This is a genomic window from Glycomyces sp. NPDC050141, assembly GCF_055586545.1.
Genome location: NZ_JBVJHZ010000037.1, coordinates 1 through 56,872 on the forward strand (window position 1 = coordinate 1; position 56,872 = coordinate 56,872).

The 56,872-nt window shown below is 69.6% G+C and carries 49 protein-coding genes and 1 pseudogene (1 of these 50 cut by a window edge); 24 read left to right on the plus strand and 26 right to left on the minus strand.

The annotated features are described in order from the left end of the window. Positions 1-96: 96 nt before the first annotated feature. From ACZ60M_RS19770 to ACZ60M_RS19790, 5 genes are read right to left on the minus strand one after another with little or no spacing between them, the layout of a single operon-like run. Complete coding sequence (locus tag ACZ60M_RS19770; protein WP_465420075.1) at positions 97-2,502, minus strand: RICIN domain-containing protein; 2,406 nt, start codon at positions 2,500-2,502, stop codon at positions 97-99. A gap of 37 nt (positions 2,503-2,539) precedes the next feature. After that, positions 2,540-3,769: a mandelate racemase/muconate lactonizing enzyme family protein gene (locus tag ACZ60M_RS19775; RefSeq protein WP_465420077.1), complete on the minus strand. Its 1,230-nt coding sequence runs from the start codon at positions 3,767-3,769 to the stop codon at positions 2,540-2,542. A 1-nt stretch (position 3,770) separates the two neighbouring features. Continuing rightward, complete coding sequence (locus ACZ60M_RS19780; protein WP_465420079.1) at positions 3,771-4,598, minus strand: carbohydrate ABC transporter permease; 828 nt, start codon at positions 4,596-4,598, stop codon at positions 3,771-3,773. After that, positions 4,598-5,575 carry a carbohydrate ABC transporter permease gene (locus ACZ60M_RS19785; protein WP_465420081.1) on the minus strand — a complete coding sequence of 326 codons (978 nt, stop codon included), beginning with the start codon at positions 5,573-5,575 and terminating at the stop codon, positions 4,598-4,600. The genes ACZ60M_RS19780 and ACZ60M_RS19785 overlap by 1 nt, the downstream gene beginning before the upstream one ends. 2 nt (positions 5,576-5,577) lie before the next feature. Continuing rightward, complete coding sequence (locus ACZ60M_RS19790; protein WP_465420082.1) at positions 5,578-6,846, minus strand: ABC transporter substrate-binding protein; 1,269 nt, start codon at positions 6,844-6,846, stop codon at positions 5,578-5,580. Between the two features lie 133 nt (positions 6,847-6,979). Here ACZ60M_RS19790 and ACZ60M_RS19795 point away from each other — a divergent pair, with 133 nt between their 5' ends. Together ACZ60M_RS19795 and ACZ60M_RS19800 are read left to right on the plus strand one after the other, a co-directional pair. Continuing rightward, complete coding sequence (locus ACZ60M_RS19795; RefSeq protein WP_465420084.1) at positions 6,980-7,750, plus strand: FadR/GntR family transcriptional regulator; 771 nt, start codon at positions 6,980-6,982, stop codon at positions 7,748-7,750. A 247-nt stretch (positions 7,751-7,997) separates the two neighbouring features. Further along, entirely contained in the window at positions 7,998-9,302 is a 1,305-nt protein-coding gene (locus ACZ60M_RS19800) for an RICIN domain-containing protein (protein WP_465420086.1), read from the plus strand. Positions 9,303-9,376: 74 nt separating this feature from the next. Here ACZ60M_RS19800 and ACZ60M_RS19805 read toward each other — a convergent pair whose 3' ends face one another. The 3 genes from ACZ60M_RS19805 to ACZ60M_RS19815 all read right to left on the minus strand — a co-directional run bounded on the left by ACZ60M_RS19805 (position 9,377) and on the right by ACZ60M_RS19815 (position 13,343). Next, the gene (locus ACZ60M_RS19805; protein WP_465420087.1) at positions 9,377-10,771 is read right to left on the minus strand and encodes a glycoside hydrolase family 43 protein; all 1,395 of its coding nucleotides are present in this window, start codon (positions 10,769-10,771) and stop codon (positions 9,377-9,379) included. 151 nt (positions 10,772-10,922) lie between these two features. Further along, positions 10,923-12,227: an L-fuconate dehydratase gene (locus ACZ60M_RS19810; RefSeq protein WP_465420089.1), complete on the minus strand. Its 1,305-nt coding sequence runs from the start codon at positions 12,225-12,227 to the stop codon at positions 10,923-10,925. A gap of 105 nt (positions 12,228-12,332) precedes the next feature. Continuing rightward, positions 12,333-13,343, minus strand: coding sequence for a LacI family DNA-binding transcriptional regulator (locus tag ACZ60M_RS19815; protein ID WP_465420091.1), 1,011 nt, complete (start codon positions 13,341-13,343; stop codon positions 12,333-12,335). 126 nt (positions 13,344-13,469) lie between these two features. Between ACZ60M_RS19815 and ACZ60M_RS19820 the strand changes: the two genes are divergently transcribed. Both ACZ60M_RS19820 and ACZ60M_RS19825 read left to right on the plus strand, forming a co-directional pair. After that, entirely contained in the window at positions 13,470-14,492 is a 1,023-nt protein-coding gene (locus ACZ60M_RS19820; RefSeq protein ID WP_465420157.1) for a zinc-dependent alcohol dehydrogenase, read from the plus strand. Between the two features lie 2 nt (positions 14,493-14,494). Next, on the plus strand, positions 14,495-15,250 hold the full coding sequence (locus ACZ60M_RS19825) for an SDR family oxidoreductase (RefSeq protein WP_465420093.1): 756 nt from the start codon (positions 14,495-14,497) through the stop codon (positions 15,248-15,250). A 40-nt stretch (positions 15,251-15,290) separates the two neighbouring features. Here the strand turns inward: ACZ60M_RS19825 and ACZ60M_RS19830 are convergent, their stop codons facing one another. Then, a complete protein-coding gene (locus ACZ60M_RS19830) occupies positions 15,291-16,391 on the minus strand; it encodes a PQQ-dependent sugar dehydrogenase (protein ID WP_465420095.1) in 1,101 nt (366 codons plus the stop codon). 520 nt (positions 16,392-16,911) lie between these two features. On the opposite strand from ACZ60M_RS19830, the gene ACZ60M_RS19835 reads away from it, so the two are divergent. The 4 genes from ACZ60M_RS19835 (at position 16,912) to ACZ60M_RS19850 (ending at position 21,384) form a co-directional block, all read left to right on the plus strand. Then, positions 16,912-18,594 (plus strand): ABC transporter substrate-binding protein, encoded by a 1,683-nt coding sequence (locus ACZ60M_RS19835; protein WP_465420097.1) that lies wholly within the window; start codon positions 16,912-16,914, stop codon positions 18,592-18,594. 129 nt (positions 18,595-18,723) lie between these two features. Then, entirely contained in the window at positions 18,724-19,749 is a 1,026-nt protein-coding gene (locus tag ACZ60M_RS19840) for an ABC transporter permease (protein ID WP_465420099.1), read from the plus strand. A 5-nt stretch (positions 19,750-19,754) separates the two neighbouring features. Further along, entirely contained in the window at positions 19,755-20,669 is a 915-nt protein-coding gene (locus tag ACZ60M_RS19845) for a carbohydrate ABC transporter permease (protein WP_465420159.1), read from the plus strand. 25 nt (positions 20,670-20,694) lie between these two features. After that, entirely contained in the window at positions 20,695-21,384 is a 690-nt protein-coding gene (locus ACZ60M_RS19850) for a glycosyl transferase (protein WP_465420101.1), read from the plus strand. Positions 21,385-21,393: 9 nt separating this feature from the next. Here the strand turns inward: ACZ60M_RS19850 and ACZ60M_RS19855 are convergent, their stop codons facing one another. Next, positions 21,394-22,278 (minus strand): LysR family transcriptional regulator, encoded by an 885-nt coding sequence (locus ACZ60M_RS19855; protein WP_465420103.1) that lies wholly within the window; start codon positions 22,276-22,278, stop codon positions 21,394-21,396. A gap of 127 nt (positions 22,279-22,405) precedes the next feature. On the opposite strand from ACZ60M_RS19855, the gene ACZ60M_RS19860 reads away from it, so the two are divergent. Next, positions 22,406-23,338 (plus strand): aldo/keto reductase, encoded by a 933-nt coding sequence (locus tag ACZ60M_RS19860; RefSeq protein ID WP_465420104.1) that lies wholly within the window; start codon positions 22,406-22,408, stop codon positions 23,336-23,338. Positions 23,339-23,412: 74 nt separating this feature from the next. Beyond that, positions 23,413-24,219 (plus strand): hypothetical protein, encoded by an 807-nt coding sequence (locus ACZ60M_RS19865; protein ID WP_465420106.1) that lies wholly within the window; start codon positions 23,413-23,415, stop codon positions 24,217-24,219. Here the strand turns inward: ACZ60M_RS19865 and ACZ60M_RS19870 are convergent. Beyond that, positions 24,211-25,569, minus strand: coding sequence for a UDP-N-acetylmuramoyl-tripeptide--D-alanyl-D-alanine ligase (locus tag ACZ60M_RS19870; protein ID WP_465420108.1), 1,359 nt, complete (start codon positions 25,567-25,569; stop codon positions 24,211-24,213). The genes ACZ60M_RS19865 and ACZ60M_RS19870 overlap by 9 nt on opposite strands. 116 nt (positions 25,570-25,685) lie before the next feature. On the opposite strand from ACZ60M_RS19870, the gene ACZ60M_RS19875 reads away from it, so the two are divergent. Genes ACZ60M_RS19875 through vanX form a run of 3 tightly spaced genes read left to right on the plus strand, consistent with a single transcriptional unit; the run spans position 25,686 to position 28,279 of the window. Next, the gene (locus tag ACZ60M_RS19875) at positions 25,686-26,660 is read left to right on the plus strand and encodes an NAD(P)-dependent oxidoreductase (protein WP_465420109.1); all 975 of its coding nucleotides are present in this window, start codon (positions 25,686-25,688) and stop codon (positions 26,658-26,660) included. Then, complete coding sequence (gene vanA / locus ACZ60M_RS19880; RefSeq protein WP_465420111.1) at positions 26,653-27,681, plus strand: D-alanine--(R)-lactate ligase; 1,029 nt, start codon at positions 26,653-26,655, stop codon at positions 27,679-27,681. The genes ACZ60M_RS19875 and vanA overlap by 8 nt, the downstream gene beginning before the upstream one ends. Further along, a complete protein-coding gene (gene vanX, locus ACZ60M_RS19885) occupies positions 27,671-28,279 on the plus strand; it encodes a D-Ala-D-Ala dipeptidase VanX (RefSeq protein ID WP_465420113.1) in 609 nt (202 codons plus the stop codon). The genes vanA and vanX overlap by 11 nt, the downstream gene beginning before the upstream one ends. 105 nt (positions 28,280-28,384) lie before the next feature. Here the strand turns inward: vanX and ACZ60M_RS19890 are convergent, their stop codons facing one another. After that, positions 28,385-29,488 (minus strand): sensor histidine kinase, encoded by a 1,104-nt coding sequence (locus ACZ60M_RS19890; RefSeq protein WP_465420115.1) that lies wholly within the window; start codon positions 29,486-29,488, stop codon positions 28,385-28,387. Then, a complete protein-coding gene (locus ACZ60M_RS19895; protein ID WP_465420117.1) occupies positions 29,481-30,149 on the minus strand; it encodes a response regulator transcription factor in 669 nt (222 codons plus the stop codon). Before ACZ60M_RS19895 ends, ACZ60M_RS19890 begins: the two co-directional genes overlap by 8 nt. A 90-nt stretch (positions 30,150-30,239) precedes the next feature. Here ACZ60M_RS19895 and ACZ60M_RS19900 point away from each other — a divergent pair, with 90 nt between their 5' ends. The 5 genes from ACZ60M_RS19900 (at position 30,240) to ACZ60M_RS19920 (ending at position 35,034) form a co-directional block, all read left to right on the plus strand. Next, positions 30,240-30,839 (plus strand): M15 family metallopeptidase, encoded by a 600-nt coding sequence (locus ACZ60M_RS19900; RefSeq protein ID WP_465420119.1) that lies wholly within the window; start codon positions 30,240-30,242, stop codon positions 30,837-30,839. Positions 30,840-31,002: 163 nt separating this feature from the next. Further along, positions 31,003-33,006 carry an OmpL47-type beta-barrel domain-containing protein gene (locus tag ACZ60M_RS19905; RefSeq protein WP_465420121.1) on the plus strand — a complete coding sequence of 668 codons (2,004 nt, stop codon included), beginning with the start codon at positions 31,003-31,005 and terminating at the stop codon, positions 33,004-33,006. Between the two features lie 41 nt (positions 33,007-33,047). Further along, positions 33,048-33,503: a VOC family protein gene (locus tag ACZ60M_RS19910; protein WP_465420123.1), complete on the plus strand. Its 456-nt coding sequence runs from the start codon at positions 33,048-33,050 to the stop codon at positions 33,501-33,503. Between the two features lie 74 nt (positions 33,504-33,577). Continuing rightward, entirely contained in the window at positions 33,578-34,402 is an 825-nt protein-coding gene (locus ACZ60M_RS19915) for a phosphotransferase (RefSeq protein WP_465420125.1), read from the plus strand. 233 nt (positions 34,403-34,635) lie between these two features. Beyond that, positions 34,636-35,034 carry a nuclear transport factor 2 family protein gene (locus ACZ60M_RS19920; RefSeq protein WP_465420127.1) on the plus strand — a complete coding sequence of 133 codons (399 nt, stop codon included), beginning with the start codon at positions 34,636-34,638 and terminating at the stop codon, positions 35,032-35,034. 29 nt (positions 35,035-35,063) lie between these two features. On the opposite strand, the gene ACZ60M_RS19925 is transcribed toward ACZ60M_RS19920, so the two are convergent. The 7 genes from ACZ60M_RS19925 to ACZ60M_RS19955 all read right to left on the minus strand — a co-directional run bounded on the left by ACZ60M_RS19925 (position 35,064) and on the right by ACZ60M_RS19955 (position 43,281). Further along, complete coding sequence (locus tag ACZ60M_RS19925; RefSeq protein WP_465420129.1) at positions 35,064-37,793, minus strand: exo-rhamnogalacturonan lyase family protein; 2,730 nt, start codon at positions 37,791-37,793, stop codon at positions 35,064-35,066. Then, a complete protein-coding gene (locus ACZ60M_RS19930) occupies positions 37,790-38,449 on the minus strand; it encodes a DUF1961 family protein (RefSeq protein ID WP_465420130.1) in 660 nt (219 codons plus the stop codon). The genes ACZ60M_RS19925 and ACZ60M_RS19930 overlap by 4 nt, the downstream gene beginning before the upstream one ends. Beyond that, positions 38,446-39,147 (minus strand): GDSL-type esterase/lipase family protein, encoded by a 702-nt coding sequence (locus ACZ60M_RS19935; RefSeq protein WP_465420132.1) that lies wholly within the window; start codon positions 39,145-39,147, stop codon positions 38,446-38,448. The genes ACZ60M_RS19930 and ACZ60M_RS19935 overlap by 4 nt, the downstream gene beginning before the upstream one ends. Before the next feature lie 2 nt (positions 39,148-39,149). Further along, positions 39,150-40,034 (minus strand): carbohydrate ABC transporter permease, encoded by an 885-nt coding sequence (locus ACZ60M_RS19940; protein WP_465420133.1) that lies wholly within the window; start codon positions 40,032-40,034, stop codon positions 39,150-39,152. Then, on the minus strand, positions 40,034-40,975 hold the full coding sequence (locus tag ACZ60M_RS19945; RefSeq protein WP_465420134.1) for an ABC transporter permease: 942 nt from the start codon (positions 40,973-40,975) through the stop codon (positions 40,034-40,036). The genes ACZ60M_RS19940 and ACZ60M_RS19945 overlap by 1 nt, the downstream gene beginning before the upstream one ends. A 73-nt stretch (positions 40,976-41,048) precedes the next feature. Continuing rightward, positions 41,049-42,569, minus strand: coding sequence for an extracellular solute-binding protein (locus ACZ60M_RS19950; RefSeq protein ID WP_465420136.1), 1,521 nt, complete (start codon positions 42,567-42,569; stop codon positions 41,049-41,051). 67 nt (positions 42,570-42,636) lie between these two features. Further along, positions 42,637-43,281, minus strand: a complete 645-nt coding sequence (locus tag ACZ60M_RS19955; RefSeq protein ID WP_465420138.1) for a DUF624 domain-containing protein — start codon at positions 43,279-43,281, stop codon at positions 42,637-42,639. A 322-nt stretch (positions 43,282-43,603) separates the two neighbouring features. On the opposite strand from ACZ60M_RS19955, the gene ACZ60M_RS19960 reads away from it, so the two are divergent. From ACZ60M_RS19960 to ACZ60M_RS19975, 4 genes are all read left to right on the plus strand, one after another. After that, positions 43,604-43,966, plus strand: coding sequence for a DUF2089 domain-containing protein (locus ACZ60M_RS19960; protein ID WP_465420161.1), 363 nt, complete (start codon positions 43,604-43,606; stop codon positions 43,964-43,966). After that, positions 43,963-44,223, plus strand: coding sequence for a hypothetical protein (locus ACZ60M_RS19965; protein ID WP_465420140.1), 261 nt, complete (start codon positions 43,963-43,965; stop codon positions 44,221-44,223). Before ACZ60M_RS19960 ends, ACZ60M_RS19965 begins: the two co-directional genes overlap by 4 nt. A gap of 15 nt (positions 44,224-44,238) precedes the next feature. After that, a complete protein-coding gene (locus ACZ60M_RS19970; RefSeq protein WP_465420141.1) occupies positions 44,239-44,649 on the plus strand; it encodes an SHOCT-like domain-containing protein in 411 nt (136 codons plus the stop codon). Positions 44,650-44,776: 127 nt separating this feature from the next. Next, positions 44,777-45,754: a DUF389 domain-containing protein gene (locus ACZ60M_RS19975; RefSeq protein ID WP_465420143.1), complete on the plus strand. Its 978-nt coding sequence runs from the start codon at positions 44,777-44,779 to the stop codon at positions 45,752-45,754. A gap of 113 nt (positions 45,755-45,867) precedes the next feature. Here the strand turns inward: ACZ60M_RS19975 and ACZ60M_RS19980 are convergent. The 6 genes and pseudogenes from ACZ60M_RS19980 to kdpF form a co-directional block, all read right to left on the minus strand. Continuing rightward, a pseudogene (locus tag ACZ60M_RS19980) lies at positions 45,868-46,977 on the minus strand (TrkH family potassium uptake protein); the annotation flags it as partial. A 219-nt stretch (positions 46,978-47,196) separates the two neighbouring features. Next, on the minus strand, positions 47,197-49,719 hold the full coding sequence (locus ACZ60M_RS19985; RefSeq protein WP_465420144.1) for a sensor histidine kinase: 2,523 nt from the start codon (positions 49,717-49,719) through the stop codon (positions 47,197-47,199). A 49-nt stretch (positions 49,720-49,768) separates the two neighbouring features. Beyond that, positions 49,769-50,680: a potassium-transporting ATPase subunit C gene (locus tag ACZ60M_RS19990; RefSeq protein WP_465420146.1), complete on the minus strand. Its 912-nt coding sequence runs from the start codon at positions 50,678-50,680 to the stop codon at positions 49,769-49,771. A gap of 2 nt (positions 50,681-50,682) precedes the next feature. Further along, the gene (gene kdpB, locus ACZ60M_RS19995; RefSeq protein WP_465420148.1) at positions 50,683-52,806 is read right to left on the minus strand and encodes a potassium-transporting ATPase subunit KdpB; all 2,124 of its coding nucleotides are present in this window, start codon (positions 52,804-52,806) and stop codon (positions 50,683-50,685) included. A gap of 12 nt (positions 52,807-52,818) precedes the next feature. Next, positions 52,819-54,468 carry a potassium-transporting ATPase subunit KdpA gene (gene kdpA / locus ACZ60M_RS20000; RefSeq protein ID WP_465420150.1) on the minus strand — a complete coding sequence of 550 codons (1,650 nt, stop codon included), beginning with the start codon at positions 54,466-54,468 and terminating at the stop codon, positions 52,819-52,821. Continuing rightward, positions 54,468-54,557 (minus strand): K(+)-transporting ATPase subunit F, encoded by a 90-nt coding sequence (gene kdpF / locus ACZ60M_RS20005; protein ID WP_392965743.1) that lies wholly within the window; start codon positions 54,555-54,557, stop codon positions 54,468-54,470. Before kdpF ends, kdpA begins: the two co-directional genes overlap by 1 nt. Positions 54,558-54,946: 389 nt before the next feature. Here kdpF and ACZ60M_RS20010 point away from each other — a divergent pair, with 389 nt between their 5' ends. Both ACZ60M_RS20010 and ACZ60M_RS20015 read left to right on the plus strand, forming a co-directional pair. Further along, positions 54,947-55,702: a dienelactone hydrolase family protein gene (locus ACZ60M_RS20010; protein ID WP_465420153.1), complete on the plus strand. Its 756-nt coding sequence runs from the start codon at positions 54,947-54,949 to the stop codon at positions 55,700-55,702. Between the two features lie 91 nt (positions 55,703-55,793). Next, positions 55,794-56,872, plus strand: partial view of an AfsR/SARP family transcriptional regulator gene (locus tag ACZ60M_RS20015; protein ID WP_465420155.1) — the start only. The gene runs 1,747 nt beyond the window's last position; only the first 1,079 of its 2,826 coding nucleotides appear in the window; its start codon is at positions 55,794-55,796; its stop codon lies off the right edge, out of view.

Consider the following 56,872-nt stretch of genomic DNA (forward strand, 5'->3'; position numbering starts at 1 on the left):
ACCAACACACCCCCACCCCCCAAAAGAAACAAAAAAGAAGAACCTGGCGCACCCCCCCCCCCCCCCCCCCCCCCCCGTCACCGGTTCAGGCCGGGCCTACCCCAGCGTCCACTGCTGGTTCGAGCCGCCCGTGCAGGTCCACAGGTGCACCTTCGTGCCGTTGGCGGTCCCCAGCCCCGAGACGTCGAGGCACAGCCCCGAAGCCGCGTTCGTGACCGTCCCGTCCGCGTTCCGGTTCCACTGCTGGTTCGCACCGCCGTGGCACGACCAGATGATCGCCAGGGTCCCGTTCGCGGTCCCGCCGCCCGAAGCGTCCAAGCAGCGCTTGCTCCCGTCGGCGTACACAGTCAGTTCCTTTGCGGCCGTGTACGTCCACTGCTGATTCGCACCGGTATGGCAGTCCCAGATCTGCACCTGCGTGCCGTTCGTGGTGACCGCGCCCGGCACGTCCAGGCACCGGGTCGCGCTCACCGAGCGCAGCGCGCCGGCGGTCGTGCCGCCGCCGTTCTCGCGCGGCCCCGCGTCCGCCATGATCCGCGACGCCTCGGCCGGAGGCGAGCCCGCGTTGAAGGTCGTGTTGTTCCTGACGGTGTTGCCGCGCTGGCCGTCCACGAGCCCGGTGATGGCCGAGTTCGTGGTGAAGTTCCCGGTCACGGTCATGTCGCCGGTGAGGTTGCTGTTCTGGTTGTTGGCGTGCGCCCACTGGCCCGCGGTGTTGCGGAAGACGTTGCCGCTGGCCGTGAAGTACCGCGAGCCCTCGTCGAAGTACAGGCCCAGCTGCCCGCTGTTCTCGCAGAAGTTCCCGTTGATCGTGCTGCTCGGGTGCGCCGACAGCGAGTAGATGCACCCGGCGTCCCAGAGCGTCTCCACGACATTGCGGACGTGGTTGCCCGTGACGTGCACTTCCCTTGAGGTCGTGGGCGTCTGGTAGATCGGCTGGAAGTCGTAGAGCCCCCGGTTGAGGTACTCGGGGCTGCCGCCGGGGTCGTTCGCGCCCCAGCCGAAGCCGACGTTGATGCCGCTGTACGGCATGTCCGACACGTAGTTGTGGTCGATCGTGAGCCGGGTGGCGTAGGTGCCGAGGATCGCGGCGTGGTCGAGGTACTCCACAGCCGTGTCGTGCACGCTGTTGTCGCTGATGAGGATGTCGCTGTTCAGCATCCGCGAATCGCCAGGGTGATGGGCGTCGGGCCGGACCCCGCCGACCACGATGCCGCCGCCCGCGCTGGAGGTGAACTCGTTGCGCAGGACCTTGATGTTCCTGGCGCCCAGGCCGACCCCGGTGCTGTGCGCATTGGCGTCGTTGCCGATGCCCAGGCCCACGGAGCCGAGGTTCACGAAACGGTTGTCCGCGAACGTGATCCCGTCGGCGGCCGAGACCTGCACCGCGCCGGGCACCTGCGCCCAGACGTTGCGCGCGGCCTCGAAGCCCTTGCAGCCGGACTTGCACGAGGTGAACGCGTCTGAGGGCCGCTGGGACTGGACGCCGGTGATGAACGTGCCGGTCTGCTGGTTCGCGTACCCGTTGTTCGAGCCGGGGTCGAGCCAGCTCGTGCCGGTGAAGGTGAGCCCGGAGAACTCGAGCGCCTTCACCGGCGCATCATAGGTGCCGCCGACTTCGACGAGCGTTTCGAGCTTCGGCAGCTCGACCTTCGCGTTCGCCATGTTCTGGCCCGGGAGCGGCTTGTAGTACAGCCTTCCGGCGCCCGTGTCGAGGTACCACTCGCCGCCCTGGTCGAGGAAGCGCTTGGAGTTGAGCAGGTAGTAGGTCGGGCCCCGGAAGGGGCTCTGGATCGTGTCGTACCCGTAGGTGTTGTTGTCCCACGCGGGCTGCTGCATGGTCACGGTGCGGCCGCTGATGCCCTGCACGGGCGCGAACCGGTTGGTGAACGACAGGAGGCCCTGGAACTCGATGCGCTGCTTGTCGGGCAGCGACGCGAGGTAGTCGAAGTTGCCGTTGTTGAGCGTGAACCCTGAGGCGTTGAGCGTCATGTCGCCCGCCGCGATCGAGGTGCGGGCCCGCTGCGCGGGCACGCCGTCCACATAGAGCTGCCGGGTGTCGAATCCGGTGCCCACGTCCGCCCGGTAGATCCCGGCGTTCGCGTCGTCGAGGACCCAGCCGGTGACGGGCTGCGCGCCCGTGACGACCGGATTCGCGCCGTCGGCTGCCTGCCAGGTGACGGTGTGGCCGTTCTTCCCGGAGTCGCTCGCGTTGAACCGCAACGCGCTCGCGAGCCGATAGGTGCCGTCGAGGAGGTTGACTCGGACGTCGCCGTCACCCGCTCCTGCCGCCGTGCGGGCCCGCTTCTGGGCCTCGGTGAGCGTCTTGAGCGGTTGGGCGGCGGTGCCGGGGTTCGCGTCGTCGCCGTTGGGGGAGACGTAGTAGGTGTACGCGGTCTGCGCTTGGGCCGGGGAAGCGCCGAGGCCCGCGAGGGCTCCGGCGACGGCGAGAAGCAGGGCCGCCCAGAGGGCTCGGTGCCGCTTCGGGGGTGAGTGCCGCATGTCGTTGTGCCTTTCCTTCATTGGCGAGGCGGGGTTGCTAGGTGACGGGTACTCGCCGGGCGGGCGGTGCCTCGGGGTCCTCCATTCCGCGGCGAGCAGGGGATCGGTCGGTTTCGTTGCGCTGCAAGGCGGTGGCCAGCAGGCGCAGCCCGGCGCGCTCGGGCCGGACGCCCGGCCCGGCGGGGTCGGCCGGGCGCGGCTCGCGTCCGAGCCCGGCGATGACTCCCTCATGGACGTGGATGCCCAGGCCGGGGGAGTCGCCGAGGACGAACGCGCCGTCCCCGATGTCGAGGTCGGCGGTGACGCCGACGGGCGGGCGCAGGTCCTGCAGCTCGCTCACGAGGTGGTTGGGGACGGCGGTGGCGGCGTGGAGCAGCCCTACGGGGATGTTCCCGATGGGGCTCACCGGCAGGTCGAAGGCGTGGGCGAGGGCGGCGACGCGCAGGAAGTGCGTGACGCCTCCGACGGCCGAGGTCTGGACGATATCGACGCCGCCGGCCTCCAGGAGCGGGCGGAACTGCTCCAGCCCGGTCAGGTTCTCGCCGGTCGCCACGGCCGCGCGCACACCGCGCTGCACGACCGCGAGCCCTTCGGCGTCCCAGCGCCGCACGGGCTCTTCGACCCACGCGAGGTCCACTGTGCGCTCCAGTTCCCGCACGTGGCGCACGGCCTCCTTGCGCGACCACGTCTCGTTCGCGTCGAGCATGAGGCCCGGCCGTGCCGCGCCCGCTTCGGCCAGCACGTCCCGGACGATGCCGAGCCTGCGCCGGTCGGCCGCGACGTCAAGGCCCCCTTTGAGTTTGGCCGCGCGCAGGCCGCGCTCGGCGTACACGCGGTAGGCCGCCGCCAGGTCCTCGTCGTCCAGGCCGATGTCGAGCCCGGACGCGTACGCGGGCACGACCCGGTCGCGTCCGCCGAGGAACCGCCACAGCGGCTCGTCCGCGTACTGCGCCTTGAGGTCCCACAGGGCCGTGTCGAGCGCGCCGATCGTGCCGAACAGGGCCCCGCCGTGCCCGGCCTTGAACGCGCGCCGCTGCATCCGGTCGTACAGCGCGGTGACGCTGCGCGGGTCCTCGCCGTCGATCGCGCCGAAGACCGCGTCGATCCCGAAGTGCGAGCCGATCCCGACTCCGGTGAGCCCTTCGTCGGTGTCCACCAGCACCACGGGCACCGTGGTGACGCCGTCGGCGAAGACGCCGTTGGCGTCGCCGACGGGCCGCGCCCACTCCTGGACCGTGGTCAGCGTGCGGTAACCGGTGATCCGCATGTCATCCCTTCGTGGCCCCGGCGGTGACACCGGTGGCGATCTGGCGCTGGAAGCAGAGGTAGAACACGAGCACCGGGAGGGCCGCGATGAGCACGCCCCCAGCGAAAGTGGGGATGTCCGCGGAGTACTGGCCGCGCAGCGAGGTCACCCCGACCATGAGGGTGCGGTGCTCGGCCGAGGGCATCATGAGCAGCGCGATCAGCACGTCGTTCCAGCAGAACAGGGCGTTGAGGATGCCCACGGACAGGAGCGCGGGCCGCCCGAGCGGCAGCATGATCCGGCCGTAGACCCCGTACACCGAGTTGCCGTCGATCCGCGCGGCGTCGATGATCTCGGCCGGGATGCCGCTGTAGTAGCTGGTCATCAGGAACACCGTGAACGGCAGGAACTGCGCGGTGTACGCGAGGATCAGCCCGGGATAGGTGTCGATGAGCCCGGCCTGCCCCATGGTCCGGGCCAGCGGCACCATGATGACCTGGAACGGGATGAACAGCGCCGAGAGGGCCGCCAGGTACAGCAGCCTCGACCCCCGGAACCGCAACTGGCTCAAGGCGAACCCGGCCATCGACCCGAACAGCAGCAGGAGCGCGACCGAGCCGGTCACGACCAGGACCGAGTTCGCGAGGTAGCGGCCCATGTCGGCGTGCTCCCACGCCGTGGCGAACGCGTCCCAGCGCAGGCCCTCGGCGGGGGCGAAGCGGTCGAGCACGTACTCGTGCCGGGTCTTCATCGCGACGTTGGCAGTGAACAGCAGCGGGTACACGGTGGCGATGGCCAAGGCGGCCATGGGGATCGCGGCGAGCCAGCGTCCCGCTCTGAGCGGGGACATCAGTCCTCCCTCCCGGCCCGGCGCAGGACCGCGATCTGGGCGAGCCCGACCACGAGCATCACGCCGAAGAGCACTGTGGATGCCGCCGACGCGAGGGCCGGGCGGCCCATCTGCCCCTGCTGGAACCAGACGTAGTACTCGGGCAGGTAGGTCGAGCCCTCCGGGCCGCCGCCGGTCATGACGTAGACGAGGCCGAACATGGAGGTGAGCAGCCCGATCATGGTGGTGACGACGACGAACTGGATCGTCCGCGAGAGCCCCGGCACGATCACGTGCCGCACGACGCGCGGCAGCGAGGCCCCGTCCACCCGGGCCGCGTCGACCAGGGACGCGTCCAAAGTGGCGAATCCGGCGAGGAACACCACGAGCGCCATCCCGAACGTCGCCCAGATATGCACGCCCACAACGGCGTACATCGCGATATCGGGGTCGCCGAGCCAGTCCACGGGCCCGAGCCCGACGGTGCCGAGCAGCGCGTTCACGGGCCCGTCGAAGGCCAGCAGCAGGTTGAAGATCGCCCCGATGATCACCGGGGACAGCACGGCGGGGAAGAAGTACACGCTCCGGTAGACGCGGTGCCCCGGCACCCGCAGGTAGATGAACGTGGCGAGCAGCCCCGGGACCGCCACGGCGACAGGAAGCAGCAGCACGAGCAGCCCCACGTTCCTCATCGAAGTCGTGAAGAGCGGGTCCTCGAACAGCGCGGCGTAGTTGTCGAACCCGACCGCCTGCCCGTTCCGCTCGCCGTCGCCGGTGAATGAGAAGTTCACGCCGAGTGCCAAGGGGTACAGGCGGAACGCGCCGATGACGAGGACCGCCGGGGCGACCAGGACGTACGGTGCGAGCCGTTCGGCCCTGGAGGAGCCCGCGGCGCCGCGCCCGGCTGTGCCTCTCACGACACTGCCGCGGCGCCGCGGGGGCTGAGGGCCGGTCCGGACGCCCTCACTCGTCCGGACCGGAGTCGTGGTGCCCGGCATCCCTAGCCCGCCTGGTCGCTCGCGGCGAGCTGGCTCAAGGCGTCGTCCACAGTGACCGATCCGCTGAGGAGCTGCTGCGACAGGCGGCCCATGAGCTCGATGGTCTCGGCCGAGAGCGCCACGTGCAGCGCGGGCTTCCCGGTCTGGATCGCGTCGACGATCTCGGCGGTGGCAGGTCCCGAACCCGAGGCGTCGATCGTCGTGTCGGCGGCGATCGCGCCCGCGTCCGCGTAGAACGCCTCCAGTGCGGCCGTCGAGGACAGCGAGCGCACCAGGTCGGCGGCGAGTCCGGGGTCCGCGGTCCATTCGGCGACGCCGTACCCGATGCCGCCGTCGTACGGCAGGCTCGGCTCGGCCCCGGCGGTGGCCACGGGCGCGGGCATGACGCCCACGTTGTCGGCGCCCAGGAACTCGCCGAAGTCCTTCCAGTGGCCCACGTCGGACATGAGCCCGATCGTGTGGGCGGCCCCGGCGGCGTCGAAGAGCGCGAACTGGTCGTTGAACATCGCGGTGGAGTTCACGCCCTCGTTGTTGAGCCCGGCCTGCTCGGCCTCGACCCACAGCTCGAAGACCCGCTTCACGCCGGGGGCGCTCCAGTCGCGCTCGCCCGCGATCCAGGCGTCGTACTCCGCCGGGGTCAGCACCCCCGATCCCAGGCCGGAGAGGAAGAACTGGATGCCGATGCCCTCCTTGTTGCCCAAGGCGAAGCAGTCGGCGCCGGTGGTCTCCTTGATGACGGCGCAGTCCGCGGTGAACTGCTCCCAGGTGGCAGCGGGCGCGTCGGGGTCGAGCCCGGCCTGCTCGTAGAGCGCCTTGTTGTAGTAGATCGGGTGGCCCTGCAGGGTCACGGGCGCGGCGTAGACGTGCCCGTCGGCGGTGAACGCCTCCCACCCGGCCAGGCGCTCCATGTCCTCGGCGACGTAGTCCTCAAGCGGCAGTAGCGCATCGGTGCGGTCGCGGAGCTGGCCGCCGCCGTTGAAGAGCATCACGTCGGGGCCTTCGCCGGACTGGATCGCGGTGCCCAGCAGGTTGTAGTACTGGTCGAACGGCTGGGCCACGAACTCGACCTCGACGTCGGGGTGCTTCGCGGCGAAGTCGGCCTTCGCCGCCTCGATATAGGACTCGGCGGTCGCGTCGCCGGACTTCCAGTCCCAGACCACGAGGGTGCCGCCGTCGCCGCCGCCGGAGGAGTCCGGCCCGGCCGCGCTGCCGCATCCGTAGAGCGCCAGGGGCGCAACCAGAGCGGTCGACCATAGTGCTCGTCGCTTCATCGCAGATCACTCTCTGTAGGGGTACCGGAGGGGTCCGGCTCACAGGGTCGCCAGTAAACGTAACTTGTATGACGTCTTACGTCAATGGACTGATGACGTACACTGGGCGGCGACCCCGAGCCCCGGAGGAACGATGACGGCAGTGCAGCGCCCCACGGTGCAAGAGCCCGAACCCCCGACCTGGTCGCGGCGGCCCGTCAACCTGGCGAAGGCCGTGACCGGCGAGCTGGTGCGGCGCGTCGTGCGCGGCGACTACCCCGCCGGGTCGACGCTGCCCGCCGAGCACGCCCTCTGCGCGACGTTCTCGGTGAGCCGCACCGTGGTCCGCGAGGCCGTGAAGGTCCTGCAGGAGAAGGGCCTGGTCCAGATCCGGCAGGGCTCGGGCACCGCGGTGCAGCCGCCGACCTCGTGGAACCTGCTCGACGAACTGGTCCTCGCCGCGGTCATCGACGACGACGCGACCCTCGGCATCCTCGACGACGTCGTGGTCACCCGGCGGCTCCTCGAGTCCGACATGGCGAACGTCGCCGCCCGCACCGCCGACGACACCGCCCTGGAGCGGATGCGCGAGCTCGTCGACCGCATGGACGAGCTGGTGGACGACCCGGAGTCCTATCACGAGCACGACCGGGCCTTCCACGACACCGTCATGCGCGCCTCGGGCAACCGGATCGCGCGCGCCGTCGTGCGCTCGCTCGAGAGCCAGGTCATCAACACGTCCAGCTACATGGGTAAGACCGAACGCGCCCTTTGCGAGGCGTCGAACCGGGGCCACCGCCGCATCTGCGAGCGCATCGCGGCCCGCGACCCCGAGGGCGCCGCCGAGGCGATGTTCGCGCACATCACGGACGCGTGGCTGGTCCGCCGCGCCGAGCAGGGCGACCCGGACCGACTGGCGCGCTAGACATCCGATGTATGTCCCTGTGCGACAAGGACATACATCGGCAAACTTCCGATACTCCCCGGGTCTTGACCTCATAGATCCAATCTATATAGACTAACGTCGATATTCAAGGCACCGCACGGCCTGATCTCCGCGCCGGTTGGGAGCGATTCCAGCCGGTGCCCGGCCGCACCCTCCGCACCGGACCTCTCATGCGCTGCCGACCCGCAGGTCTCCCATGAGCCCTACCCACAAGGAGTTTCGTCCGATGTCGAGATTCAGATCCGTACTCGCGTGCCTCGCGGCCGCGATCGTCATGGCGACGGCCGGGGCGGCGACGGCGCAGGCCGCCGACACGCCTCAGGCCGCCGATGTGACCGCGGCGGCCAGCACCGGCTGCGGCAAGGCCCCGACGCTCAGCAGCGGCACCCACACGATCCAGAGCAGCGGCCAGAACCGCAGCTTCATCCTGAAGGTCCCCGCGAACTACGACCGCAACAAGCCGTACAAGCTGATCTTCGGCAACCACTGGTGGGGCGGCACCGCCAACGACGTCGCCTCCGGCGGCACCGACGGCGCCGTCTACGCCCACTACGGGCTCGACGCGCTGTCGAACGGCTCGGCGATCTTCATTGCCCCGCAGGGCCAGAACAACGCATGGGCCAACGGGAACGGCATTGACGTCACCTTCTTTGACGACATGATCCGCCGCGTCGAGGCCGACCTCTGCGTCGACCAGTCGCAGCGGTTCTCGCTGGGCTTCAGCTACGGCGGGGCGATGAGCTACGCCCTCGCCTGCGCCCGTCCCGACGTGTTCCGCGCGGTGATCGCGATCGCCGTCCCCGGTCCCGTGAGCGGGTGCAGCGGCGGCTCGGGTGCGGTGGCGTACTTCGGCATCCAGGGCGTCAACGACTCCATGCCGAACGCGCGGGCGATGCGCGACCGCTTCGTGGCCAACAACGGCTGCGCGGCGATGAGTCCGCGTGAACCCGCCGCAGGCAGCGGCACCCACATCACCAGCAACTACTCGTGCCGGGACGGCAAGCCGGTCCGGTGGGCGGCGTTCGACGGCGGCCACCAGCAGGGCCCGGTCGACGGCTGCACGGGCTGCGAGAGCGGCGCCCGCAGCTGGGTGAAGGGCGAGGTCTGGAACTTCATCAGCCAGTTCTCCTCCACCCCGCCCGCCGAGACCGACCAGGTCAGGAACGCCGGGGCGAACCGCTGCCTCGACGTCGCGGCCCAGTCCACCTCGAACGGCGCGCTGCTCCAGCTGTGGGACTGCCACACCGGCGCCAACCAGCAGTGGACGGCCACCGCGTCGAAGCAGCTCTCGGTGTACGGCAACAAATGCCTCGACGCCGAGGGCGCGGGGACCGCGCCGGGCACCCGGATCATCATCTGGGACTGCCACAGCGGGGCGAACCAGCAGTGGAACGTCAACGCGAACGGCACCATCACCGGCGTCCAGTCCGGGCTGTGCCTGGGCACCGCGAACAACGGCACCGCCAACGGCACCGGAGTGGTCCTGGCGACCTGCAACGGCTCGTCGAGCCAGAGCTGGTCCCTGGTCTGATCCGCCGGGCGGCGTGCCCTCAGCGCCGCGCTTAGAGGAACGGGCCTCCCGCACGGGAGGCCCGTTCCGCGCTGCTAGGCCGCGAACTGCCACGAGTCCACGTTGAAGAGGTAGCCGCTGCCGCCGGTGAACCGCAGGTACAGGTCGTGCGTGCCGGTCGCGCCGCTCACGGGGCAGGACACGTTCGTCCAGGTCTGCCAACCGCCCGTGGCCGGGACCGCGCACGTGCCGACCCGCGTCCCGGTCGGACTGTCGAGCCGCACCTCGATCGTGCCACCGCCCGTGGCCGAGGCCACGCGGGCGCCGAAGGTCCTGGCGCCGTTGCCGAACGCGGCGCCCTTGACCTTGACCCAGTCCCCGTTCTCGATCCAGCCGATGTTCATCCCGCCCGAGCCCGCCCGCTCGGTCTCGATCCCGTTGGCCCACGCGATCGTCTCGGCCTCTTGGCGCGCAAAGGGATTGAGGGTCCCGATCTGCGGCGCCCCCGCCGAGGTCATGTTGATCTGCGGGAACGTCCCGTCAGGGTTGTAGCTGAACTTCTCGACGGCCACCGACCTCGTGAAACCGCCGCCGCCCGGCAGCGCGCCGTTGTGGTAGAAGAAGTACGACCCTCCCTTGTAGTCGATCACCCCGGCGTGGTTGGTGAAGCTGGAGCCCTGGGTCGGCATGATCGTGCCCCGGTAGGTCCACGGCCCGGTCGGCCCGGGGGAGGTCGAGTACGCGATGAACTCCGAGCAGCACTGCGCGGCGAACACCATGTAGTACAAGGAGTTCCGCTTGTAGAACCACGGCCCCTCCTCGTAGAGGGTCGGCCGCTCGGTGCTGTTCGGCCGCGAGCCGAAGCCCTGCGCGGTCAGCTGGATCTTGGTCGGGGAGCCCGAGAATGAGGTCATGTCCGCGTTGAGCTTCACGTACCACAGGTTCGGGTTGCCCCAGTACAGGTACGCCTGGCCGTCGGTGTCGATGAAGACCGTGGGGTCGATCTCGCCGTTCTCGACGAGCGGGCGCCCGATGGCGTCCCGGAACGGGCCGGTCGGGCTGTCGGCGACGGCCACGCCGATGGCCATCCGGCCGGTCGCGTCGTTGACGACGGGCACGTACCAGTAGAACTTCCCGTTCCGCTCGACCGCCTGGCCCGCCCACGCGTCCTGGAGGGCCCACGCGAATGTGTCGATGCTCAGCGGCGAGCCGTGGTCGGTCCAGTTGACCATGTCGTCGGTCGACCAGACCCGCCAGTCCTTCATGGTGAACCAGGTCGAGCCGTCCTCGTCGTGCCCGGTGTAGAGGTAGAGGCGGCCGTTGTGGACCAGCGGCGCGGGGTCGGCGGTGTAGACGGTCTGCACGATCGGGTTGTCGGCCTGTGCCGGGTCGGGCGACGGATCGGCGGTGACGGCGAGCAGCGCCGCGGCGAGCACGGCGGCCAGCGCCGCCGCCGCGGCCCGGCGCCGGCCGGGTCGGAGGGTCTTCATGGGTACCTCGTTTCGAAACGTTCGTGGTCGTCCTCGAAAGTTCAGGGGTGTGCAACTCAGGGTAGCCATGGGGTTTTCATCTGTAAATAGATTGATGTCGATGGGTATGGCGAGGGGCCGCCGCGATCGCGGCGGCCCCTTCGGTCCTCTCCTACCGGTCGGCGTTCCAGAAGGCCCCGTCGGGGAACGAGTACTCGGCGACCGACTCGGGCCGCATCTCGGCGGAGTAGCCGGGCCTGGCCGGGAGGAGGTAGTTGCCGTGCTCGACCAGGCACGGGTCGGTGAAGTGCTCGTGGAGGTGGTCGACGTACTCGGTCACCCTGTCCTCCAAGGTGCCCGAGACGCACACGTAGTCGAAGATCGACAGGTGCTGCACGAGCTCGCACAGGCCGACCCCGCCCGCGTGCGGGCACACCGGCACGCCGAACTTCGCGGCCATCAGGTACACGGCGATGATCTCGTTGACGCTCGCGAGCCGCGCCGAGTCGAGCTGGAGGTAGTCGAGCGCCTCGGCCTGCAGCATCTGCTTGAACAGCACCCGGTTCATGCCGTGCTCGCCGGTGGCGACCCCGATGGGGGCGACCGCGCGGCGTACGGCCGCGTGGCCGAGCACGTCGTCGGGGCTCGTGGGCTCCTCGATCCAGTGCGGCTCGAACTCGGCCAGGGCCTTGACCCACTCGATGGCCTCGGGCACGTCCCACACCTGGTTGGCGTCGATCATGAGCTTGGCGTCCCAGCCGATGACCTCGCGGGCGATGGCCAGGCGGCGCCGGTCCTCCTCGAGGTCGGCCCCGACCTTGAGCTTGACGTGGCGGTAGCCCTCGTCGACGGCCTCCTGGAGGAGGCGGCGGAGCTTGTCGTCGCTGTAGCCGAGCCAGCCCGCGCTGGTGGTGTAGCACGGGTAGCCGCCGCGCGCTTCGAGGTTCGCGATGCGGTCGGCGCGCGTGCCCTGCTGCTCGCGCAGGATCGCAAGGGCCTCTTCGCGGGTGAGCACGTCCGAGAGGTACCGCAGGTCGGCGGCGTCGACGAGCTGCTCGGGGGTCATGTCGGCGAGGAGGCGCCACAGGGGCTTGCCCGCGGCGCGCGCGGCGAGGTCCCAGACGGCGTTCATGACGGCCGCGAGTGCGATGTGGACGACGCCCTTCTCGGGGCCGAGCCAGCGGTACTGCGAGTCGGACTGGAGCTCGCGGTAGAGCGCGCCCGGGTCGTTGAGGACGGTGTCGAGGTCGCGGCCGATGAGCCTGACGGCCCAGTGGAGGGCGGCGGCGGTGACGATGTCGTTGCCGCGCCCGATGGTGAAGGTGAAGCCGTACCCGGCCAGGTCGGGGTCGTCGGTGCGGACGACGACGTAGGCGGCGGAGTAGTCGCCGTCCTTGTTCATCGCGTCCGAGCCGTCGAGGGTCTGCGAGGTGGGGAAGCGGACATCGTGGGCCTCGACGGCCTCGATGGTGGTCATGCGGTGGTCCTCGGTTCGAATCGGGGCGGGGCTCGTTTGCGCAAACGATTGATCAGGCGTTGACCTTAACCGTGGTCGCGTCGATCCGCAAGAGGGGGCCGTGCCTCAGCCGCGCGGCGGGGTGGTCGACTCCCGCTCGATGAGGACCGGCTCCGGGTCCTCCACACTGCGCTGCTCGACCGGTCCGCCGTCGACGACCTGCGCGAGCAGCGAGGCCGCCGCGCGCCCGAGCTCGTAGAGCGGCAACCGGACGCAGGTGAGCGGCGGCCAGGTGTGCGCGGCCGTCCACGCGTCGTGGATCGCGACCACCGAGAGGTCGCCGGGCACGGCCAGTCCCTGCGCCCGGGCCTGCGCCAGTACCCCGACCGCGGCGTTGACGTTCGCGGCCACGATCGCGGTGGGCCGCTTCGGGAGTGCGAGCAGTTCCGCAGCGGACGCCCGCCCGTCGGCCTCGCGGTAGCCACGCCAGGTGACCAGGTCCGCGTCCCGCGCGATCCCGGCCGCCTCCAGCGCCTCGTTGTACCCCGCCGCGCGCCGCCGCGCGGTCGGCGAACCCGCCAGCCCTCCGGCGAACCCGATCCTCGTGTGCCCCAGCGCGATCAAGTGCTCCGTGGCCCGCCGCGCCGCGAGCGCGTCCGGTACGACCACCGAACTCGCGCCGGGGATGCGCTGGTGGATCGTGACCAGCGGCGCCCGCTCGCCCACCGACTGCGCCAGCTCTTCGGGGTCGGCGTCGTCGCGGGGCTGGAGCACGATGCCGTCGACCCGGCCCTCGCCCACGAGCTTGTCGAACATGGGCCCGCCGGGGTGCATGTCCTCGCTGCGGGCCAGCAGCATGACGCAGCCGCGCGTGGCCGCCTCGTCCTCCACGCCCCGGGTGAGCTCGGCGAACAGCGAGTTCGTCACGTCCGGCACGATGAGCGCGATGACGTCGGTGCGTGCGAGTTTCAAAGCGCGCCCGGCGAAGTTCGGGTGGTAGCCGACCTCCGCGGCCGCCTTGCGCACCCGCTCCCGGGTCGCCTCGCTGAGCCGCGCCGACGGGTCGCCCGAGAGCACCCTGGAGACCGCCGACACCGAGACGCCCGCCCGGGCCGCCACATCGCTGAGTTTCACCACGGCTCCAGTATCGCCCATCCGCCAAACCGCTGAGCAAACGATTGCGCAAATGCTGGATATGTGCGATCCTCATCCGCGACCGACCGCACCCCGTCCCACTGGACCGCCTACAAACATGGAGGCACCGTGCTCGCCGCACAGTACGCAGGAAACCGGACCATCCAGGTGAGCGAGGCCGAGCCCTCCCCGCCCGCGCCCGGCCAGGTCCAGATAGCCGTGGCCTACAACGGGATCTGCGGCACCGACCTCCACATCCTCAGCGGCCACATGGACGCCCGCGTGAGCACCCCGGCCGTCATCGGCCACGAGATGAGCGGCACCGTCGCGGCCCTCGGCGACGGCGTCGCAGGCTGGGCAGTCGGCGACCCGGTCACCGTCATGCCCCTCGCCTGGGACGGCACGTGCCCGGCCTGCCTGGCCGGGAACTCCCACATCTGCCAGAACCTCGACTTCGTCGGCATCGACTCGCCCGGCGCGCTCCAAGGCCGCTGGAACGTCCCCGCCGGACTCCTCGTGCCCCTCCCCGAGACCCTCTCGCTCCAGCACGCGGCCCTCGTCGAACCCACCGCCGTCGCCGTCCACGATGTACGCCGCGCCGAACTCGAACCCGGCCAGAAGGCCGTCGTCATCGGCGGCGGACCCATCGGCGTCCTCATCGCCGCCGTCGCCCGCGCCTTCGGCGGCGAGGTCGCCGTCATCGAACTCGACGACAAGCGCCGCAAGGCCGTCGCCGACCTCGGCTTCACCGCCCTCGACCCCCGCGACGACACCCTCGCCTGGGTCGAGGAGTGGACCGGCGGCGCGGGCGCCGACGCCGTCTTCGAGGTCTCCGGCGCCGCCGCGGCCGTCCTCGGCGCGGTCGACTACGCCAAGGTCCGCGGCACCCTCGTCGTCGTCGCGATCCACCCCGAACCGCGCCCGATCAACCTCCAGCGCGTCTTCTGGCGCGAACTGCGCCTCCTCGGCGCCCGCGTCTACCAGCGCGACGACTTCGACACCGCCGTCGCCCTCCTCGACACCGGCGCGATCCCCGCCGACGCCCTCATCACCAAGACCGTTCCCCTGCACGACATCCAGGCCGCGTTCGACGCCCTCCACAGCGGCGAGGCCATGAAGATCCTCATCGACGTCCAAGCCGGACAGGAGTAACCGTGACCCTCTTCGACCTCAACGGCCGCCTCGCCGTCGTCACCGGCGCCAAGCGCGGCATCGGCTTCGCCATGGCCGAAGCCCTCGCCGAAGCCGGAGCCGACGTCATCGGCGTCTCCGCCACCATCGAACCCGAAGGCTCCGCGATCGAGCAGCGCGTGACCGCCCTGGGCCGCAGGTTCCGTGCGATCCGCGCCGACTTCAACGACCCCGCACAGGTCACCGCGCTCGCCGATGCCCTCGCGGCCGAACCGGTCGACATCCTCGTCAACAACGCCGGCACGATCCGCCGCGCGCCCGCCGCCGAGCACCCCGACGCGTTCTGGGACGAAGTCCTGCAGGTGAACCTCACCAGCCAGTTCGCGCTCACCCGCGCCGTCGGCGCCGCAATGCTCGAACGCGGCGGCGGCAAGATCGTCTTCACTGCCTCCCTCCTGAGCTTTCAAGGAGGCATCAACGTCCCCGGGTACGCGGCCGCGAAGTCCGGCATCGCCGGTCTCACCCGCGCGCTCGCGAACGAGTGGACCGCCCGCGGCGTCACCGTGAACGCGATCGCCCCCGGCTATATCGCCACGGACAACACCCAAGCGCTGCAAGACGACCCGGACCGCTCCAAGGCCATCCTCGAGCGCATCCCCGCCGGACGCTGGGGCCGCGCGAGCGACCTCGCCGGAGCCGCCGTGTTCCTCGCCAGCGCCGCCTCCGACTACGTCTCGGGCACGGTCATCCCCGTCGACGGCGGCTGGCTCGGCCGCTGATCTTTAGGGGATGCTTAACCACCCCCTAGGGGCGCGGCGGTCAGCCGAGGGCGATGCGCAGGACGCGGTCGTCGTCCGGGCCGGGGTCGCCGCGCCCGTCGGTGTTGCTGGTGAGGACCCACAGCGACCCGTCCGGGGCGACCGCGACGTCCCGGAGGCGGCCGTACTCCTCGACGTAGTGCTCGGTCGACGTGCCCGGATCGCTCAGGGGCACTTCGCGAAGGCGCCGCCCGCGCAGGTTCGCGATGAACGCGGTGCCGCCCGTGATCGCCATGCCGCTGGGGCTGGCCTCGTCGGGGCTCCACTGCTGCACCGGATCGGTGTATGCAGCGTTCCCGGCGATCCCTTCGACCTCGGGCCAGCCGTAGTTCACGCCGGGCTCGATGACGTTCAGCTCGTCCCACGTGTCCTGCCCGAACTCGGTGGCCCACATGGTGCCCGCCTCGTCCCACGCGATGCCCTGCGGGTTGCGGTGCCCCCACGAGTAGACCAGCGACCCGGGGAACGGGTTGTCCTCGGGGACGCCGCCGTCGGGGGTCATCCGCAGGATCTTGCCCGCCAGCGCGTCGCGGTCCTGCGCGTTGCCGGGGTTCCCGGCGTCTCCGGCGGTCGCGTAGAGCATCCCGTCGGGGCCGAACGCGATGCGCCCGCCGTTGTGGTTGACCGCGGCCGGTATCCCGGCCAGGATCTCCTGCGGCGCACCGAGAGCGAGCGAACCGGCCGCGCCTTCGAGCGCGAACCGCTCGATCCGGTTCTCGTCGGAACCGGTGAAGTACGCGTACAGGAAACCGTCGAGGACCGCGATCCCGAGCAGGCCGCCTTCGCCCTCCGGCTCCACGCCGTCGACGACGCCGACCTCGCGGGCCGCGCCCGCCGCGTCCAGTTCGAGGACGCGGGCGCTGTCGCGCTCGCTGATGAGCGCTACGCCCTCATAGAACGCGATCGACCAGGGCGCTTGGAGCCCGCTCGTGACGACCTCGGGCTCGCCGAGCTGGAGCGGGGCCTCGGTCGGCGAGGGCGCGGCGCTGGTGGCCGGTGCGGTGGTGGGCTCCGCTGCCTCCGGGTCCCCGGTGCACGAGGCCAGCGGCACCGCCGCGAGCGCGACTCCCGTGAGCCGCAGTGTCTGACGTCTGGTGGACATGGACCGTCCTTCCCTCTCGGCGCCCTCCACTGTAGGACCGCCCGCACCGCCGAGGCAGGCCGTGTCAGTACCTCCTAGGGCATTCGGGACGCGGTATGACGTACCGCCCGCGAAAACTTCCGGACAGTCATCAGACCTTTGGAAGTTCCGGCGTGTTACGGGCGTGGATAAGGCTTGCCCGGGCCTGCTCATTCGACGCGGAATCGACGAATCGGCGTGAAGGCGGGTGTTCCGGAATCCGAGTCGATCATCGCCGCCGACAATGCCGCTGCCTGGGAAAATCACGGCTCAGATGATCAGATTACGGCGGTTCGTCCGCATTGCATTACGCCGCCGAATTCTCACGCTCCGTATCTCTCGGATAACCAAAAGAGATTCATTGACATCACTGGTTGTAGAAACTAAGCTCTGGAAGTTATCGGAAATAGCCCCGAAAGTTTCGATCGTTACGGCAGTGAGATCTCGCCCACCGAGCATGTGTGGAGGGCGGAGTTTTTGGGCCATCTCAAGGAGGAGAGACATGTCAGGTGTGTTCGGGCGGACGCCCAACGGAGCCACCCGTCGCGGAGTCATCGGATTCTCGCTCGCGGCGTCCGGCATGGCCGCGCTCGCGGCCTGCAGTGACGACGGCGGCGGCGCCGATGTCGACATCGACGCGCAGTCCAAGGGCGCGATGGAGGACTTCGCCGCCGACATGCAGTTCACGGCGACTGAGGCGTTCACCCTCTCGGTCCTGTGGACCGACTGGCCGGACCTGCCCATCACCGACAAGTGGCAGTTCTTCAAGGAGATCGAGAAGCGCACCAACGTCAAGATGGAGGTCACGAACATCCCGTTCAGTGACGCCACCGAGAAGCGCAGTCTCCTGATCAGCGCGGGCGACGCCCCGACCGTCATCCCGCTGGTCTACACCGGCGAGGAGAACTCGTTCGTGTCCTCCGGCGCCATCCTGCCGATGAGCGACTACGTCGAGCACATGCCCAACTTCCAGAAGTACGTGGAGGAGTGGGACCTGGGCGAGATGATCGACAACCTGAAGCAGTCCGACGGCAAGTACTACATGCTGCCGGGCCTCCAGGAGGTCTCGGTCCCCGTGTTCACCGTGGTCATCCGCAAGGACGTCTTCGAGTCCGTCGCCGGCGGCATCCCCGAGACCTGGGACGAGATGCGCGAGGCCCTGGTCAAGATCAAGGCCGAGTACCCCGACTCCACGCCGCTCGCCGACGGCTTCGAAGGCATGTCGATGCTCAACTACGCCTCGCACGCGTGGGGCGCGCGGGCCGGCTGGGGCTTCGGCAACGGCATGGTCGACGACGGTACCGGCAAGCTCGAGTACACCGCGGTGACCGAGGGCTACCGGCAGATGGTCGAGTTCTTCCGCGGCCTCGTCGAGGACGGCCTGCTCGACACCGACTCGATGACCGCGGCGGACGACGGCACCGGCGGCGGCAGCGTCACCGAGAAGGTCGCGGCCAACCGCGTCTTCGCGGCGTCCGGCTCGCCCGGCACCGCGATCGAGTTCCAGGTGGCCCTCAACGAGACCGTGGGCGAAGGCAACCACGAAGTCATCGTGATCCCCCCGCCGGGCGGCCCGGCCGGCCAGATCTGCGAGCCGCGCAACTTCTGGAACGGCTTCATGCTGAACGCGGAGATCGCCGACTCCGAGAACTTCCTCGCCATCCTCCAGTTCCTCGACTGGCTCTACTACAACCAGGAGGCCCGCGAGCTGCTCCGCTGGGGCGTGCTCGACGAGACCTACACGAAGGACGCCTCCGGCAAGATCACCCTCAAGCCGGAGTTCCGCCTCGACGCGTACAACATCAACAAGGGCGCTGCGACGGACATCCAGAAGGACCTCGGCTGGTCGAACGCGGTGTTCGCCGACTCGACCGAAGCCCGGGCGCTCAAGGAGTCCTACAACTCGCCCGCCTTCGTCGAGTACATCGACGCCGTGCTTTCGAGCCGTACCCCCCGCGACCCGAACCCGCCCGCGCCGCTCGACGAGATGGAGCTGGAGCAGGCTTCGCTGCAGTCGACCCCGCTCCAGGACGCCGTCGAGACGAACACGCTGAAGTTCATCCTCGGCGACCGCGACATGTCCGAATGGGACGCCTTCGTCGGCGAGCTGGAGGCCTCGGGCCTGCAGGCGTACGTCGACCTCATCAACACGGCCCGCGAGCGCTTCGAGGAGGAGAACTCCTGATCCGGGGCCGGGGTGGCTGGTGAGCACGGCTCCGCCGCGCACATCAGCCGCCGGGCGGCTGGTAAGTACGGCTTCGCCGCACTCACAAATCAGCCGCTCTGACCCCGGCCCGGACGGGAGGGAGCACTTATGCCCCTCACTCAAGACGAGCAGTCCCCGCGGGCCGAGGCCCGCGGGGCCACCGAGGGCGCCGCCCCGGCGGCGCTGCCGCGCCAGCGCGCGGCGGCGCCGAAGGCGCGGCCCCGCAAGCGGAAGCAGACCTGGGGTCAGGCGTTCAAGCGCGACTGGCAGCTGTACACGCTCGCCATCGTGCCGCTGATCTTCTTCCTGGTGTTCAAGTACGGCCCGATGATCGGCAACGTCATCGCATTCCGGCGCTTCCGCCCCGGCGGCAGCATCCTGGGCGACGAATGGGTCGGCGTCCGCTACATCGAGATGTTCATCAACGACCCGTCGTTCTGGCACGTCTTCACGAACACGGTGGTCCTGGGCAGCCTGACGATGGTGGTGTGCTTCCCGCTGCCGATCGTGCTGGCGCTCATGCTGAACGAGGTGCGGCAGACGTACTTCAAGAAGTGGGTGCAGTCGATCTCGTACCTGCCGCACTTCCTGTCGATCGTCATCATCGTCGGCATGGTCATGCAGCTGACGTCGCTGGAGGGCACGGTCAACCAGATCGTCACCGCCTTCGGCGGCGAAGCCGTCCCGTTCCTGCAGCGCGCCGAGTGGTTCCGCTTCATCTACGTGAGCTCCGAGGTGTGGCAGACCATCGGCTGGGGCACCATCCTCTACCTGGCGGCCCTGACCTCGATCGACGACTCGCTGTACGAGGCGGCGAAGATCGACGGCGCGAACCGCTGGCGGCAGACCTGGCACGTCACGCTGCCGGGCATCCGCCCCACGATGGTGACGCTGCTGATCCTCAACATCGGCTCGTTCCTGAACGTGGGCTTCGAGAAGGTGTTCCTGCTGTACAACCCGCTGACGTACGAGAACGCCGACATCATCTCGACCTACCTCTACCGGGTCGGCCTGGTGTCGAACAACCTCAGTTATGCGACGGCGATCGGCCTCTTCCAGGCGCTGATCGGCCTTGTGATGGTGCTTTCCGCGAACCTGATCTCGCGGCGGACGACGGGGACGAGCCTGTGGTGACCGACATGCGCACGGCCGACATCGGGTCGGCGAAACCGCGGGTGACCGCGCGGACGAGGGGCGAGAAGGCGTTCGGCGTCGTCAACACCGTGCTCCTCGTCATCATGTGCCTCGCGATGCTGTATCCGTTCATCACGGTGCTCGCGCAGTCGTTCAGCTCGTCCGGCGCGATCAAGGCCGGGCAGGTGAACTTCCTGCCGGTCGGGTTCAACGTCGACACGTACGCCATCGTGATGTCGGACGGCACGTTCTGGCGCAACTACGGCAACACGGTGCTCTACACCGTGGTCGGCACGACGATCGCCATGGTCCTGACCACGACCTACGCGTTCGTCCTGTCGAAGCAGCACCTGAAGGGCCGCAAGGTCCTCATCGGCATCGCGGTGTTCACGATGTTCTTCAACGGCGGCCTCGTGCCGAACTACGTGCTCATCTCCGCGCTGGAGATGAAGAACACCCTGTGGGCGATCGTGCTCCCGGGGGCGATCTCCGTGTTCAACCTGCTGGTGATGAAGGCGTTCTTCGAGAACCTGCCCAAGGAGCTCGAAGAGGCCGCGCAGATCGACGGCCTCGGCTGGTACGGCATCTTCGGCAAGATCGTGCTGCCGCTGTCGAAGGCCGTGATCGCCACGATGGTGCTGTTCTACTCGGTCGCGTTCTGGAACGACTGGTTCGCCGCGTTCCTGTACCTCGACAAGAGCGAGCTGTTCCCGATCACGCTGTTCCTGCGCAACATGATCGCGGGCGCGTCGTCGACGGCGTCCGAGGGGGCCGCGGCGGCGGGCTCGACGACCGCTAGTGTCGCGGCGAACATCCAAGCGGTGACGATGATCCTCACGATCATCCCGATCCTGACGATCTACCCCTTCGTCCAGCGGTACTTCGTGTCGGGCGTCATGCTCGGATCGGTCAAGGGCTAACGGACGCAAGGGAAGGGGCGACAGCATGAGCACGCAGCAGCACGCGGGGGAGATCGGGCCGGGGGTCCTCTCCCGGTTCACCGCCGCGGTCTACCGGCACCTGGTCCTCGGGGTGTTCCTCGCGGCCGCGGGGGCGCCGACGCTGCTGGCGTGGATGCTGCTCGCCCCTGTCCCGGGCAACGCGGTCTGGTTCGTCGCGGCGCTCCTCCCGGCGGCGCCCGCGCTCTCGGCGGCGCTGTACGCGCACCGGGCCTGGGCGAAGGAACCGGACCTGAGCCCGGCCCGCCCGCTCTTCCGGGGCCTGCGCCTGAACCTGCGGGACACGCTCGCGTGGTGGGTGCCGGTGCTGGCGCTCGCCACGGTGCTCGCGGTGAACGTGCTCTTCGCGGGCCAGGTCGCCGGCGGTGCGGTCCTGCGCCCGATGTGCGCGGTGCTCCTCGTCGTGCTCGCCGTCTACTCGGGCCACCTGCTCACGGTGTCCTCGTTCTTCTCGTTCCGGTTCCGGGACGTGCTGCGGGTGGCGGCCGCGGAGTTCTTCCTCGCCTGGAAGTCCTCCCTCGGCATCCTCCTGCTCCTCGCTGTCGCCGTGGGCGCCGTGTTCATGAGCTCGGAGGCGGTGCTGCTCCTGCTCGCGTGGGCGTTCGCCGCGATGCTGTGGCTCGTGGCGCGGCCCGTCATCGCCGACATCACGAAGCGCTTCACCGCCGAGCCCTGATCCGTACGACTAGCCGCGCGGCTCCTTGACCAGTTCGAGGAGGTGCGCGGCGGGGGAGTCGGGCCGGTTCCGCCCGGCCGACACCGCCGAGACCGTCCACTCAGGCGCGTCCTCGGCCGCGATCGGCAGCGCCCGCAATCCTTCCGCCTGCGGCTTGGCCGCCACATGGCGCGGCACCACCGCGACCCCCAGCCCCCGGCAGACCAGGTCCAGCAGCGTGTGGACGTCGTTGACGGTGCACCGCACGCGCCGGTGCACCCCGCGCGCGGCGAACGCCGCGTCGTTCAAAGTCCTGACGCCCCACGACGGCCCGAAGTCGATGAACGCCTCGTCCGCCAGCGCCTCCCACCGCAGCGAGGCCTTCCCGGCGAGCGGATGGTCCTGCGGCAGCAGCGCCAGCAGCGGCTCGCGGCCGATCTCCAAACGCGGCAGGCCGCTCAAGTGCCGGTCGGTCGCCACGAACGCGACGTCCAGCTCCCCGGCGCGCAGCAGCCCCAGCAGGTCGTGGGAACCCGACTGCACGAAATGCGTCTCGACCCGCGGGTGCCTGCGGTGGAACCGGTCCAGGAGCGAGGCGATGTCGACCAGCCCGAGGCACTGCTCGGCGCCGATCCGCAGCGTCCCGGCGAGGTCCCGGCTGGCCTTGACGACCGCGTCGCGCGCCCCGGCCGCCTGCTCCAGCATCGCCCGCGCGTACGGCAGCAGCGCGAACCCGGCCTCGGTCGGCTCGACCCGCCGGGTGGTCCGGATGAACAGGCTCGTGCCCAGCTCCTCCTCGAGCCCGCGGATCGCCGCCGACAGGCCCGACTGCGAGATCCCGGTAAGCTCGGCGGCGCGAGTGAAGTGCCTCTCATCGGCGAGCGCGACGAGGTACTCCATCTGCCGCAGATCCATGAACGATGCCCCGTGCTTCTCAATCCCATGATGACGAGTTGTTGGACTTCTAGATTACCGGTACATAGCATCTACCCGGCGGGCCCGCCAGGGGCGCCGCGTTCCCAGCTCCGGCGAGGAGAGACCGTTGAAGACCTTCACCATGCCAGGCACCGACATCACCGCACCGAACGTGGTGCTCGGCCTGATGCGCATCCAGGAGAAGACCGACGAGGAGGTGCGCACCCTCCTCAAGACCGCCACCGACTCAGGGATCACGTTCCTGGACCACGCGGACCTGTACGGCTCTAGCCGCCACGGCTGCGAGCGGCGCTTCGCCGAGGCCATGAAGCTGACGCCGTCCGAGCGCGAGCGCCTGGTCATCCAGACCAAGACCGGCATCATGCACCCCGGCCCGTACTTCGACTTCTCGTACGAGCACATCACCGAGTCCGTCGACGAGTCGCTGGCCGCGCTCGACACCGACTACCTCGACATCCTCCTGCTGCACCGCCCCGACGCGCTGGTCGAGCCCGAAGAGGTCGCCCGCGCGTTCGACGACCTGCACGCCGCCGGCAAGGTGCGCGCGTTCGGCGTCTCGAACCACACCGCCCGCCAGTTGGACCTGCTGCGCAAGTACGTGAACCAGCCGCTCGTCGCCAACCAGGTGCAGCTGTCGATCACCCACGCGCCCTTGATCGCCCAGGGCATCGCCGCGAACATGCAGGGCCTCGACCAGTCCCTCGTCCGCGACGACGGCATCGTCGACTACTGCCGCCTCCACGGCATCACGATCCAGGCGTGGTCGCCGTTCCAGGCCGGGTTCTTCGACGGCCCGTTCCTCGGCTCCGAGCGCTACCCGGAGCTGAACGCCGTGATCGACCGGCTCGCCGCCGAGTACGACGTGCCGCCCATCGCTATCGCCGTCGCCTGGATCACCCGCCACCCGGCGCAGATGCAGGTCGTCATCGGCACCACCAACCCCGAGCGCGTGGCCGCCTCGGCCCAGGGCTCGGACCTCCCGCTGACCCGCCCGGAATGGTACGAACTGGTCCGCGCGGCGGGCTACACCGTGCCCTAATTCGTCCATTTCGGATTAGCGAGTGATTTGTACACTGGGCGGGTTTCGGTGACCCGCCCAGGACAAGGACCCCCATGACCGCACCAGTGCCCGGCCCGGGGGCGCTCGTCTCGTACATCCGCACCGGCAGCCGCGAGGACCGCACCGCCTACCGCGAGCTCCCGGAGAAGGAGCGGCTGGCGTACCACGCGACCGTGGTCCGGGTCTTCGAGACCGCCCTCGCGCACCACTGCGGCCTCTTCCCCTCACGGGAAGAGGTGTACGGGCTCATCGAACGGGTCGGCGAGCGCCACCCCCAGTACGCGGGCGGCACCCGGCGCGTCATCCTCTCCCTTGTAGAGGGTTCATCGAGCGGCGGCATGAGCGTGCGACAAGTACTCACCGCCCAGCACCTCGTCATCCGCGAAGTCGCCAAACTCCACCCGGACTTCCTCGAAGCGGCCGAATCCATCGTCGAACCCGGCACCGAGTTCACCGGCACGGACCGCCAGCACGCCGTCTCCGTCACCCTCCGCCTCGACGGCGTCCTCCACGAGCTCGAACTCCACCGCGGCGCCGAACGCCTGGGCGTCAAGACCCTCGCCACCAGCCTCATCCGCGCCTGGGTCGAAGCCGAGAAGCAGCGCTGGGTCCGCGCCAAGGAACTCGGGCGCCACGACGACTTCCCCCAGATCGGCTCCGGCAAAGGCGGCGGCGACGCCCACCGCCACGAGGCCTACTCCACCGGCAGCCTCTGCCGCGCCACAGTGGACCGCTACGGGCGGCTGCGCGCCTTCACCTTCATGCGCACCGCCCTCTTCGACGACGGCCGCCCCGCCCTCGCCGCCCAGATCAGCGAAGCCGTCACCAAAGCCCAAGCGGGCCGCAAAGCCTCACTCTGACTGCCGCTTCCCCCCGATCGCGTCGGCGACCTCGTCGAGTCGCGCCTCTCGGGAGGCCTTGACCAGGACGACGTCGCCGGGGGCAAGGCGTCCGCGAAGCCAGTCGATCGCCGCCGCGTTGTCGGCCAACGCGATCGCCTTCGCGCCCGCCCCTGCGGCGATGCGTTGCGCGGTATCGCCGACCGCTACGACCACGTCCGCTCGCGCCGCCGCGTACCGGCCGATCGCGACGTGCTCGGCCTCGCTTGCCTCCCCGAGTTCGGCCATGTCGCCGAGGACCGCGATGCGCCGCCCGCCTTCGACCGCCGCGAGCGCGTCCAGCGCTGCGCGCGCCGAGTCCGGGTTCGCGTTGTACGAGTCGTTGAGCAGCGTGATGCCGCTCGGCAGCTCCCGCAATTCCATGCGCCACTTCGAAAGCGCGGCACCCTCAAGCGCCTTGGCGGCCACATCGACCGGAACGCCCGCTGCCAGACCCGCCGCAGCGGCCGCCGCCGCGTTGCACGCCTGGTGCGCCCCGATGACCGGCAGCGCGACCCGCACCTCGCCTTCCGTGGTCCGCAGCGTGAAACTCGGTCGACTGCGCCGGTCCAGCTCCAGGTCGACCACCCGCACATCGGCGCCTTCGGCGCGACCGAACGTCAGCACCGGGCCGTCAGTGAGCGCGCACATCGCCGCCACAGCGGGATCGTCGGCGTTGAGGACCGCCGTCCCGCCGGTCGCCAAGCCCCGCACCAGCTCACCTTTCGCCTGGCCGATCGCCTCGCGCGTCCCGAAATAGCTCAAATGCGCCTGGCCGACGTTGAGGACCACCGCGACATCGGGCGGGACGAGCCTTGCGAGCGCCGCGATGTCGCCGACTCGGCGCGCCCCCATCTCCAAAGCGAGGCAACGGGTCCCGGTATCGGCCCGCAGCATGGTGACCGGCACGCCCAGCTCGTTGTTCATCGACCCGGCCGTGGCGATCGTCGGCGCGCTGCTCGCGAGCACGGCCCCGACCAGGTCCTTCGTGCTCGTCTTTCCCTGCGAACCGGTGACACCGACGACCGTGAGCCCGTTGCGCAACCGCGCGACGACATGCGCGGCAAGGGCCTGCAGCGCCGCCTGCGCATCCGGGACGACGACCGTGGGCAGTTTCGTGGGCCGTGAGCCGAGCACGGCCACGGCCCCCGCGTTCCCGGCCTGCTCGGCGTAGTCGTGGCCGTCGGCGTGCTCGCCGTCGAATGCGACGAAGAGCCCGCCCGGCTCGGCCAGGCGCCCGTCGAGCACGGCCGGGGCGGTCACCTGGACGTCCTCGCCGGTGACCATGCCGCCAGTGATCGCGGCGATCTCGCGGAGGCTGAGCGGGATCATGCGCGCCCGCCTTGGGTGTTTCGGTTCATGCGGCCCAGTGAAGCCGGACCGGCCTATCGCGGGCGTATCGAAAACCCCATACGCTCCGGTAACGCCGCGTCCCTTTGACTTTCGGCATGCTCAGAAGAGAACCGGTCGGCATCACGGTCTACGGGTGCGGCGAGGACGAAGCGGCGCTGTTCCGCGAGATGGCGCCGACCTTCGGTGTCGTCCCCACAGTCACCGGCGCGGCGCTCGACGAGTCGAACGCCGACCTCGCGGCGGGGAACCGGTGCGTCAGCATCGGCCACAAGACCCGCGTCACCGGGGCCGCGCTGCGCGCGCTCGCCCGCGCGGGCGTCGCGTACGTCTCGACCAGGAGTATCGGCTACAACCACATCAGCGTCCAGTACGCGCGGAGCCTGGGCATCGAGGTCGGCAACACCGCGTACTCCCCGGACAGCGTCGCCGACTACACGCTGATGCTCATGCTGATGGCCGTGCGGCACGCGAAATCGACGGTCCTGCGCGCCGAAGTCCACGACTTCCGGCTCCACGAGTCGCGCGGGAAAGAGCTGCGGGACTTGACGATCGGCGTGGTCGGCACCGGCCGCATCGGTGCGGCGGTCATCGCCCGCCTCGGCGGCTTCGGCTGCCGCGTCCTCGCCCACGACAACACCCCCAAGACCGATGCCGAGTACGTGCCGCTCGATGACCTGTTGCATCACAGCGACATCGTCACCCTCCACACGCCACTGAACGCGGGTACGCACCACCTCCTCGACCGCCAGCGCCTCTCGCGGATGCGGCGCGGTGCGTACGTGATCAACACCGGGCGCGGGGCGCTCATCGACACGGAAGCCCTGGTCTCGGCCCTGGAGGGCGGCAGGCTCGGCGGCGCGGCCCTGGACGTGCTCGAAGGCGAGGAGGGCGTGTTCTACACCGCCCACCGCGCCCCGGTCGACAGCAAGCCGCTGCTTCGCCTCCAGCAACTGCCCAATGTGCTCATCAGCCCGCACACCGCGTTCTACACCGACCACGCGCTGAGCGACACCGTCGAGAACTCCATTGTGAACTGCCTGAATTTCGAGGAGAGGAACCAGCATGGCTAAATTGAAGGTGGGCATCGTCTTCGGCGGCTGCTCCGAGGAGCACCCCGTCTCGGTCAAGTCGGCCCGGGAGGTCGCGGCCAGCCTCGACCCCGCCAAGTACGAGCCGTACTACATCGGGATCACCGAGGACGGTGCGTGGCGGCTCTGCGACGGCCCCGGCCCGGGCTGGGAGGACGGCCGCCCGGCGGTCATCTCGCCCGATCGCAGCCGCCCCGGCCTGCTCGTCCTCGACGAGCGCGAGACGATTCGCCTCGACGTCGTGGTGCCCGTGCTCCACGGGAAACTGGGGGAGGACGGCGCGATCCAGGGCCTCCTCGAGCTCTCCGGCATCCCGTACGCGGGCTGCGACGTCCAGAGTTCGGCGCTGTGCATGGACAAGACCCTCACCTACCTGGTCGTCCGCGACGCCGGGATCGCCGTGCCCGCCTTCTGGACCCTCGGCCCCGACGAGAAACCCGACGAGCCGCTGCCGTACCCGGTCTTCGTCAAGCCCGCCCGCTCCGGCTCCTCGTTCGGCGTCACCAAGGTGACCCGCGAGGAGGACCTGCAGGAGGCGATCGCGACCGCCCGACAGTACGACGCGAAGGTCCTCATCGAGGCGGCCGTCGACGGCAGCGAGATCGGCTGCGCCGTCCTCGGCAACGGCGAGCTGTTCGCCGGGGAGGTCGACCGCGTCGCACTCTCCCACGGCTTCTTCCGCATCCACCAGGAGGACCAGCCCGAGACCGGCTCCGAGAACGCCCGGTTCATCGTCCCCGCCGACATCCCCTCCGACTCGCGCGCGCTCGTCCGCGAGACCGCGAAAGCGGTCTACCGCGCCCTCGGCTGCCGGGGCCTGGCGCGCGTCGACCTCTTCCTCAAAGCGGACGGCACCGTCGTCCTGAACGAAGTGAACACCATGCCCGGCTTGACCTCCTACAGCCGCTATCCGAGAATGATGGCGGCCTCGGGGCTGCCGCTCGCCGAGGTGTTCGACCGGATGGTCGCGCTGGCGCTGGAGGGAACGGCCGTTGCGGGATGACTTCGCCTATGTGGACGAACTGGTGCCCGGCATCCGCTGGGACGCGAAGTACGCCACCGCCGACAACTTCACCGGCGCCCCGGTCGACGGCTACCTGACCGGCCGCGTCGTCGGCACGCGTGCGCTCTGCGCGGCACTCCTTGCGGCGCAGCAGAAGGCCGAGGCGGTCGGCTTCGGCCTCCTCGTGTGGGACGCCTACCGCCCGCAGCGCGCCGTGGACCGCTTCCGGCAGTGGTCCGAGGAGCCCGAGGACGGCCGCACGAAGGCCCGGCACTACCCGAACATCGACAAGACCGAGATGTTCGCGAAGGGCTACGTGATCGCCAAGTCGGGCCATTCCCGGGGCGGCACCGTGGACCTGACCCTCTGCGACCCGGCCACGGGCGCACCGGTCCCTATGGGTGGCGGCTACGACCTCATGGACGAGGTCTCCCACCACGGCGCCGCAGGCGTCTCCGAAGCCGAAACGCGCAGCCGCGCACTCCTGAGATCCATCATGGAGTCGTGCGGTTTCCGCCCGTACCAGTACGAGTGGTGGCACTACACGCTCAAGGACGAGCCCTACCCGGACACCTACTTCGACTTCCCGGTCGCCTAGGGAGGGCACTAGGGCGTGCCCCTTCCCACCCGCATCCACCTCCGACCAACCGAAGAAATGAGACGACTCTCCCACACGGGTCCGACACTCCACTCTTTTCGCAGGTCAGGCGGCTGGCAGGCGGACCTCGACTCTTAGGCCGCCCTCGGGGCGGGCCGTCAGCGTGAGCCGGCCGTCGTGGGCGCGCACGATGTTGGCGACGATCGCCAGGCCGAGCCCGACGCCCGCGTGGTCGCTGCGCAGGCGCCGCGTCCCGCGCTGGAACGGCTCGGTCAACGTCGCGACCAGGTGCGGCGTGAGCTCGGCCCCGGTGTTCTCGACCGTGAGGACCGCGGCATCGGGGCCCGCCGCGGTCTCGATCCACACCGCACCGTCCACATCGGTGTTGTGCACGATCGCGTTGTGCAGCAGGTTCACCGCCACCTGCTGCAGCAGCGCCGGAGAGCCCGACGCAGTGGCGACCCCGCCCGACACGCGGACGTCGACCCCGCACTGCTCCGCGAGGGGAAGCAGCGTCTCGGCGGCCTCCTCGGCGACGAGTGACAGGTCGACCGGCTCGCGCGTGAACGCGCGCTGGCCGCTGCGGCTGAGCAGGAGCAGCGCCTCGGTGAGGTCGATCGCCCTGGCGTTCACGAAGTGCAGCCGTTCGATGAGCTCTTCGGACCCCGGCGCGGGGTCGCGCCCGGCCACTTCGAGGAGCGTCTGCATCGTCGCCAGCGGGGTGCGCAGCTCGTGGGAGGCGTTGGCGGCGAACCGCTGGTGCTCGCCCACGTGCGCCTCGATCTGCTCGAGCATCGAGTCGAACGCGTCGGCCAGCTCGCGGAACTCGTCGCGGCGGCCGGGCATCCGGATGCGGTGCGCGAGCGAGCCGTTCGCGGCGATCCGGGTCCCGGCGGCGATCTGGTTGAGCGGCTTGAGCATCCGGCCGGCGAGGAACCACCCGCCCGCGAGGCCGAACACCAGCAGGAACCCCAGCAGCATCGCCGCTTTGGGGAAGAACGCCCGCCATAGGTCGTACCGGCCCGGGATGAACATCCCGGGGCAGAGCCGCTCAGGGCACTCGCCCCGGACGGTGACCGCCTCGGCGGGCACGTACCGCAGCAGGAACAGCCACACGACCGCGAGCAGCAGCACCCCGGCGAGCACGAGGAACGCGGCGTAGCTGGCGGTGAGTCTGAGCCGGACGCTCGGACCGGGCCGCCTATCCACGCGCGACCTCGATCCGGTACCCGACACCAGGCACCGTGGTGATCACCCACGGCTCGCCGAGGCGCTTGCGCAGCGCCGAGACCGTGATGCGCACCGCGTTCGTGAACGGGTCGGCGTTCTCGTCCCACGCCCGCTCCAGCAGGTCCTCGGCGCTCACCACCCCGCCCTCGGCCGCGACCAGCACCTCCAGCACCGCGAACTGCTTCCGGGTGAGCGCCACGTACCGGCCGTCCCGGAAGACCTCCCGCCGGAACGGGTCGAGCCGCAGCCCCGCGATCTCCCGCACGGGCGGCCGGTGGTGCGCGCGCCTGCGGTCGAGCGCCCTGAGCCGGAGCACCAGTTCCTTGAGCGCGAACGGCTTCGTCAGGTAGTCGTCCGCGCCCAGCTCGAACCCGGACGCCTTGTCGTCCAACCGGTCGGCGGCAGTGAGCATCAGGATCGGCATGCCCGTACCTGAAGCGACGATGTGCTCGGCGACCTCGTCGCCCGAAGGCCCGGGGATGTCGCGGTCGAGCACCGCGATGTCGTAGGCGTTCACGCCCAGCAGCTCCAGGGCGGTGTCGCCGTCGCCCGCGATGTCGGCGGCGATGGCCTCCAACCGGAGCCCGTCGCGGATGGCCTCGGCCAGATAGGGTTCGTCCTCGACGATCAGCACGCGCATAGTGCCCACGATGCTACGGACCCGGACCTATCGTCGGCATATCGAAAACCGCTAACCCCCGGACAACACCGCCCCGCCTGTACTGGGCGCATGTCCTACAGCGTCTCCGCCCGCACCGTGACCCGCCGCCTCCGCCGCGGCCTCGCCGCCAGCGCGCTGGCCCTCCTCGCGGCGCTCGCGCGGGCCCTCGGCTACCGGCTCCTGCGCATCCGCGACAGGGGCGCGCTCGGCGTCGCCGACGGCGCGGTCCCGTACCGGACCACGGTCTTCGACGACTCGGTCGCGGGCGTCGCCAACCTCGACCCGGCACTCCTCGCCGCGCTGCGGCTGGCCGCTGCCGACGCCGAGCGCGAGGGCGTCCGCTTCGTCGTCAACAGCGGCTGGCGCTCGCCGGAGTACCAGCGCCAGCTGCGCCGCGAGGCGGTCGCCGAGTACGGCTCGGAGGAGGCCGCGTCGCGCTGGGTGTCCACTCCGGAGACTTCGGCGCACGTGGCCGGGCACGCGGTCGACGTGGGCCCGCCTGCCGCGGCCGCCTGGCTGTCGGAACACGGTGCCGCCTACGGGCTCTGCCGGATCTACCGCAACGAGCCGTGGCACTTCGAGCTGCGTCCTGAAGCGATCGAGCACGGCCCGCCTCCCATGTACGCCAACCCTTCTGAAGATCCGCGAACGCAGCGGCGGCCGGTCTGACCCGGCCGGTTCGGGGCTCCGCCGGGTTTACACGGCCTCAGTAATATGTTACTTACTACTGAGTGATATATCACGTGTCACATACTACCGGCTCGTGAACCACCCACTCGAAAGGCCGCCCCGTGCAGCGACACCCCGCAAACCCCGGCAAGGAGCGTGGAAAATGAAGGCGCTCAAGACCAGCCACGGACGGGCGGCCATCGCCGCCCTCGCCCTCGCCGCCGTCCTCATCGGATCGAGCCCGGCGCTCGCCGCCGAAACCGAGATACCCGTGGCCCCCGACGGCCGCGTCACCACCGACCCCGCCTACGACGGCCCCCAGATCACCGAAGTCCGCGTCATCAACGAAGGCAAATTCCTCGAGGTCTACTGGGACCGCTACGTCGACGAGACCGCCGCCGTCAGCCCCGCCAACCTCACCCTCCACAACGGTGCCGACACCATCCAGCTCCAGGCCAAACCCGCCACCGGCCCCACCGACACCATCTTCTTCGACAAGGACAACAAGCAGATCGCGGCCACCGCCGCCAACAGCATGGCCCGCCTCCCCGACGACCTCCACCTCTCCAGCGTCGCCTACACCGGCGCCATCGACCCCGACCAGCCGCTCACCCTCACCGTCACCGGCGCGAACATCCAAGACGCCCAAGGCAAACCCGCCAAAGACGCCGCCTACACCGGCGTCCCGGTCCTCGACTACTACACCCAGACTGTCACCACCGCCGCCGGCATCACCGTCAAAGCCGGACCCCGCGTCGACCCCGCCACCCTCGACCTCGCCGCCGCCCAAGTCGACGTCCAGCTCGGCCGCGACGACAACGGCATCGCCGACACCATGGCCGACTACGGCTGCTCCCTCGCCGTCTACGCCGCCCGCGAGAACGCCTACCTCGTCCCCGAACACCGCGGCGGCTACGACCCCGAGATGTACGACGTCGAAGGCTACGGCGGCAGCGAGTGGAACGGCTGCGTCTCCTCCATCTCCGAACGGAACGTCCTGCGCACCAGAGGAAACGAGAACGACTTCCTCAACACCCGCTACACCAACGAGAACATCCTGATCCACGAGTTCGGCCACGCCGTCCGCCTCGTCGGCATCGAGACCCAAGCAGACAAGGCCCTCTCCGACGAGCTCTACGCCGTCTACGAGAACGCCTACAACACCGGCCGCTGGCCCAACACCTACGCCATCGGCAACATCGACGAGTACTTCGCCACCCTCTCGAGCATCTGGTTCGACAACATGGCCGAGAAACCCGACTGGACCGACGGCGTGCGCAGCCCCATCAACACCAGGGCCGAACTCCAGGCGTACGACCCCGAGGCCTACGAGTTCTTCGCCAAGGTCTACCCCTCCGACCTGACCCTGCCGTCCCCATGGGATATCCCCGGCCCCGACGTCTACCACGGCGACTACACCCAGGAACCCCAGCTTCCCGCACGCGAACCGGCCGAGGACGTCGACTTCGGCGCCGACGGCTTCCGCATCATCACCGACAGCCTCGGCACCGAGTTCCAGATCGACCAGTACGCAGGCGACCCCGACCACCCCGAACGCGACATGGTCGTCTGGGCCAAATGGGGCGGCGGCGTCTGGGACCTCGACTACGCGAACGGCCGCTACACCGTCAACGCCGCCGACGGCAGCGGCGTCCTCACCGCACTCTCCGACACCGAAGTCGCCTACGCCGGGCTCGCACCCGACCCGGACGACCCCGCCCAGCAATGGGTCTTCGTCCCGGCCACCGCAACCGCGACCAACCTCTACGACGGCACCCTCGTCAACGCCGCCAACGGCCGCGCGCTGGCCCTCGACGGCCGCACCGAATCCGGCACCTCACTGATCCTCGCCGAACCCGGTCTGGGCACGCGCTGGCTCCTCGAGGACACCACCCGCACGGCGGCCCAGGGCACGGCCGCCTACCTCGTCCCCGAGGCCGACACGACCGCGCCCGAACTCGCGTACACCTGGAACCGGAACCGCCTCACGCTCGAAGCCAGCGACTTCGGCTCCGGCGTCGCGCTCATCGAGTACCGCGTCAACGGCGGCGCCTGGAAGACCTACTCGGGCGAGATCCGGGTCCGCCCTTACGACACCGTCGAAGTCCGCGCAACCGACAACGCGGGCAACACATCCGACATCGTCACCGTGAAACGCGGGCACTAGCGTTCGGGTCGGTTGTCGTACCTGTCTGGGATGCTCAAGCCATGGAGATGGCATTGCAGCTCACGATCGACTGTTCCGACCCGCAGCGCATGGTGGCCTTCTGGGTGGAGGCCCTGGGCTACGCGCCCGAGCCTCCGCCCGAAGGCCACGCCACCTGGCGCGCCTACTGGTCCTCCGTGGGCGTACCCGACGAGGAGCTGCCGCCCAGCGCGGGGGACATGGCGGAGTCGATCATCGACCCGGCCGGTCACGGCCCGAGAGTGTGGTTCCAGCATGTCCCGGAGTCGAAGACCCTCAAGAACCGCTGGCACTTCGACCTGAAGGTCGGCGGCGGACGCGGCGTCCCGTTCGACGTCCGCAAGGAACGGGTCACGGCCACGGTGGAACGGCTCGTCAAGGCCGGAGCCGCCTTGCAGCGCATCAACGACGACCCGGACTCGGGCCACTACGCCGCCGCCATGCAGGACCCCGAAGGCAACGAGTTCGACATCGTCTAACGCCCGAGAAACTCGATTGCCGCTCCGGCGAGGCCGGGCAACACTGGGCTGCAGACGAGAGGGGTTCGGCGACGATGGAGACTGCAGCACGAGAACGGGCGGCCGCCGCCGCGAAGTCGGTCGCCGAGGCCCAGGGGCTCCGCGCCGACGAGGCGATCGTCCTGAACGACTCCAACAAGCTCACGCTGCGGCTCCTGCCCTGCGACGCGGTCGCCCGGGTCGCGCCTCCCGAGCACCAGGCCGCGCAGTTCGAGATCGACGTCGCCCAGAAGCTCGCCGAGGTCGGCGGCCCGGTCGCGGCCCTCGATCCCCGAGTCGAACCGCGCGTCCACACCGGCGGCGGCTTCAACCTCACCTACTGGACCTACTACGAGCCCGCCTCGGGGGAGCTCCCGCCGGCCGAGTACGCCCGCGCGCTAGAAGACCTCCACGCCGGGATGCGGGCCCTCGACATCGCGGCACCCCATTTCACCGACAGAGTCGACGAGGCCCTACAGATCCTCGCCGACCACGAGGTCAGCCCCGACCTCCCCGAGCCGGAACGCGAACTGCTCACCGACACCCTCGAGCGCCTGCGCAGGAAGACCAGCGGCGGCAAAGACCAACTGCTGCACGGCGAACCGCACCCCGGCAACCTCCTCGCCACGAAGCACGGGCCGCTGTTCATCGACTTCGAGACCTGCTGCCGAGGCCCTATCGAATTCGACCTCGCCCACGCCCCCGACGCCCTCGCCGAGCACTACCCGGGCGCCGACCAGGACCTCCTGCGCGACTGCCGCATGCTCATGCTCGCAATGGTCACCACCTGGCGCTGGGACCGGGAAGACCAGCTTCCCAACGGCCGCCAACGCGGAGCCGAATGGCTCGACCAACTCCGGACCGCACTCGCCGCAGGCTGAGTCCTGGTCCCGTACACCCGGCGTCGTACGCCGACGCAACGCTAACCCCTGGGGGGTATGTAAAACCGCCGACATCCGATCGACGCCAGCGCCCCGATCGCAGGGCAGGCTTGGGAATCCGCCCGAAACCATCTGGGCGGTAACGCGATCGGAACGGAGCCTCATGGTCCTCATAGCCGGCGCCACGGGCCACCGACCACGCAGCCCTGTTCCCGAACGGAGAGTCCTGACCCGTGCAACCGCTCGACAGCACCGACCCGAAGCAGTTCATCGCCGACTTCTACACCTCGCTCACCCATGAGCTGACCAGCAGCGACGAGGACGCGGCATCGATCATCGACCGCTACCACACCGTGGAAATCGTCCAAGTCGCCGATGGGCACCGCATCGGCCGGCAACAGCTCATCGACCACACCCGGCCGGTCCGCAAGAACCGGCCGACGATCCGCATGGAAGTGCACGAAGCCGTCGCCGAAGGCGACCGCATCGCCGCCCGCTACACCCTGCACTCCTCCCAGCGCGGCAAGGACCTCGCCACCGACGTCCACTTCTTCGGTCGTTTCACCGCCGACGGCCGCATGCGTGAAGCGCACATGCTCACCCGCGCGATCGCCCCGGACGGCCAGGCGTAGCCGACCGCTCGGACCGCGCGGGGCTGTAGTCAGCGCCCCAGTCTGTGGCTGATGAGGGCGAGGTTCTGGATCGTGGCGAGGCCGCACTGGGCGGCGTCGTTGGTGGAGAGGGTCCGGGATTCGTCCACTGGGGACATAACGTGGGGCGGGAGGATGCGGACCGCTTGGAACGCCTCCTCTCCCATGAACTCGCCCCCGGCGAAGTAGGCCCGCCAGGCGTGGTCGGCGAGGGCGTCGTCGCCGGTTCGGTTGGCGGCGTAAGCGGTGAGGCGGGAATGGGCTTGCTCGAGGTGGATGCCCGAGGGCGCTTCTCCGAGTTCGGCCTGCTGGACTTCCGGTGAGGCGAGGTACAGGCGGCAGTACTGGAGCCACGCCTCGCGGAAGCCGGGGGCGTCGAGCTGGCCGGCGTCGATGAGGGCGACGAGTTCGCTGCAGACCTCGACCAGGCCGAACACGGCCGAGAGATGGGAGACGTTGACGCGGTCGCGGTTCGTGTCGAAGCGGCCGGTGTCGAGGTCGTAGAGGGCTTCGCCCGTGAAGAAGCCACGGGGGAGCGCGCCGATGTCGCGCATCGTCCCGATAAGACGGTCGCGCGAGTGCTCGCTGCCGGTGATCTCCCAGTCCGCCAGCCAGGTCGCGGCCAGCGCGCTCCAGTCGGTGCCGAGGCCCACGGCGAGCGCGCGGCGCTCGGGCTTGTAGGTGGCGGCGTCGGCGCGGACCTTGCGGGTGGGGTCGAGGGCGAGGAACGTGGCGTCGGAGTCGCGCAGCTCCAGCATCAGGTCGCGGGTGTGCTCGTCGCCGGTGAGGAAGTAGTGGCAGCGGCGGTAGGCGGGGGTCGAGATGCGCAGTTGTTTTGCGCTGCAACCCCAGTGCTGCACGTTGTGGCGGGTGCCGAGGCCCTGCCAGGGGCCGGAATGGTAGACGTCCACGTCCCCGGTGTGGCGGGTCATGCGCTCGGCGAGGCGGAAGACGTCGGCTCTGCCGGTGCGCAGGAAGGAGGTCCAGAGCCACAGGTCCGGGGAGAGTTCGGAGTTGTCCCACGCGTAGCCGCCGATGTCGTAGCGCCAGGTGTGGCGGTCGGCATCGTAGGCGTGCATGACGTCGCCGAAGTTCCAGAACCCGTACCAGGAGCGCTGGTCGACTTGGCCCGCATAGAAGTCGAGGAGGAAGTCGAGCCGGTCTTCGAGGGCGGCGCGGCGAGGGTCGGTGCGGTCGGGGAGGTCCCAGTCGCCGAGGACGCGGGCAGCGTGCAGTGCCTCGGGGGTGGGCACGAGCTGCGGCCGGAGCGCGGTGCCGCGCGCGATGCGGGCGAGGTCTCCGACGGGAGGCGTTGCGGCGAAAGGGGTCACGGTGAGCTCGTGGGTGCGGCCGATGCCTTGGGCGGTGCCGAAGCCGGGTTCGTAGTCCTCGTAGGTGATCTCGAGGGCGTCGAGCTGGTCGGCGAAGTCCGCCTGGCCGAGGCCGTCGTGGTAGAACCGCAGGTCCATCGGGGCGGCATCGGGCGACCACAGCCAGGTCGTGAGCGTGGCGGCATCGGTGTCCGCCGCGCGGATGTCGAGGCCCGTGGGGTGGGACTGCCAGAAGCCGGTGAGGCCTACCGCGAGTCCGCCGGAAGGGTCGCCGATGTACGCGAGGCCGTCGGATCGGGTGCCTTGGGTGATATCGATCCACGGCCGGTCGGCGGTGGTTCGCTTGTGGAGGGTAAAGCCGTTGGCGTTCAGTTGGCGCAGTGAGTAGTCGGCCCAGGTCGGAATCCACTTCGACAGGCGCTCGACGTCTGAGGCCCACTCGGAGGGCGGGGGCGTGGCCCTGCCGTCGAGTTGCGCGGCGCGCACTTCGGGGCCGGGGTCGCGGCGGAGTCCGGTGAGGCCCCGCACGGCTTCGCGCAGGAACCCGCCGTCGGCTCCGGCGAGCCGGATGTGGCGGTCGTGCGGGGCCGCGCGGAGCGGCACGGTGAACTCGAGGCCGAGCGAGGTGAGGAAGTCGTGCTCGGGGTCGCCGTCCCAGACGAATGAGTGCACGAGCCGGAACGTGGCCGCCCCGGCGGCGAAGATCAGGCGCACGGTGAACGGCAGCCATTCGCGGCCGTCGCAGTCGCGGTGGGTACCGGTGAGCCGGACGACGGCGCGCAGCGGCCCGGCCTGTTCGAGGGTGCAGGTGGTGACGTTGCCGATGGCGTGGGTCCGGTCGTGCGCGGCGGGCTCGGGACGGGCTTGGCGGCTGGAGACGAGTCGGCCCGAGGAGGCGACCTCGGTGCCTTGGATGTCGATGGAGCGGACGAGGTCCGGCCCGGTGCCGGGGATGACGACGCGGCAAGCGCCGGTGTCGATGATGAGGCCGGTGCCGGTGGGGAGGGCCGTCGCCGTCATCCGAGGTCGGGTGTGTCGCGGTTGAAGCGCCCCCGAATCAATGGTGCCCGGCGGGTGTGACACTGCCGTCGAGGCGGAGGCGGAGGCGGAGGCGGAGGCGGAGGCGGAGGCGGAGCTAGATCCGTTGGCGGCGTTGACCACTCGATAGCCGCTTGCAGGCTCGTGGTCCGCGCCCAGGGCTACTCCCGCCCACTTCACGCTGCCGTCCGGCCAGGTCGCCAGCGTCCACGTTTGCGCGGGTACCGCCGCGCCCGCGCCGTCGAGTACCGCCAATCGGGTCGGGTCGGTGACCGCTCCCGCCGCCAGCGGCACGCCGCACGTGACGCCGCCCAGTGTGAGATCGGGGGCGGCGTCGTCGAGCCAGCGCAGGGGAATGTCGACAGTGGTCACGACAGCTCCTTGACTTCCAGGTTGCGGTAGTGGGCCTTGAGCGGTGACATCTGGCGGAAGCCGATCCGACCGGCTCCCAACGGCTCTGGGTCGTGGAAGGCGAACAGCTCGAGTTCCTCGATCGCGAAGCGCACCTCGGGGCCGAGCTTGCGGACGCTGATGCGGTAGTGCCCGTCGGCGTCCTCGGGCCCCGGCAGCGGGTCGGCGCCCTGCGCGACGAGCTGGAAGCCGGGGCTCTTGCGGAGGTTGCAGGTGCGGAAGCGGCGTTCGGTCGGCCACTTGCGGCGCAGGTACGAGACGTGCAGGGTCGCGATGTCGCCTGAGTGGTACTGCGGGTAGTAGCCGGTGCGCGGCGCGAGCGACGGGTCGAAGAGGTCGCGTCCGCCGGTCCCGGTGGCGGCGAAGAAGAGCATCGCGAGGCCTTCGCCGCCCAGCGGCTTGAAGTCCCAGGAGATCTCGACGTCGGCCGGGAACACCTCCGGGCACCAGTAGGTGAAGTGGGCGTGGTCGCCGCGCCCGGCGGCGACCAGCGCGGATTCGTTCGCGGTGCTGGAGAGCACCAGGCCGCCGTCCCGGTGCGCCGCGCCGACGGGGCCTTCGGCGATCCAGCCGTCGAGGTCCGAGGGCGCGGCGAGCGGGTTGCGGTAGAGGGTCACTTGCGGACCATCTCCAGCCCTGCGGGCACGGCGTCGCTGCCGTCGCCGTCGAGGGCGAGGAGCGCTTGGGCCACGAACCGGGCGACGGCGGCGGCTCCGGCGGTCGTGTAGTGCGTGTTGTCCTTCTTGAGGTCGGCGCCGACCTCGATGCCCCGGTCGGCGGCGGCGCCGTGGACGAAGAGCGCGGCCGATTCGCCTTCGCCGAGCCAGGTGTAGAGCCAGCGCGTGAAGACGTTGAGGTCGATGACCGGGACGTCGAGTTCGTGTCCGAGGCGCCGGACCTCGGCCGGGTAGGGCCCGTGCGAGTACCGGAGGGCCCCTTCGGGAGTGAACATGCGCCGTTCGACGCTGGTGGTGAGCACGGGCTTGGCGCCGGCGGCGCGGACCTCTTCGATGAAGGCGGTGAGCCGTTCCCGGTAGCCGCCTTCGGCGGCGAGGGTCTCGGGTTCCTTCTGGTCGTTGTGGCCGAATCCGAAGACGACGGTGTCGCCTGGCTGGAGCGCGTCGGTGACGAGCTTCCAGTTGCCCTGTTCGCGGAAGCTCCGCGTGGTCGCGCCGCCGAAGGCGCGGTTGACGACGGGCTCCGAGAGGAACGCGGCGAGTTCGTCGCCCCAGCCGAGGAGCGGCAGGTCGGGGTGGCCGGAGGTCGCGCCGTCGTCGGTGGGGGCGAGGGTGGAGTCGCCTGCGAGGTGGATCATGGTCAGCCTTTCACGCTTCCGATGAGCATGCCTTTTGCGAAGTGCTTCTGGAGGAAGGGATATGCCAGGAGCACGGGGATGGTAGCGATGATGACGACGGCGAACTTGATGCCCTGGGCGGGCGGCGGCACGTCGGAGTTGAGCTCGTCGGCCGAGAGGGACGCGGCGGCGGTGACCTGCCGCAGGATCATCTGGAGCGTCCACTTGCCCGTATCGCTGAGATACAGGAGCGGCGAGAGGTAGTCGTTCCAGATGCCGACGGCGTAGAACAGCGCGAACGTCGCGAGCACGGGTTTGGAGAGCGGGACGACGACGTGCCGCAGGATCTGGAGTTCGTTGGCGCCGTCGATCTTCGCGGACTCCTCGAGCTCGCCCGGGAGCTGCTGGAAGAAGTTCTTGATGATGATGAGGCTGAACGGGTTGATCGCGGCGGGCAGGATCAGCGCCCAGTACGAGTCGAGGAGGCCCAGGTCCTTGACCACGAGGAACGTGGGGATGAGTCCGGCGCTGAAGACCATCGTGAAGACGACCAGGCTGAGGAGTGTGCGCCGCCCCGGCAGGTCCACTTTCGACAGCGGGTAGGCCGTGAGCACGGTGAGCGCGAGCTGGATCAGCGTGCCGACGACGGTGACGGCCACGGTGGTGAGGAACGCCCGCAGGATCACGTCCGAGGACAGGATCGACTCGTACGAGGTCGTCGTGAAGTCGTTGGGCCACAAGAAGAACGGCCGGGTCGTGATCTCCAGTTCGGTCGCGAGGGACCCGGCGAGCACGTACACGAACGGTAGGACCGCGAGCAGGCCGATACCGGTGAGCAGGGCGATGTTGAGGACGTCGAAGGCCCGTCCGGCGCGGGTGTTGAACCGCTTGTGGGTCGAGGCGGACATCAGAAGATCCCTTGCTGGTTGAAGCGCTTAGCGAGCCAGTTGGTGCCGAAGATGAGCACGAGGCCGACGATGGCCTTGAACAGGCCCACGGCCGTGGCGTAGCTGTACGCGCCCTGCTCGATGCCCGCGAAGTACACGTAGGTGTCGAACACGTCGGCCACGGTCCGGTTGAGGGAGTTGGACATCAGGTAGATCTGCTCGAACCCGGTGTTGAGGATCTGCCCGGTCTGGAGGATGAGCAGGACGACGATGGTGGGCATGATCGAGGGGATCGTGATGTGCCAGACCCGTTGCCAGCGCCCGGCGCCGTCGATGATCGCGGCCTCGTACTGCTCCTGGTCGACGCCTGCGAGGGCGGCGAGGAAGATGATGGTGCCCCAGCCGGTGTTCTTCCAGACCTCCTGCATGAGGATGAGCGGCCGGAACCAGTCGGGGTCGGCGAGCATGTTGGCGTCGGTGCCGGAGATCCACGAGAAGAACGTCCACAGCGGACCGGTGCCGATGGCGAACAGCAGTGCGGTGATGGAGACGACCACGGTCCACGACAGGAAGTGCGGGATGTAGACGAGGGTCTGCACGGTCCGCTTGAGCACCTGGAGCCGCAGTTCGTTCAGCAGCAGCGCGAGGACGATGGTGAGCGGGAACGCGATGAACAGGCTGAGCCCGGCGACGATGAGCGTGTTCTCCAGCAGCCGAGCGAAGTCCGGGTTGGACAGGAACTCCTGGAAGTGGGCCAGGCCGACCCATTCGCTGCCGTCGATGCCGAGGAACGGGATGTAGTTCTTGAACGCGATCCGCGCGCCCCACATGGGCCAGAACCGGAACAGCGCGAAGTACAGCAGGCCGGGCAGCATCAGGAAGAACAGCCAGCGGTAGCGCGCGATGTCGCGCACGAGGCGCTGGGGGCGGCTGCGCGTCCGCCGGGCCGCTAGGGCGGTCATGTCGGTCTCCTCGGGGGATCGGCGTGCGGGAACGGCATCGGGCGATGCCGTTCCCGCACAGGGGGAGTGCTGTTTAGAGGAGGTCGTTGACTTCCTGGATGACGTCGTCGCCGCCGCTGGAGCGCCACGTGTCGATGGCGGCCTGCAGCCCGGCCTCGTCGATCTGGCTGGCGATGTACTGGATGCGGGCGTCGGCGATGATCGTGTCGAGCTGCGCGCCGCTGGTGGTGTACGTGGGGGAGACGGTGCCTGAGGCCGGGTTGTAGACCGCGTTCGGCAGGTCTTCGGCCTGGAGGTCGAGGCGGCGCTGGTAGAGGGCCGCTTCGAACTCGGAGCCCTGCTTGATCGGGTGGGCGTTGTACCCGGCGACGTTCATGCCGAGCTGCGCCCACGCGCCGGTGACCTGGTCGGTGAAGTCCTGCTTCGCCGGGTCGAAGACGACGCCGCCGTCCTCCACGGTGTAGTTGTCGCCTTCGATGCCGTGGTTCATGAGGTTCTGCGCCTCGGTCGAGTTGAGCTCGTTGAGGGCGGTGAGGACCTGCGCGAGCTGCTCCTCGGTCTGGACGCCGGAGCGGGGGATCGCGAGGAACCCGGAGTACCCGGCGGTGGGCATCGCGTAGGTGCCGTTGGGGCCTTCGAGCTGGCCCGCGAGGGCCACGTACTGGTCGAAGCCCTCGGGGTCCTGCTCCTTGAAGAGCTTGGTGAGCTCGCCCGCGCGGGACTGGACGTCGATGATGATGCCGCCCTTGCCGTTCAGGAACGGCTCGTTCCAGGTGGCGGGGTCCATGGTGGCGTAGTCGGGGTTGACGTAGCCGTTCTGGACGAGGTCGCGCTCGTACTGGAGCGCCTGCGTCCATTCAGGGGTGGTGAAGGCCGGGACGAGTTCGCCGCCCTGGTCGCTCCAGAGGTTCCCGGACCCGTGCCACACCTCGATGGCGTCGTAGGGGCTGCCGTTGCCGATGCCGCCCCACGCGGGGTTGATCATGCCGTAGGTGTCGTTCTGGCCGTTGCCGTCCGGGTCGTCCTCGGTGAACGCGCGGGCGATCTCGTAGAGGTCCTCGGTGGTCTCGGGCAGCGCGAGGCCGAGGTTGTCCAGCCAGTCCTGGCGGATGATGACGCTGTGGCGGATGACGTCGCGGGCGCGGTAGATCCCGTAGACCTTGCCGTTGACGCTGGCGGCCTCCTGCACCTCGGGGTTGGCGGTGACGAGGTTCGGATAGTCGCCCGAGGCGAGCGGCTCGGTGAGGTCCCAGAACCCGCCGGCCTCGGCGGTCTGGACGAACGCCTGGTCCTTGCCCTGGATGACCATCACGTCGGGGATGTCGTCGCCCGCGAGGACGGTGTTGGTCTTGGCGCCGTAGTCGCTGTTGGGCACCCACTGGACGCTGAGGTCGATCCCGGCGAGGTCGCTGAGCGCCTTGTCGATCGGGTCGTCCTCCTCGGGCGGGACGGGGGAGAAGAAGGGGGCCATGATGTCGAGGGATTCGAGCGGTTCGTCGCTGCCTCCGCCGCCGTCGGAGCACGAGGTGAGGGCGAGGGCGCCGATGGCGGCCACCGCGATCGGTATGCGCTTTCTTGCGAGCTTGCGTTGCATCTCGGGGGTCCTTTCGGAAGGGGATCGCTTCGGTCGATGGGGGCGGTGCCGGTGCCGCCGTTGGGTGTCAGGCCGCGAGGTTCCGGTCGTTCGCGGCGAAGAAGGAGAGGCACAGCGCGGTGCACAGGTGCGTCCACGTGCCGATGGCGACCACCGGCACCAGGCCGGGGACGAACGCGCAGAGCGCGACCGCGAGCGCGGTGGTCGCGATGAGGAGCAGGGGCGCGCCGGGGAAGCGCATGAGGAACGTCCAGGCCAGCCGGATGCACTGGACGCGGCGCAGCTCGTAGTGGGCATCCATGTGGAGGACGAGCACGAGGTGCGCGACGCAGACGGCGGTGGCCGCCCACAGTCCGATCTGGAGCGCGCGAGGGCCGCCCGCGGTGAGGAGTCCGAAGCCGAGGCCGGTGAGTGCGGCGGCCGTCGGGGCTGCGAGGAGGTTGGCGTGGAGGAAGCCGCGGCGCCACCGGGTCGCGAAGGCGCGCACGAGGTGCTGCGAGTCGCCGCGCAGCCGGGTGCGGCTGCACGAGGCCGCCGCGGCGAGCGCGGGGGCCCAGCCGAGGACGATCCCGCCGGCGAGGGTGAAGGCGATGACCAGGAGGTTGAGCAGGCCGACGTACGCGGCCGCGTCGGCCCGGCCGTACCAGCGTTCGAGGCGCGTACCGGCCCGCTCGGTCACTGACGGCCCGCCGGGGGTGGCCCACGTCGTCATGCGCACTCCTGCCATCTACATCGATGCATGCGAACAGTTCGATTCCTCAACGCGGACTGGGGCCTTCGGTGCCGTAGCCGGGCGGCACCGTGCCCGCTGTCGATTGAAAGGATTCAACTGTGGTTGCCACCATAGTTAACGATCAATCTCCAGTCAATACCGGGACGCATTTGCTTCAAACGGCGTTCCCGAACGGGCCGATCCGGCCCCTCCGGTTGAATCGGTTCAACTCGAAGTGGAGGTCAGTATTAAGAAAATCAATCTCCAACTCTTGAAAATTAAGATCTGCACGGGTACAAATTGATATATGACAGACGAGGCAATGGACTGGCAGGAGCTGACGAACGTCACCCGGGGGCAGCGGTTCACCGTCGAACGGGTGCGGCTCGAAGCGAGCGGCATCGCGGTCGAAGGCGCGTTCGACCTGCCGCAGCTCGCGCAGCTCAGCGCCGAGGACCAGGTCTTCGTCACCGCCTTCGTGCGGTGCCACGGCTCCATCAAGGAGATGGAGCGGACCTTCGGCGTCAGCTACCCCACGATCAAATCCCGGCTCAACCGCATCGGCCAGGCCCTCGACTTCGTCGAGACCGACCCGGCGCCCTCCCGGGCCGAGGTCATCGACCGCCTCAAGCGCGGCGAGATCACCGCCGAGCAGGCACTCACCGAACTGGAGGGCCCGCCATGATCCCCCAACTCGTCACCGTGCGCGTCAAGCGCCGCGGCCGCCGCACGATCCGGCTCTGGGTCCCCGTGCTCCTCGTCGCGATCGTGCTCTCCCCGCTCCTGCTCCTCGCCCTCATCGGCGGCGTCATCGCCTGCCTGATCTTCGACATGAGAGTCCTGAAGACCTTCGCCGACGTGGGGCGCGTCATCGCCGCACTCTCCGGCACCCGCTTCGACTTCGAATACGGCCGCACCGCCGTGCGGGTAAACCTCCACTGAGACAAGGAAACCGCCATGAACGAACAGCGCAAAGCCATCCTCGACATGCTGGCCGAAGGCAGGATCACCGCCGACGAGGCCGAACGCCTCCTCGCCGCCGTCGAACCGGAGGAGGCCCCGAACCCGCTCCGCCCCAAAGGCAAAGCCAAGTACCTGCGGGTCCTCATCCAGTCCATGGACGAGGGCGAACCGACCAACGTCAACATCCGCGTCCCCATCGCCCTGCTCCGCGCCGGAGTCCGCCTCACCGCCCTCATCCCGCCGAAGGCCATCGAAGCGGCCAACACCGAGATGGCCAAGAACGGCGTCCCCTTCGACCTCGGCGCGCTCAAACCCGACGAGCTCGAAGAACTCGTCAACCACCTCGACGAGGTGACCGTCGACATCGACTCCAGCGATGCCACGGTCCGCATCTTCAGCGAATAAGCCGATGTGGCGGTTTCGCGTGGCGGCCATGGCCGTCCGGGCCCGGTGGCAGGCCGCCCCGAGGCGGTACCTGCGCCGCTGGGCCCGGCAGGCCTGACGCTGGCGCGGGTGGGGGAGAATGCTGCATGTGTTGCATGTCCGCGTGATCAGCCCCGCCGCCCGCACCGCCGAAGTCCTGCGCATCGCCGCAGACTGCCCCGCGGTCGTCAACGTGATCCGGTTCCCCGGCGCCGCTTACGATCCCGAAGGCGACGTCATCGAGTTCGACGTCGCCCGCGAAGGCGCCAACGCCGTCCTCGCCGACCTCCGCGAACTCGGCCTCAAAGACACCGGCGGCATCACCATCGAGCAGATCGACCTGTCGATCTCCACCGCCGCCGAGCAGGCCGAAGCCTCCGCCCCCGGCGACCCCGAAGACGCCGTCGTCTGGGAGGAACTGGCCGCCCGCACCGCCGCCGAAGCCCGCATGACCTGGTCCTTCTTCGCGTTCCTCGCGCTGGCGGTCCAGATCGCCGCGATCGGCGCGCTCCTGGACCAGCCCATCCTCATCGTCGGCGCGATGGTCCTCGGCCCGGACTTCGGCCCCGTCGCCGCCATGTGCTTCGGTGTGCTGCAACGCAACGTGCGCCTCATCGGCGCCGCCGCCCGCACCCTCGCCCTCGGCTTCGCGGCCGCCATCGCCGTCACGCTCGCCTGCGCGTACGCGAGCCGCCTCATGGGCTGGATCGAACCGGCCATGCTCGACGACCGCCCGCTGACCAGCTTCATCATCCACCCCGACCGCTGGTCCTTCGTGGTCGCCGTCCTCGCGGGCGTCGCGGGCATCCTCTCCATGACCGCCCGCAAATCCTCCGCGCTCGTCGGCGTCTTCATCTCGGTCACCACCGTGCCCGCCGCCGGGAACATCGCCGTGGCGATCGCCCTCTCCCACTGGGACGAGGTCGGCGCCTCGCTCATCCAGCTCGGCGTCAACGTCGCGGGCATGATCCTCGCCGGGATCGCCACCCTCGTCATCCAGCGCACCGTGTGGACCCGCTTCGGCCAGCACGAGATCGCCCCGCACACCCCGGCCGATAAGCCGACGAGCGGCCGCGTCTCCGGGTAGCGGTAGAGGCGCTTGCGCGTGGCTATCGCCAGCGAGGTCGCGAACAGGACCGGGCCGATGCGGCCGCCGTACATGACGACGGCGAGCAGCCACTTCGACGGGTCGCCGAGGTCGTAGGTGATCCCCGTCGACTGGCCGACGGTGGCCGCCGCCGAGACGACCTCGAACATGATGGGCGCCAACGTCAGGTCCGGCTCGAACCGCTGCATGAGCATCACGGCGAGGACGTTGAGCGCCAGGTAGACCAGCGCTACCGTGAGCGCTTCGCGGACCACCGGCATCGGCAGGCTGCGCCGGAACGCCGAAGCGTCCTTCTCGCCCCGGATCTCGGCCCAGATCACCCACATCAGTAGGAAGAACGTGGTGACCTTGATGCCCCCGGCGGTCGAGGCCGAGCCGCCGCCGATGAACATCAGCACCATCGAGACCAGCAGCGAGTCGTTGTTCAACTGCCCCACGTCGATCGAGTTGAACCCGCTCGTGCGCAGCACCGCCGACTGGAAGAACGCGGGCAGGAACCGGTCGTACCAGGCGAACTGCCCGAACGTCCCCGGGTTCGACCACTCCAGGGCCAGCAGCGTGAACCATCCGCCGACGAGCAGCAGGGCCGTGCCGAACAGGGTCATCTTGGTGTGCAGCGTCCACCTGCGGGGCGCCCGCCGCCGCGAGAGCTCGAAGACCACCGGGATGCCGAGCCCGCCGAGGACCGTCCCGAACGCCAGCGGCAGGCTGATCCACGGATCGGTGGCGAAACCGATGACCGAATCGCTGAACAGCGCGAACCCCGCGTTGTTGAACGCCGCGACACTGTGGAACACCCCGTGCCAGGCCGACTCGCCCGGCCCGAACCCGTAGCCGAAACCGAACCGCAGCGCCAGCACCAGCGCGGTCGCCACCTCGACGACGAGCGTGTACAGCGCCGCGAAGCGCAGCACGCTCCGCACATCGCCGAGACTGATCGACGGGTGCAGCTCCGCCTGCGTCATCAGCTTCGACCGCAACCGCAGCTTGCGGCTCACCAGCATGCCAAGGAACGCCGCCGTGGTCATGATGCCGAGGCCGCCGAGCTGCATAGCCACCAGGATCACGACCTCGCCGAAGCCGCTCCAGTGCGTCGGCGTGTCCACGGTGACCAGGCCCGTGACGGCGATGGCCGAGGTCGCCGTGAACACCGCGTCGACGAACCGCGTGCCGCCGGGCCCGGCCTGCGCGGCAGGCAGCATCAGCAGCCCGGCAGCCGCCAGGATCGCCACCGCGAACGCCACCGGGACGATGCGCACGGGGTGCCGGACGAAGCCGTCGAGTACGGCGCGGGGGACAGGTCGCAGCGGACGGCCCTTTCCTGCGGTTCGGAGTCCACGGCGCGGGACCGCGCCGCCGGAAGCAGGATAACGCCGCCGCACGCCCGGCCGCCGCGACACGTCATTGCCTTCGACGCGCCTTCAGGCCTGCGGCAGCGTCAGCACCATCGTGAGCCCGCCACCAGGCGTGGCCTCGGGCAGCAGCGTGCCGCCCATCGCCTCGGCCAGGCCCCGCGACAGGGCCAGGCCGAGCCCGACGCCCGTGGTGTTGTCACGGTCGCCGAGCCGCTGGAACGGCGTGAACATCGTCTCGCGGTCCTCGTCGGGAACGCCTGGGCCGCAGTCGATCACGCGCAGCTGCACCTGGTCGCCGCCGACGCTCGCGGTCACGACCGGCGGCCTGCCCTCAGGGCTGTACCGCAGCGCGTTCGCCACGATGTTCACCAGGATGCGCTGCAGCAGACCGGGATCGGACGACACCTGCGGCAGGTCCCCGTTGACGTCGAGCCGCACGCCGGCGGCGGTCTCGCCGATCTCGTCCAGCGCGTACGGCACCGCTTCATCGAGCGCGATCGGCACCGGATGCGCCCCGAGCACGCCCGCCTGGAGCCGCGACATGTCGAGCAGGTTGTCCACCAGGCCCGTCAGCTTCACCAAGGACGCCTCGGCCGTCTCCAGCAGCTCCGACCGCTCCTCCACGGTGAACAGCGCCTCGTCGTTCTTGAGGCTGCTCACCGCGACACGCACCGAAGCCAGCGGCGAACGGAGATCGTGCGACACCGCCGCCAGCAGCGCCGTCCGGAGCTTGTCGGTGTCCGTCAACCGCTGCACGGCTTCGGCCTGCCGCTCAAGGCGTTCGCGCTCCAGCGCCGCAGCCGAGTGCATCGCGAACGCCTGCGCGATGCGCCGGTCGCTCGCTTCGAGGGTGTGCCCGCGCAACGCCAGCGCGAGGTCGTCGTTGATCGGCAGGTCGTTCTCGGCCGAACCCGGACTCGCGCACGGCTCGCCCGCATAGGCCACGCACCGCCACAGCTTCGCGTCCTGCCGCTCGGCCGGGCCCGCGCCCGGCTCGATCCGCTCCAGCAGCGTCACGGACTTCAGCGCGAACGTCACCCGCAACTGCTCCAACAGGTCCGAGACCCGGTTGCCGCCGCGCAGGACGGTCCCCGCGAGGGTCGCCAGGGTCTGCGCCTCGGCGCTGGCGCGCGCCGCGAGCCGGGCCCGGGAGGCCGACACGTTCACCACGGCCGCCCCGCCGAGCGCGAGCGCCACGAAGATGACCAGCGCGATGACCTGCTCCTGGTCGCTGATCCGGAACGAGTAGTACGGCTCGGTGAAGAAGAAGTTGAGCAGCACGAATCCGAGCAGGGCCCCCAGCAGCGCGGGCCACATGCCGCCGGTGAGGGTCAGCCCCATGACGGCGGTGAGGACGATGAGGATCATCGTCGTGAGCGACAGCTCCCCGTGGAACGGCGTCAGCGCCGCCACTAGGGCCGGAATCCCGAAGAGCGCCAGGAAGACTCCGAAGCGCCTGCGGCCGGTGCCGATGAGGCCCCGCGCCGTGCGGCCCTGCTTGACGCTCGCGACCCGCTCGTGGGTGACGAGGTGGACGTCGATCGCCCCGGACTTCGCAGTCGTGGTGACGCCGACGCCGCGCGAGAGGAGCTGCGCGAACCGGCCGCGCCGCGAGGCCCCGAGGACGAGCTGCGTCGCGTTCACGCCGACCGCGAACGCCAATAGCGCGTCGGGGATCGAGTCGCCGATGACCTGGTGGTACGAGCCGCCCAGGTCTTCGACGAGGAGCCGCTGCCGGGCGAGGTTGCGGGCGGCGCGGGCGCTGGTGAGCCCGTCGCCGGACGCGATGTATACGGCTTTGAGGTCGGCCCCGCCCGACCGCGCGGCGATGCGCGCGGCGCGCCGGATGAGCGTGTCGCCCTCGTCGCCGCCCGAGAGCGCGACGACCACTCGTTCCTTGGATTCCCATGTGGCCGTGATGTGCTGGTCTTCGCGGTACTGCTCGAGCTGGTCTTCGACCTTGTCGGCGAGCCAGAGCAGGGCGATCTCGCGGAGCGCGGTGAGGTTGCCGACCCGGAAGTAGTTGGAGAGGGCCGCGTCGACCTTCTCGGCGGGGTAGACGTTGCCGTGGAGCATCCGCCGCCGCAGCGCCTCGGGGGTGATGTCGGCGAGTTCGACCTGGTCGGCGCGGCGCACGACCTCGTCGGGGACGGTCTCGCGTTGCGGCACCCCGGTGATCTGGGCGACGACGTCGTTGAGGGATTCGAGGTGCTGCACGTTCACGGTGGAGATGACGTCGATCCCGGCGTCGAGGAGTTCGTCGATGTCCTCCCAGCGCTTGGTGTTGCGCGAGCCGGGGACGTTGGTGTGGGCGAGTTCGTCGACGAGGGCGACCTGCGGGGCGCGGGCCAGGACGGCGTCGAGGTCGAACTCCTCGAACGCGCTGCCCCGGTACGCGATGCTGCGGCGGGGCACGGCCTCCAGGCCCGCGATGCGCTCGGCGGTGCGGGCCCGGCCGTGGGTCTCGACGAAGCCGACGACCACGTCGGTGCCGCGCTCGGCGCGGCGGTGGGCCTCTTCGAGCGCGGCGAAGGTCTTGCCGACGCCGGGAGCGGCCCCGAGGTAGATCCGCAGTTGTCCACGTGACACAACCATAAGAATCCTCGCTATTGCTCGGGGCCGCTGCCGGGTCGGTGACTCATGTGAGCGGGGCCGCCTCGTCCAGGGCGAGGTTCAGCTCCACCACGTTGACCGTGGGCTGGCCGATGAAGCCGAGGAACCGCCCTGAGGTGTGCTCCTCGATCAGCGCCTCGACCTCGGACTCGGTCAGGCCGCGCTCGGCGGCGACGCGGGCGGTCTGCAGCTCGGCGTACTCGGGGCTGATGTGCGGGTCGAGCCCGGAGCCGGACGCGGTCACGGCGTCGGCCGGGACCTCGGGCTCGGCCGCGTCGCCTTCGATCGGCGTGATGATCGCGGCCGCGTAGTCCTCGCCGTACTCGGCGCATTCGACGTGCACGCCTTCGTATTCGGTGACGAACGGCGCCTCGACCGCGTCGCAGGCCTCGTTGAGGCTCACGACCCGTTCGACCTCGCCCGAGGTGCCTTCGGAGTAGAAGACGCCCAGGACCGCGCCGATCCCGGTGCCGGTGCAGTACGGCCGGGAGCCGTCCACGCCTTCGCGTTCACCGATCTGGACCGAGCGCTCGCATACCTGCGTGAGCAGGCTCTTCGCGGCGTTCGCGTCGCCGTCCCAGCCCAGGGCCGGGTCCGGCAGCGTGTCGACGGTGTTCTCGGGGCCGAGGTTCGACGCCCCGGTCACGAGCGGGTCGTAGTCGCCGGTTTCACCGGCTGCCATCGACGGCCGGGACTGGAAATAGGCGAGGAGCGCTTCGCCGTCCGCGTCGGTGTAGGACTGCCCGATCAGCGAGGAGCCGATGACGTTGCCGTCTTCGTCGGTGATGAGCGAGCCCTCGGCCTTGCCGTTCAGCCCGGGGATCTGCGCGACCGCGAGGACCGCGAGCGGGTAGATGATGCCTGTGACCAGGGTCAGGACCAGCAGGGCCCGGACCGCCACGAGGTGCTGGAAGATCCAGCGGGGGAGACGTGCCATTGCTATGCCATCCCGGGAATGAGCGCGACCAGAAGGTCGATGAGTTTGATGCCGATGAACGGCGTGACGATGCCGCCGAGGCCGTACACCAGGAGGTTGCGCCGCAGCAGCGACGAGGCCGAACCCGGCTTGTAGGCGACGCCCTTGAGCGCCAGCGGGACGAGCGCGATGATGATGATCGAGTTGAAGACGACCGCCGAGACGATCGCGGACTCCGGGCTGGCGAGGCGCATGATGTTGAGCGCGTCGAGCCCGGGGTAGATCACGGCGAAGATCGCCGGGATGATCGCGAAGTACTTGGCGATGTCGTTGGCGATCGAGAAGGTCGTCAGCGCGCCGCGGGTCATCAGGAGCTGCTTGCCGATGGCGACGATCTCGATGAGCTTGGTCGGGTCCGAGTCGAGGTCGACCATGTTCCCGGCCTCTTTGGCCGCCGAGGTGCCGGTGTTCATCGCCACGCCGACGTCGGCCGCGGCGAGCGCCGGGGCGTCGTTGGTGCCGTCGCCGGTCATGGCGACCATGCGCCCGGATTCCTGCTCACGCTTGATGAGCGCCATCTTGTCCTCGGGCTTGGCCTCGGCGAGGAAGTCGTCGACACCCGCTTCGGCCGCGATGGCTCGCGCGGTGCGCGGGTTGTCGCCGGTGACCATGACGGTGCGGATGCCCATGGCGCGCAAGCGCGCGAAGCGTTCGGCCATGCCCTCCTTGACGACGTCCTTGAGGTAGATGACGCCGAGGACGCGGGGCGCCTCGCCTTCCTGGTGTTCGGCGACGACGAGCGGGGTGCCGCCTTCGCGCGAGACCTGGTCGACGAGTTCGTCGGCGCGCGGGTTCGGGTCGCCGCCTTCGGTCTTGACCCATTCGATGACGGCGGCGGCCGCGCCCTTGCGGATGCGGTGCACTGAACCGTGCTCATCCAGGTCCACACCGGACATACGGGTCTGGGCGGTGAACTCGATCCACTCGGCGTGCGCCAGCTCCCCGGCGTCCCGCTCGCGCAGGCCGTAGCCCTCCTTGGCGTACACCACGATCGAGCGGCCCTCAGGGGTCTCGTCGGCGAGGCTGGAGAGCTGCGCGGCGTCCGCGAGGTGGCTTCCGGCGATGCCCGGCACGGCCAGGAACGAGCTCGCGCGGCGGTTGCCGTACGTGATCGTGCCGGTCTTGTCGAGCAGCAGCGTGTCCACGTCTCCGGCGGCCTCGACGGCCCGGCCGGACATGGCGAGGACGTTGCGCTGCACGAGCCGGTCCATCCCGGCGATGCCGATAGCGCTCAGGAGCGCGCCGATCGTCGTTGGGATCAAGCAGACGAGCAGCGAGATCAGGACGATACCGGTCACGCCGTCCTGGTTCAGGACCGCCGAGTCCGGGGCCGCTGCCATGTAGTCCTTGGAGAAGACCGCAACTGGCTGCATCGTGACCACGGCGAGCACGAAGATGATCGTCATGGCCGCGAGCAGGATGTTCAGGGCGATCTCGTTGGGCGTCTTGCGCCGCTCGGAGCCTTCGACGAGCGCGATCATGCGGTCGAGGAAGGATTTGCCGGGCTCGGCGGTGATGCGGACGACGATCCAGTCCGAGAGGACCTTCGTGCCGCCCATGACCGCGCAGCGGTCGCCGCCGGACTCGCGGATGACAGGCGCGGACTCGCCGGTGATCGCCGATTCGTCGACGCTGGCGATACCGGTGACGACGTCGCCGTCACCGGGGATCGTCTGCCCCGCTTCGACGAGGACGTAGTCGCCGCGCTTGAGCTCGGGCGCGGGGATCTCGACCGTGGCCACCTTCGGGGTGGTGATGCCGGGGTCCTGCTGCTCGAGCTTGCGGGCGACCGTGTCGGTCTTCGCCCTGCGCAGCGAGTCGGCCTGGGCCTTCCCGCGGCCTTCGGCGATCGCCTCGGCCGCGTTCGCGAACAGGACCGTGAGCCACAGCCACACGGTGATCGTCCAGGCGAACACGCTAGGGTCGAGGGCGGCGATCACCGTGGTGAAGGCCGCGCCGATCTCGACGATGAACATGACCGGGTTGCGCCACATGACGCGGGGATCGAGTTTGCGGAACGCCGCCGGGGTGGCCTTCCACCACTGCATCGGGTCGAGGAGCCCGTTCCGGGGCTTTGCAGATGCCATTGCTGACGACTCCTAGTGCAGCCCGTCGGCCAGCGGGCCGAGGGCGAGGACGGGCAGGAAGGTGAGCGCGACGAGGATGACCGTCACGCCGACGACCATGCCGACGAACAGGGGCTTGTGGGTGGGCAGCGTGCCCGCGGTGGCCGGGACCGGCGACTGCTTCGCGAGCGACCCGGCGAGGGCGAGCACGAGGATGATCGGCAGGAACCGGCCGAACAGCATGCACAGGCCCAATGCCGTGTTGAACCACGGCGTGTTGGCGCCGAAGCCGCCGAAGGCCGAACCGTTGTTGTTCGACGCGGAAGCGAAGGCGTACAACAGCTCTGAGAGCCCGTGCGGGCCCGAGTCCTGCATGGAGTCGAGGTTCACCGGCACGGCCAGCGAGGCCGCGACGCCGATGAGCAGCAGCGCCGGGGTCACCAGGAAGTACAGGCTCGCGAGCTTGATCTCGCGGGCGCCGATCTTCTTGCCCAGGTACTCGGGGGTGCGCCCGACCATCAGCCCCGCGATGAACACGGTGATCACGGCGAGCACGAGCAGGCCGTAGAGCCCCGCGCCGACGCCGCCGGGGGCGACTTCGCCGAGCATCATGTTGAGCATGAGGACGCCGCCGCCGAAGGAGGTGAACGAGTCGTGGAACGAGTTCACCGAACCGGTGGAGGTCAGTGTGGTCGCGGCGGCGAACAGCCCGGAGTCGGCGATGCCGAAGCGGACTTCCTTGCCCTCCAAGGCGGCTCCGATCGCCTGCGGCACAGTGCCATTGCCGACCTTCTCGAAGCCGATGACGAGCGTGGTCGAGATCAGGGCGATGACGCCCATGACCGACGCGATCGCGTACCCCTGCCGGTTGTCGCCGACGATCCGCCCGAACGTGCGCGGCAGCGAGAACGGGATGACCAGGAGCAGGTAGACGATGATGAAGTTCGTCCAGGCCGTGGGGTTCTCGAACGGGTGCGCGGCGTTCGCGTTGTAGTAGCCGCCGCCGTTCGTGCCGAGGTTCTTGATCGCCTCCTGGCTCGCGACGAGCCCGCCCGTGAGGGTCTGACCGTCTTGGGTGGTGGTGAAGTCGGTGAGGTTCTGGACCACACCTCCAGCGACCAGCACGATCGCGGCGACGAAGCTGATCGGAACGAGAATCCACAGCACGATGCGGGTCAGGTCGACCCAGAAGTTCCCGAGCTTGTCCGTTGCCTTCCTTGCGAACCCGCGCACCAGGACCACCGCGACGGCGATGCCCACGGCCGCGGACACGAAGTTCTGCACGGCGAGCCCGGCGGCCTGGATCAGGATGCCCATAGTGGACTCGCCCGAGTAGGCCTGCCAGTTCGTGTTCGTCGTGAAGCTGACGGCGGTGTTCCACGCGAGGGCCGGTTCGACCCCGATGAACCCGTTGTCCAGCGGCAGCCAGCCCTGGACGCGCTGGAACAGGAAGAGCACGATGACGCTCACGGCCGAGAACGCCAGCACGCTGCGGGCGTACCCGCCCCAGTGCTGCTCGGTGCCGGGGCGGACGCCGATGACGCGGTAGATCCCGCGCTCCACCTTCCGGTGGTGCTCACGGGTCACGACCCGGTACATGTAGTCGCCGAGCGGCTTGTAGCTCAAGGCGAGCGCCGCGATCATCGCGGCGACGAGGAGGACCCCCGCTGCGGTCGGGCTCATCAGAAGCGCTCCGGCTTCAGCAGGGCCCACACGAGGTAGGCGCCGATGAGGACGGCCAGGACGAGGCCGATGGCGTTCACGGCGCTCACAGCTTCTCCACCGCCTTGACGACCAGAGCGAGGACGATGAAGCAGATCACCGTCAGCGCCAGATAGGCGAGATCGGGCATTGGTTCCTTCTTCTCAGCGCATTGGGAGGCGCGGCGGGCGCCGCGCCGCCGACCGGGGTGCGTCGGCCTGACCGAGTGAACGCCGCCGGAACCGGGTTGCCTAGGGCGATTGACGGCCCCCATACGGGCCCCCGCGAATGCTTGACGAGGCCTTGACGCCCCGCTGGTAGCCTTTGGGGGTCCGTGCAGGAATCCGAGGAGGTGGTACCCGTGAACGAATCGACGTTGGTGCTCCTCCGGGGAGTCACGGTCGGGCGATAGGTCGTCCGGGAGCGCCGCTTCTCAGCAGCATTCCCGAAAGGCACGACCATGCACTTCATTTCCGAACAGGATCTCGGCGAGCGCGTCACCGAGCGAGAGTTCACCCTCGGCGACATCCCCGGCATCCTGTGGACGCCCTCAGCCGCTTCTTCGTCCGCGCCGGTGCCGCTCATTCTGATGGGCCAGCCCGGCGGGTTCGGGATGCGGCGGATGTATCCCCGCCTGGCGGCACGGGCACGCGCCGTTGCCGCGCACGGATTCGCAGCAGTCGCCATCGAGCTGCCCGGGGCGGGCGACCGGACCCCGCTACCCGGCATGGAGCAGGCCCGATCGGACCTCATGCGGGCGATTTCGGCTGGCGAAAAGCCTGCGGAGGAGGTCGTAGACCGGCTGGTACTGCCGCTCGTCGAGAAGGCCGTGCCGGAGTGGCAGACCGCGCTCGACGAGCTGCTCGGCCTTCCCGAGATCGGCGAGCGGGTCGGATTCTCCGGCGGGGTGATTGCGATCGGCGTACGTCTGGCCGCGATCGAACCGCGCATCGCGGCGGCAGGACTCTTCGCTGGCAGCTACGTGCCGCGCACGATCATGGAAGAGGCGCGTCAGGTCACGATCCCGCTGCACGTGCTCCTCCAATGGGATGACGAGGGGAACGACCGGGGGATGGCCCTCGATCTCTTCGACGCCTTCGGATCGGCGGAGAAGACGCTCCACGCCAACATGGGCGGTCACACCGGCGTCCCGCAGTACGCGGGAGAAGACGCCGGCCGCTTCTTCGCCCGCCATCTCGGCGCTGCCGCTAGCTAAGGGAACGGAAGCAAACCAGGGCCGGGCGCGTCGCGCGTCCGGCCCTCATACTTTCGTGCAACCAGTCTGTCCCGCAAGGCGTATGACGTCTGTGCAGGAATTTCGGGTGCTGGGGCCGGTGCAGCTGGTGGTGAACGGTCGGGCGGCGGCCTTGGACGCCGCAAAACCGCGGACGCTGCTGGCGCTCTTCCTGCTGAACCTGAACAGGCCGGTCGGGCAGGACTGGCTCATCGACCAGCTGTGGGACGATCACCCGCCCAAGACCGCCGAAGCGACCTTGCGCTCCTATGTATACCAACTGCGGAAGCACCTGCACGGCAACGAGAACACCCCGGCGCTTCGCAGCCGGACCAAGGGCTACGTGCTGGAGGCCCCAGACGATTCGATGGACGCGCACCGCTTCGAGGCGATCGCCGCGAGAGGCCGACAGGCGTTGCAGCGCAATCGGTCAGGCGAAGGAGGTGCCATGCTCCGGGAAGGTCTCGGGCTCTGGCGCGGTGCCGCCTCGTTCGCCGACATCGATGCCCCCGCCGTTCGAGACAAGGCCCGCCTGCTCGACGAGCTTCGCTTGGAGGTCCTTGAGCAGTGCCTCGCGGCAGAGCTGGAATCGGGCGCGCCGACGGCCACCGTTGCCGAACTGGAAGCGCTCACCATCGCGCATCCGCTGCGTGAAGGCCTGTGGCGCCTGCTCATGCTCGGTCTCTACCGAGCCGGGCGGCAGGCCGAGGCCCTCTCGGCGCATCAGCGCCTGTACCGCCTGCTCGTCTCGGAACTCGGCATCAAGCCCTCGCCGCCGATCGAGGAGCTGCACCAGCAGATCCTGCGGTACGACCCCCGGCTCGCAGTTCCAGATCGCGATTCGATTGGCGTCGTCTCGCGTCCGACTGTGCCGAGGCAGCTGCCGTCATCGGCCGCCCACTTCACCGGCAGGGAAGCGCAACTCTCCGCATTGGACAACCTGCTCGCCGCCCCGGCCGAGTCGGCCGGAGCGGCTACTGCCGCTGTTATCACCGGCGCCGCCGGGATCGGGAAGACCGCCCTCGCCGTCCACTGGGCGCACCGGGTCGCCGACCGGTTCCCGGACGGGCAGCTGTACGTCAACCTGCGCGGCTTCGACCCGGTCGGACAACCAGTCACGCCGGGCGAGGCCGTCCGGGGCTTCCTCGAAGC

What these genes read in the sequence shown, in the direction of transcription:
- ACZ60M_RS20010 (WP_465420153.1), top strand. Translation starts at nt 54,947, where the DNA reads ATGCACTTCATTTCCGAACAGGATCTCGGCGAGCGCGTCACCGAGCGA.
- ACZ60M_RS19780 (WP_465420079.1), bottom strand. Translation starts at nt 4,598, where the DNA reads ATGTCCCCGCTCAGAGCGGGACGCTGGCTCGCCGCGATCCCCATGGCC.
- kdpA (WP_465420150.1), bottom strand. Translation starts at nt 54,468, where the DNA reads ATGAGCCCGACCGCAGCGGGGGTCCTCCTCGTCGCCGCGATGATCGCG.
- ACZ60M_RS19990 (WP_465420146.1), bottom strand. Translation starts at nt 50,680, where the DNA reads ATGGCACGTCTCCCCCGCTGGATCTTCCAGCACCTCGTGGCGGTCCGG.
- ACZ60M_RS19895 (WP_465420117.1), bottom strand. Translation starts at nt 30,149, where the DNA reads ATGCGCGTGCTGATCGTCGAGGACGAACCCTATCTGGCCGAGGCCATC.
- ACZ60M_RS19870 (WP_465420108.1), bottom strand. Translation starts at nt 25,569, where the DNA reads ATGATCCCGCTCAGCCTCCGCGAGATCGCCGCGATCACTGGCGGCATG.
- kdpB (WP_465420148.1), bottom strand. Translation starts at nt 52,806, where the DNA reads ATGGCATCTGCAAAGCCCCGGAACGGGCTCCTCGACCCGATGCAGTGG.
- ACZ60M_RS19795 (WP_465420084.1), top strand. Translation starts at nt 6,980, where the DNA reads ATGACGGCAGTGCAGCGCCCCACGGTGCAAGAGCCCGAACCCCCGACC.
- ACZ60M_RS19915 (WP_465420125.1), top strand. Translation starts at nt 33,578, where the DNA reads ATGGAGACTGCAGCACGAGAACGGGCGGCCGCCGCCGCGAAGTCGGTC.
- ACZ60M_RS19810 (WP_465420089.1), bottom strand. Translation starts at nt 12,227, where the DNA reads ATGACCACCATCGAGGCCGTCGAGGCCCACGATGTCCGCTTCCCCACC.
- ACZ60M_RS19865 (WP_465420106.1), top strand. Translation starts at nt 23,413, where the DNA reads ATGACCGCACCAGTGCCCGGCCCGGGGGCGCTCGTCTCGTACATCCGC.
- ACZ60M_RS19770 (WP_465420075.1), bottom strand. Translation starts at nt 2,502, where the DNA reads ATGCGGCACTCACCCCCGAAGCGGCACCGAGCCCTCTGGGCGGCCCTG.
- ACZ60M_RS19775 (WP_465420077.1), bottom strand. Translation starts at nt 3,769, where the DNA reads ATGCGGATCACCGGTTACCGCACGCTGACCACGGTCCAGGAGTGGGCG.
- ACZ60M_RS19940 (WP_465420133.1), bottom strand. Translation starts at nt 40,034, where the DNA reads ATGTCCGCCTCGACCCACAAGCGGTTCAACACCCGCGCCGGACGGGCC.
- ACZ60M_RS19805 (WP_465420087.1), bottom strand. Translation starts at nt 10,771, where the DNA reads ATGAAGACCCTCCGACCCGGCCGGCGCCGGGCCGCGGCGGCGGCGCTG.
- ACZ60M_RS19785 (WP_465420081.1), bottom strand. Translation starts at nt 5,575, where the DNA reads ATGCCGGGCACCACGACTCCGGTCCGGACGAGTGAGGGCGTCCGGACC.
- ACZ60M_RS19850 (WP_465420101.1), top strand. Translation starts at nt 20,695, where the DNA reads ATGAGCACGCAGCAGCACGCGGGGGAGATCGGGCCGGGGGTCCTCTCC.
- ACZ60M_RS19790 (WP_465420082.1), bottom strand. Translation starts at nt 6,846, where the DNA reads ATGAAGCGACGAGCACTATGGTCGACCGCTCTGGTTGCGCCCCTGGCG.
- ACZ60M_RS19910 (WP_465420123.1), top strand. Translation starts at nt 33,048, where the DNA reads ATGGAGATGGCATTGCAGCTCACGATCGACTGTTCCGACCCGCAGCGC.
- ACZ60M_RS19945 (WP_465420134.1), bottom strand. Translation starts at nt 40,975, where the DNA reads ATGACCGCCCTAGCGGCCCGGCGGACGCGCAGCCGCCCCCAGCGCCTC.
- ACZ60M_RS19955 (WP_465420138.1), bottom strand. Translation starts at nt 43,281, where the DNA reads ATGACGACGTGGGCCACCCCCGGCGGGCCGTCAGTGACCGAGCGGGCC.
- vanA (WP_465420111.1), top strand. Translation starts at nt 26,653, where the DNA reads ATGGCTAAATTGAAGGTGGGCATCGTCTTCGGCGGCTGCTCCGAGGAG.
- ACZ60M_RS19875 (WP_465420109.1), top strand. Translation starts at nt 25,686, where the DNA reads ATGCTCAGAAGAGAACCGGTCGGCATCACGGTCTACGGGTGCGGCGAG.
- ACZ60M_RS19800 (WP_465420086.1), top strand. Translation starts at nt 7,998, where the DNA reads ATGTCGAGATTCAGATCCGTACTCGCGTGCCTCGCGGCCGCGATCGTC.
- ACZ60M_RS19935 (WP_465420132.1), bottom strand. Translation starts at nt 39,147, where the DNA reads ATGATCCACCTCGCAGGCGACTCCACCCTCGCCCCCACCGACGACGGC.
- ACZ60M_RS19960 (WP_465420161.1), top strand. Translation starts at nt 43,604, where the DNA reads ATGGACTGGCAGGAGCTGACGAACGTCACCCGGGGGCAGCGGTTCACC.
- ACZ60M_RS19855 (WP_465420103.1), bottom strand. Translation starts at nt 22,278, where the DNA reads ATGGATCTGCGGCAGATGGAGTACCTCGTCGCGCTCGCCGATGAGAGG.
- ACZ60M_RS19845 (WP_465420159.1), top strand. Translation starts at nt 19,755, where the DNA reads ATGCGCACGGCCGACATCGGGTCGGCGAAACCGCGGGTGACCGCGCGG.
- ACZ60M_RS19965 (WP_465420140.1), top strand. Translation starts at nt 43,963, where the DNA reads ATGATCCCCCAACTCGTCACCGTGCGCGTCAAGCGCCGCGGCCGCCGC.
- ACZ60M_RS19830 (WP_465420095.1), bottom strand. Translation starts at nt 16,391, where the DNA reads ATGTCCACCAGACGTCAGACACTGCGGCTCACGGGAGTCGCGCTCGCG.
- ACZ60M_RS19840 (WP_465420099.1), top strand. Translation starts at nt 18,724, where the DNA reads ATGCCCCTCACTCAAGACGAGCAGTCCCCGCGGGCCGAGGCCCGCGGG.
- ACZ60M_RS19950 (WP_465420136.1), bottom strand. Translation starts at nt 42,569, where the DNA reads ATGCAACGCAAGCTCGCAAGAAAGCGCATACCGATCGCGGTGGCCGCC.
- ACZ60M_RS19900 (WP_465420119.1), top strand. Translation starts at nt 30,240, where the DNA reads ATGTCCTACAGCGTCTCCGCCCGCACCGTGACCCGCCGCCTCCGCCGC.
- ACZ60M_RS19970 (WP_465420141.1), top strand. Translation starts at nt 44,239, where the DNA reads ATGAACGAACAGCGCAAAGCCATCCTCGACATGCTGGCCGAAGGCAGG.
- ACZ60M_RS19905 (WP_465420121.1), top strand. Translation starts at nt 31,003, where the DNA reads ATGAAGGCGCTCAAGACCAGCCACGGACGGGCGGCCATCGCCGCCCTC.
- ACZ60M_RS19835 (WP_465420097.1), top strand. Translation starts at nt 16,912, where the DNA reads ATGTCAGGTGTGTTCGGGCGGACGCCCAACGGAGCCACCCGTCGCGGA.